We start from the raw sequence: 57,671 nt of genomic DNA on the forward strand, positions 1-57,671 counted from the left end.
GCAATTCCCGGTCTGTCCTTTTTCATGTCTATGTTCCTTTTGACAAGCCTCAAGAACTCGAAAACCTTAAATATGTGCGCAAAATTCTTAAAGAAGAATTTCCGGACTCACAGGTTGTAGGATGCAGCGCAACAGGCATGATACTTAACGGCAAGGTACAAAATGATGCCATTACTGTCTCCGCCATGATCTTTGAAGATGACACCACCACTGTCATTGTTCGCACATCCTATGGAAAAAATGAAAGCCTTGACCCTCAAAAGCTTTTAGCATTTGTAAAGAGTTTTCCTGATCTTAAGGGAATAGAAGCCTTTACTGCTGCCCCTTACCAGCCCTTATTGGATATGGGCTCGGTCATCGATACTATCCCCGAAAACATAGAAATATTTGGCGCAGTAGCAGTCGGAGACAATAATAATCCCTCCTTTGTGTTTGCAGACGATCAGGAACTTGGATACGGAAGAACAGCTCTTGTTTTCTATGCAGGCAAAAACCTTCATCTTCTGACAAGCAGGATGTTTGGCTGGAATCCAATAGGTTATCCCCTTTTAGTCACAAAGGCTGATGGATGTGTTGTATACGAACTTGATAACAAACCGGCTTACGATGTATATCATCACTATCTTCACATAAAAAAAGACAAAAACTTCTTTTATGACGCACTGGACTTTCCATGGGAAGTCAAAATAGACGACAATACTTATTGCTTAAGACATGCCAAATCCGTAAATCCCGACGGTTCAATTGTCATGTCTTCCAATATTTCTCAGGGAAGTACGATAAGATTGACTTACGGCGATCCAAGAAGGATCATGAAACATACAAAGCAGACCATTTCAGAGATATTTGAATTTGAGCCTCAGGTAGTCAACATATTCAACTGCTTTGGCCGCATGCTCTTTTGGAATGGCAGGGAGAATATCGAAATCCAGGAGATATCAGATCATCTGCAGACAACCGGCTTCAGTGCCCTGGGCGAGATCCTGCGCTATAAGGGAAATACTCTTTTGAACAATCTCTCTATTGTAACTATAGCTATGCGCGAAGGAGAGCATGGCAGCCATGTTGCCGTAGATCCCACAGATATTGAAGATAAGACAAATATTCCCATCACAGCAAGGCTTGCCATATTTATAAACACAATCACCGAAGAACTGATGCAAAAGAATGAGCAGCTCAATGAAATGCTATATAAGGCATCCCATGATGCGCTTACCGGAATCTTAAATCGCGGAGCCATTGAGCGGGCTATCTACGAAAAATGCGATCAATGCGAAGAATTTAAGCTGTCAAAGCATCTTATCATGTTTGATGTAGATGACTTTAAGCAGATAAACGATACATATGGTCACGCCGTCGGAGATAAGATCTTAATAAGCATTGCAACAATCGTAGACGATTATATCAGCACGATTCCCGGTGCTGTATTCGGACGTTGGGGCGGCGAGGAATTCATGATATTCATATATGGTCAGTCTGATGCTCTGGCAAAAGAAATAGCTGACAATATTTTAAGCAGAATAAAAAATGAAGTTCTCCATGAAAGAGAAGTCACAGTAAGTATCGGCGTTACCAAACACTACCCTCTTGAAAGTGTAATGCAGACACTAACAAGGGCCGATGAACTTTTGTACAGTTCAAAAGCTAACGGCAAAGCCCGGGTCACATGCGATTTCTGACATAAAAAAGCTCTGAAACCAAGCGTTTCAGAGCTTTTAATATTATTTTGAGATCTCTTCCATCTCCGCAATAGCCTCGCCAAATACTGCAAGTGCAGAATCGATAGGCTCTCTTGTTGTAAGGTCAACACCCGCAATCTTAAGAAGACTTACAGGATCCTGTGTGCATCCGCTTGAGAGGAACTCCTTGTACTTCTTAACAGCGCTCTCGCCCTCTTTGAGAATCTTGTCAGCAATAGCAACAGCTGCTGCAAAGCTTGTAGCATACTGATATACATAGAAGTTGTAGTAGAAGTGAGGAATTCTACTCCACTCCCAGCCAATGAGAGGATCGGAGATCATGTCTTTTCCGAAGTACTCTTTGTTGAGGTTATAGTAAACATCATAAAGAGTCTCAGCTGTAAGCGGAGTTCCCTCTTCGGCCATCTCACAGGTCTTTCTCTCGAACTCCTCGAACATGGTCTGACGGAACATGGTGCTCTTGAAGCTCTCAAGGAAATGGTTGATGATAAATGCCTTCTCTTCCTTGCTCTTTGCGTTATCCTTCAAGTAGTGGTACAGAAGAACTTCGTTGGTGGTTGATGCAACCTCAGCAACAAAGATCTTGTAATCAGAATCAACGATGGTCTGATTCCTGTTGGTGTACCAGGTATGCATTGAATGTCCCATCTCATGAACAAGAGTGAACACATCATTAAGAGTGTCATTGTAATTAAGGAGCATGTAAGGGTGTACATCATAAACGCCGCCTGAGTACGCACCACCGCGCTTTCCTTCATTCTCTACAACGTCAATCCATCTGTTCTCGTAAGCTTCCTTAACAACAGCAAGATAGTCTTCACCAAGAGGTGCAAGAGCTTTAAGAGAAATCTCCTTAGCCTCTTCGTAGGATACCTTCATCTCAAACTCAGGGATCATGTCCACATATACGTCATACATGTGAAGCTCATCAACTCCAAGGAGCTTTTTACGAAGGGATACGTATCTGTGCATCTTGTCCATGTTGTCGTGAATTGAGGAAAAGAGATTGTCGCAAACTGCAGGGGAAACGTTGTTTCCGTCAACTGCTGCCTCAAATGCAGAGTTGTATTTTCTTGCTTTAGCATTGAAAATGCGGCCCTTAACCTCTCCGTCATACATGGAAGCCCAGGTGTTCTTAAACTCCTCATATCTGCCGTAGAAAGCCTCAAAGCTTGCCTTTCTGAGCTCTCTGTCCTTGGACATCTGTGTGGGAACAAATCTTCCGTTTGAAAGCTGAACCTCTTCTCCCTTGGAATCCTTAACCGAAGGGAATTTAAGATCAGCATTGTTCAGCATTCCAAAGCTCTTCTGGGATGCTCCCAAAACTTCAGAAACACTTGCAAGGAGCTGCTCTTTCTCAGCATCAAGCATGTGATCCTTAAGTCTTCTGATCTCTCCAATCATCCTCTTGTAACGGTCAAGCTCAGGAACAGCACTGTAGAACTCATTCAGCTTCTCATCTGAGAGTGTAAGTATCTCAGGGTCGATAAAAGCTGTCTTTTCTGATGTACCCACAATTGCAGACATTCCGCGCTGCTTAAGAGCCTGATACTTGGAATTGCCTGTATCCTGGTCCTCTCTCATGTGAGCATAGCCATAGACTCTGTCCAGTAAAAGACTGAGCTCTTCATAGAGCTTAAGCACTTCAAGAAGCTTCTCTCCGCTCTCTGAAAGCTTACCCTCATAAGCAGCCATCTTATCAGCAACTTCAACTGCGCGCTTTAAGTCCTCTTCCCATTTAGCTTCATCGTCATAGATATCCTCAAGGCGCCATGTAAGGTCCAGGGATACCTCATCTCTTTTTGGTAATTTGTTTTGCATATAAAAACTTCTCCTTTATATCCTGCTTACTCCATCATCTGTATAGAGCTCGTATGAAGCAGCATCTGAATCATAACATATATACTTCAATTCTGCATTATTCAGATTGCACTCCATGCCCTTGGATGGCTCAGCAAGTGGAAGAACGTGGCCCTTTCTTATGAACACCAATATCTCGTTAAGATCTGCCTTAACATAGTGATCTCCGGCTCCCAGAGCCTCCTCGTCATAGTCATCAAAGGCTCTGAATCTGATAAGTTTCATGTTCTCCGGAAGATATACGTATCTTCCTGTCGCATTCTGTGTATATACAGGTGCGATCATGATGCTCTCACCAACAAGAAGCTGATCCTCAACCTGAGCACTTCTTTCATCATCGTACTCAAAGCAAAGAGGCTTAAAGAGCATCTTATTGCCAAGAGCAGCCTTCATAAACTCAGAGTACAGATAAGGAATAAGTGCATATCTGAGATTAATGATATCTCTGAAGGTATCTACATTTTCAAATCTATACAGCTCCTGATGCCTCATTCCCAGCGCACAGTGGTTTCTAAACAGCGGTGTAAATATACCAAAGGCAGTCCATCTCAGCACCAGATCTTCCGTAGTGTCACTTCCGAATCCGCCTATATCCGCGCCGGTATATAGAAATCCGCACATGTTGACTGCAGGCATCTGCTGGATGTTAAGAAGCAGATGTGACCACCAGGAGTGATTGTCACCGTGCCAGATTCCGCCATAGCGATGGGCTCCGATATATGATGACCTTGAGAACATAAGAATCCTCTTATCGGGAGATATTCTCTCGAAGGCCTCTCCTGCAGCTCTTGTCATGTTGTAGCCAAAGATATTGTGAACCTTGTCGTGCCTTATCTTCTGTCCCTTATATTCATGATAAAAGCGCTTATAATCCTCGGGATAATTGGAAATTGTGCCAACCAGGTCCCTGAATTCAAAGAAAGCCTTAACATCAAGGTTCTTGCCCTTGTACTCATCTATCTGCTCAAAAATCTCATCCAAATGATCCTGAGTATAGAATATAGCAGGCTCATTCATATCGTTCCAAAAGCCGTCGATTCCCTGATCAATAAGGACCTTGTACTTGTTTCCAAACCAGGCTCTTGCTTCATCATTTAAGAAATCAGGGAAATGCACCAGCCCCGGCCATACAGCAGCCAAAAGGTTTTCGCCGTTTTCTTTTTTAACAAAGTATCCCTTCTCTACGCCTTCGTCATATACGTCATACCCCTCTTCGACCTTGACGCCGGCATCAATGATAGGCACAAGATGAATACCCCTTGCCTTCATCTCCTCTACGAACTTAGGAAACTCGGGAAAAGAGCTCTCGTCAACTGTAAAGTCCTTGTACCTCTCCATGTAATCGATATCCATATAGATCATATCGAGAGGAATTCCGGCTTCCTGATATTTATCCGCAACTTCTCTGACTTCGTCCGCAGTCATGTAACTCCATCTGCTCTGACCAAAGCCAAAGGCCCACTTCGGAGGTATATAGCTGCGTCCTATAATACCTCTGAACTGCGATACAATGTCAAGGACACTCTCGCCCTCAACGATATAGATATCCGCATCGAAGTCCTCAAATATTACGCGCAGCTTATCAAGCTTGGTATAACCTATATCAAAGCTGACCTTCCCGGGTGTATCAACGTAAACACCAAACTGATCTTCCTTGGAAAAGACAACGAAGAAGTTTTGAGAAGCATAGAGAGAGTTCTTGTTCTCTGTGTGATTGGGGTCGTCGGAGTTATTGCTGGTATAAAGCCAGCCCCTCTTATTCATACCCCTTACAGTCTCTCCAAGACCGTACACTCTGTCATTTTTCTTTAGTAAAAGAGTCAGTTCCTTCTTCTCATCATTTCTGTCAAAATAGGGAATAGTCCCCTCTGATAGCACAATTTCTTTTACCACAGAATCTGTGGGAATCGGATTTCCAATCCTATACTTTCTAATCATGTATAAACCCTCCTGCCTAAAAATCTTATCACAAAAAGGGAACTGATAGACAGTTCCCTTTCAAATTACATATTTCCTTGTTCAGCCTTCACAGATGTCATATAATTCCTCAAATTTGTCCAGATTGTAATCGGCCCTTCCGCTGGTTGTTGCCGTTCCTATCGCAGCAACGTCCATTCCGGCTGCATGAGCTGCTGTAACTCCTGCGTCAGCATCCTCTACCACAAGGCAATCAGATGGATTTTCAGATAGAAGTTCTGCTGCCTTTAAGAATACCTCAGGGTCGGGTTTGGACCTTGTTATCATTGTTCCGTCAGATACCGCATCAAAGGCATCTGTAAGCTCAGTCCTCTCTAGGATATATGCGGTATTTTTGCTGGATGAGCCGATAGCAAGCTTGTAGCCTGCATCACGTAGCTTCTTAAGTGTTTCTCTCACTTCTTTGGCTACATCATCCCTTGTCATTTCGCCAAGGCTCTTTCTGTAAATATCGTTCTTTTCCTCCAGATACTCTTTTTTCTGTTCCGGAGAAATAGGCTCTCCCCGGTACTTCTCGAGGATGATGTTAAGACTCTCCTCACGGCTTACGCCGCGCAGCCTGTCATTGTCCTTTTCGGTAAACTCTATTCCCAGCTTATCCGCAAGCTTTTTCCAGGCCAGATAGTGATATTTATCTGTAAAGACCAGCACTCCGTCAAGATCAAATATTACTGCTTTATATTGCATTTTTCGCCTCCGGTAAGCTTATATGTTTCTGCTGCATGGACAAATTCCACTTCCTTACCACTAAGAAGCTCAACTACAACCTCTTTATCATCAACTGTGACCTTAATAAGGCTTCCTCTGTACTTAAACTTAAAGGAATAACCCTTAAGTCCCTTTGGAAGGAACGGGTTGATGGAAAGTCCGTCTTCACCTATCCTTACTCCTCCAAAGCCATAGATAAATGCCATGTAGGAGCCGCCCATATTTGCTGTATGTACGCCGTCAGAGCTGTTTCCGTGAAGATTTAAAAGGTCAAGCTTGGCAGAATCTCCAAGATATGAAACAGCCTCATCGTGCAGTCCAAGGCGCGAAGCCTGCATTGAGAATACGCAGGTTGAGAGAGATGAATCGTGAGTCGTTATCTTCTCGTAGTACCTAAAGCTCTTTTCCTGAGTGATGGCATCTGCGCTGTCAGGGAAAAGAAAATGTGCCAGAACCGTATCTGCCTGCTTGCAGACCTGGTATCTGTAAAGGTGCAGCGGATGGTAATGAAGAAGGAGAGGGAACTCTTCCTTAGGGGTATTTGCAAGATCCCATATGGGCTTCTGCAGGAATGAATCATCCTGAGGGTTTATTCCAAGCTCCTCATCGTAAGGAAGATAGATGTTCTCTGCAGCCCTTGTGATCTCCCTGATCTCCATATCAGTGAGGCCGAGCCTTTGCTTAAGAGATATGATCTCGGGAGTGTTTGCAAACATCTCAAGGAACCTTACCATCCATTTCATGCCGTGGGCAGCTGCACAGTTGGTGTAGAAGTTGTTGTCCACCATGCAGGTATACTCGTCAGGTCCGGTCACTTCGTTTATCACAAAGCGTCCTTTTCTGTCGTAGTTTCCTGTATCAAGCCAAAGACGGGCTATCTCTATCATGATCTCAGCACCTTCCTTCAGGATGAATTTCTCATCTCCTGTTGCAAGGAAGTACTGAACAATGGCGTAGGATACGGCGCCATTGATATGATAAGCTGCTGTTCCGCTGGGGAAGTATCCCGAGCACTCTTCACCTGTAATGGTGCGCCATGGATATAAAGCGCCCTTTTTATGTCCGAGAAGAGCAGCATTTTCTCTGGCTTTCTTAAGTGTCCTGTATCTAAAATCAAGTATATTCTTTGCCAGTGTCTGATCAGTCAGTGTAAAGAAAGGAAGTGCATACATCTCTGTATCCCAGAAATAATGGCCTTCATACCCTTCTCCTGTAAGGCCCTTGGCAGCCATGCTGTAGCCGGGCATTCTAGGAGCTGAGCAGAACAGTTGATACATGTTAAAGCTCATTGCAAGATCAAGGTCGTTATCACCTATGATCTCCATTCCTGACTGATCCCAGAAGTCCTCTAGGATTTCTGTCTGTCTATTGTATAAGTGCGAAAGACCGCTGCCATCAATCTTAACTTCCTCCAGAGCATCCTGAAGGACCGCTAATGCGTCTTTTCCCGGATCTTCACTCTTCAGTGAATCGGAAAAAGTCGAGAACTTTATGAGGCGTATTTCCTGTCCCTCTGAAATATGCGCCTTAACATAGGTGCATACCCGCCTATCATCGGTATTGTCATACACATCGATAAAATCGTCCTCTCCTATCAGGATGTTGGAAGTGGCAGATGCAATACTGATGTCACTGACACCGGTACTGCTCACACAAAGTGTGGAGTTGTCAATGGCCTGCGCACAATTGACCGTAAGATATGAGGGACTTTCTGCAGCAAGTCTCGGATCTGTTGGATCCGAGTAGTTCTTAACATCCCCAATGTGCCAGGAATCAAAAACTATCTCGCCGTCAAAGTCCATGGATTTAACGCTGTACTCAATGGTAAAGAGCTGAGGAATCGCAAGATGTGTCATCCTCTTAGTAACGATCTTTACCGTGTTTCCAAGCGGGCTCTTCCAAAGAACCTCCCTGGAAGTATATCCTTCGTCCATGTTGAGGATTCTCTTGTTAGAGATGAGTTCTCCCGTTCCCATATCGAAGCGCTCTCCGCAGATATACAGATCGATTGACTGTGTGTCTGCAACGTTGAGCATGGTCTGCTTCTTCTCAATAAGATTGCAGAGGCTCTCAGCCTGCTTCATGGGAATGATTTCATAAACTCCTGCAAGATACATTCCTCGCATGGTCGAAAAGTCAGCGGGCACACCTTCTTCAAGTGTGCCCCTAACTCCAATGTACCCATTGGCATTTGAAAACAATGTTTCGTTTAATCTAAGTGTTTTGTTGTCGTAGTTCTCGTCTCGTATAATGACACGATTACTGTTGTGCATAATATGCCTCTACTGCTTTCTGAAGTGTATCTACAAACTGATCTGTATCCTTGATTGAACCCTTAGCAAAATCCTGGAAGATTACGGAAGAAACGTTCTGTGCAAGACCTGCCTTCCATCCCTGCCAGTGCCATGCAGATGTCTTGCCTGCTGCTGTGTAATCAGCGATTGTCTTAGCATAAGGATCTGCAGGTGCATACTGTGATGATACGAAAGGTGATACGCATCCGCACTTCTCAGCAAGGATCTGCTGTCCGCCGTCGTTCTGTGAGCACCACTGAATGAATGCCTTAGCTGCGTCTACGTTGCCATCCTTGTAAAGTCCCCACCAGTTAGGTGAATTGGTCTGAATTGTATCCTGGCCCTCGATGAATGCATAAGGAATCATGCCTACTTCGAAGTTGCCTGCTGCTGCGTACTGATCAGCATAAGTTGTTGTCATTGATGCGCCGATCCATGATCCCTGTGATACGAAAGCGTACTTGCCGCTTGCAAATCCAAGAACCTGATCATCGTATGATCCTGAAATTCCCTGAGGATCTGTGTACTCGTTAAAGAGCTCTACCATCTCTGCGAAAGCCTTGATACGCTCAGGATCAAGCTTACCGCCGTCGTTGATAAGATCAAGGTAAGTTGTATCATTTCTTGCAAGACCGGAATCAAGGTATGTTCCGAAGAGGTGCTGTCCTGCTGTCCACCAGAGGTTAGCTGACTCTGTGTAGTAACCGATAACTGCTGTAAGTCCGAGCTCATCCTTCATTGAATCAATCTTCTCGAAAGCTGCTCTCATGCTCTCAGGACCTGTGATTGAAGCTGGATCGATGCCTGCCTTGTCAAGAATTGACTTGTTGTATGAAAGGCCGATAGCCTCTGTTGTTGTAGGGAAGCCGTAAACGTGTCCGTCTGGTCCAACGTACTCAGCCTCTGTATCGCTTGTCCAAGCCTCGTCTGAAAGATCTGCAAGAAGATCCTTCCATGTCTCATAGTGTGTGTCACCCTCGAATACGAAGATGTCAGGCATATCGCCGGCCTGGTAGTAGTTCTTAAGAATAGCCTGTGTATCCTGTCCGCCACCGATTGTATCGATGGAAACTGTAACACCTGTCTGCTCCTTGTAAGTATCTGCAAGGATTGCAAGACCTTCCTGGATCTCTGCCTTGTTGTTAACCAGCTTGATTGTTGTTCCTTCTGCGCTGTCTGTTGCAGCAGGAGCCTCAGTCTCTGCTGTAGCTGCAGGAGCTTCAGCTGCTGTCTGATCGGTTGTAGCTGCAGGTGCTTCTGTTGTACCTGTTGTTCCACATCCTGTCAGTGCAAATGTGAGTGTGGTTGTTGCTGCCAGTAGCAGTGTCAGTGCTTTCTTTTTCATGTTATCCTCCTTTTTATATGAACCATATTGAGTTCGCTCTTGATACCTATATGCTAAGCTATTTACCGAAAAATGCGCAATATCGCTTGTTTTTTTTGGTTGTTTGACACAAAAAAAGACCTTCCACATGTCATTTTCACACATGGAAGGCCTCCTAATTTACTAAACAATAATTAATTTTACTAAAATAACTGCGGATTTTACTAAAATTTAGTAAAATATCAGTTTTACTTATGACTTTTGGCTGCTGTTCTTCTCCATTTTACTCTGGCACCGATCCTATAAGTATCGAAATCTCCGGTTCCGTCCAGAATATTTAAAAGCGCCTGTCCTGCCAAAAATCCTCTCTCGTAGTCCGGAACACTCACCGTAGTTAGTCCTAAATATCTCGAGATAATGATGTCATCAAATCCGCACACCGATATATCCTCAGGCACTCTTATTCCGTTCTCCTGAAAGTGCCTTATTGCACCGATGGCCATCATATCGTTGGCACACACTAAAACTTCCGGCATTCTGTCCCTTAACATGATAAGCCTTGCTGCCTGAGTTCCGCTCTTTTCTCTCCAGTCCCCCTCATAGAAGTCGTTTCTGTGAAAAGAAATATCGTTTTCCCTGAGCACGTCCCTAAGAGCCGTGTACCTCTCCTTATTGTCGGCAGTATCCTGCCCCGAGAGATAGGCAAAAGACTTAAAGCCTGCGTCCACAAGCTTTTGCATAAGCTGCCTCTCACCCTCGTAGTTACTTACGATCATAGGCTTTATCATCGGGTGTTTGAGCTCACGGTCCAGAGTAATTACGGGAAGTCCCTTATCAGCCACAGCAAGGACCTGCGAATCCAGTATCTGTGAGCTTAGGATAATACATCCGCAAACCTCATCAGGATCAGAATAGTGAGCCAGATCATCGCCGTTACAGATAAGGATGTGATATCCCTGTCTGCTGACGTAATCACTTATCCCATGAAGTATATCCAGGTAAAAGAGTGTGTCGAAGTCGCTAAAGCTGACGATGATGGTGCGTCTTTTACCGTCGATACCACTCTGCTCCTTATGGCTGTAGCCCAGCTCCTGAGCGATAGAGAGTACCTTTTCACGGGTCTTTGCCCCGACGTTCTTCTTTTTATTTAGAACGTTTGATACCGTGGTTATGGAAACACCGGCTCTTTCTGCTATTTCCTTAATACCTGCCATAGTTTTATCCCCTGAATGCCTTCTCTCACACTACCTTGTGTATCCACTTGCCTCTAAGAAATCTTACTGTAAATATTATACCCCTAATACCCCAGTCACTGAACATACCAATCCAAACTCCCATAGGTCCCATGTGCACCACTCTTATGAGGTAGGTTGCAAGAGTAACCCTGCAAAGCCACATGGTCAGGGTTGATATGAGCATTGAAAACTTCACATCACCTGCTGCCCTAAGGCTATACGCCGTGATAAATGACGGTGACCACAGGATCGGCTTAACGATAGTTATCCATCCCAGCATGTATAGACAAAGAGCCGCGCTCTCTTTTTCCATTCCTGCAAGAGTTGTGACAGGTCTTACTATCGCATAGGTGAAAAGACAGCTGACCGTAATAGCAATATATCCCCAGCCTATCATCTTCTTGGTGTAGTAGATGGCCTCGTCTTTCCTTCCTGCGCCAAGGCACTGACCTATCACGGTCATAAGACCGATTCCAACACCACAACCTGCGACACCGTTTACATTCTCAAAGATATTGGCCATGGCCTGAGCTGCTATGGCTGTTGTACCAAGGAGTGAAACTGATGACTGAATGGCCAGTTTACCAAACTGAAACATGGAGTTCTCGATTCCGTTGGGAATACCCATGGAAAGGATCCTTTTAATCTTGTCAAAGTCGGGCTTTATCTTGTGATAGCTGATCACTCTGATCTCCTGGTTCTTTCTTCCAAGAAGAATAAGAAGTACTGCTGCGGAAAAGAGCCTTGAGATGAGCGTAGCAAGTGCTGCACCAAAAACTCCCATGTGAAATACAAAGATAAAGAGTGCATTTCCTGCCACATTGAGAATATTTGAAATAATGGCCACATTCATTGGAAGTCTGGTATTTGACTGTGCTCTGAAAACAGCAGCTCCGGCAGCCGACATGGCTATTCCCGGATATGAAAGGATACTCAGAAGAAAATACGTATTTGCTGCCTTCATAACATCAGCGTCTATTGTGCCGAATATCAAAGAAAGAAGGCTTCCTCTGAAGATAAGGCAGATAAGCATGATAAAGGCGGACAGAAAAGCCGACACAAGAAGAACCTGTGCAGCTGCGTCGTTAGCTCTTTTAATATCCCTCTGACCTATATAAGTGGAACAGATGATAACTCCGCCGGTGGCCATGGCAGCAAATGCCTGGACTACCAGGTTGTTAATAGAATCAACCAACGACACTCCCGAAAGCGCTGCTGCTCCGACGTTACTTACCATCATGGAGTCAGCCATACCCATCAGGGAGTTCAGGAATTGTTCAGCTATAATAGGAATCAGCAACAGGAGAAGTTTCCTGTTGCTGAAAATGTGTTTATCGTTCATATTACATTCTTTCGGGTGCATCAAAACCTAACAGATCAATTCCTGTCTCAAGCACTTTCAGTGTTATGGAAAGAAGTGCAATATAGCTCTCCTTCTTGTTCTGATCAGGCTCTGAGAGGATCTTGGTTCCGTGATAAAAACTGTTGAAGCTGTTACTAAGTTCATAGATGTATGCGCAGATCCTGTTAGGAGCAAGGTCTCTTGCTGCGCTCTCTACAGCATCTGCAAATCTTGTAAGTCCAAGCATGAGATCCTTCATTGCAGGATTCTCAGGGTTATCAAGCTTTGCATCCTTGACGCTTCCGCCCTCTGCCTCATATTTCTTGAGGATGGACTTGATGCGGACGATGGTGTAAAGGATGTATGGGCCTGTATCTCCCTCGAAGGAAGTGAACTTATCAATATCAAAGATGTAGTCCTTGGATGGCTGGTTTGAAAGATCGCCATACTTAAGAGCTGAAAGAGCTACCTTCTTAGCAGTGCTTCTTGCTTCTGCTTCATCAATGTCAGGGTTGCTCTCCTTGATCCTGTTATACATCTTCTCGTTGATCTCCTGAACCAGACTCTCGAGGTGCATAACGCCGCCCTCTCTTGTCTTAAATGGCTTACCGTCAGGACCGTTCATGGTTCCGTTACCAACGAATCTAAGGTCAGTCTCAGGCAGCGCCAGCTTTGTCTTTTTAGCTGCACGGAATACCTGCTCAAAGTGAAGTGACTGTCTCTTGTCTGTAAAGTAGTAAATAGCATCAGGACGATACTCTTTCATACGCTCCTGGATTGTTGCAAGGTCTGTTGTTGCATAAAGAGCTGCTCCGTCTGACTTAAGGATCATGCAAGGAGGCATCTCTTTTGTATCGGACTCCTCAGCGACATCAACTACCAGCGCACCCTGGCTCTCGTGAGCATAGTCGTGCTGCTTCATGTAGTCAACCATACCCGGGATAAGGTCATGTACGTCTGACTCTCCCTTCCAGAGATCAAAGTGAACATTTAAGCTGTCATAGTTCTTCTTAAGATCAGGTATGGATACGTTCATGATATGGTGCCAGATAGCTCTGTAAGCCTTATCTCCATCCTGCATGCGCTTTGTTGCCTCAAGGGCCTCAGCCTTATACTCGGCTGCTGCCTTCTTCTCTTCCTCTGATGCATCATCGGAAACCTTGGTCTTGCCACTTGCAACAGGGTAGATATCAGCCAGTTCCTGAATGGTAAAAGGAGGCTCTTTTGGGAAAGGACCTGTATGCTCGGGATCAAAGTATGGAAGCTCAGGGTGACGAGCCTTAAGCTCTGTGATGATAAGACCCATCTGAAGGCCCCAGTCTCCCATATGGATATCGCCGATAACGTTGTTTCCGGCGTACTTAAGTATTCTCTTTACTGCCTCACCGATGATGGCGGGACGAAGGTGTCCTACGTGAAGAGGCTTAGCTACGTTTGCTCCGCCGTAGTCAAGAATGATTGTAGGCGCATGTCCGGGCATTGTTACACCCATGTGCTTCTCATGAAGCATTTTAACAACATACTCTCTTACAAAATCACCGCTGACAGTGATATTTAAAAATCCGGGTTTAACAGAGTCAACCTTTTCAAACATTGCATTGCCCTGAAGTCTTGCAGCAACATCATCAGCAATGATAAAAGGTGCCTTTCCGTATTTCTTGGCACCAGCCATGGCGCCGTTGCACTGATACTCGCACAGGTCGGGTCTGTTGGATATGGTTACCTTTCCAAGTTCCCTCTCATAGCCTGCTGCCTCAAATGCATCTCCTACTTCCTTTGAAATCAGTTCAAGTACTTTCTCCAAAATTCTTCCTTCTTTCTTTATAAGTTATTCAAGTCCAAAATAGTCTGAAAGTGCATACATCCAGATTGCCAGGCTCTGCTCGGTAAACATACCGTATTCTCCGGCTGATGTATACTCTGTATTGCCATTATTGAGTGTAACCTTATGAGTATCATAATCGATCATCCATGTCTGTGTCTGACCGTCTACTTTCATCTCATAAAAATATCTGTTGGGATTTTCCGAAGTGAAGCCACCTCTTTCCATAACAGCTCCCGAGTCTCTAAACTCAGCTGCAACAATGAGGCAGTACTTCATAACGGTCTGAAATGTATCATCATCGGGAACAAGCAGAGGATCGATCATATGGATTGAGATCAGCTTGTAGAGCATATCTCTGTCCATCGGGCGATTTCCACCAAAAACATCGCTGTCAATATAGTCGCAAAAGCCGCCTAAAGTCTTGCCATTCCAGATCACTGTGTCATCGGTTACAGTTCCGTTGGGATCGATCATGATCGCAGCATCGTTGACATAAACATCAGCATATCCATAGGATACAGTGCTCTCCTCAAGATCACCGAAAATATCATCTACAGTCTCTTCCGTAGTGCCATCAAATCCAAATCCGTCAACTCCGGCGTTATCATCCAAAAAGTCCTCAACCTCATCCTCGATATCGTCCAGATCGCCGTCTACCAGATCTTCATAATAATCGTAGGTATCGTCATCCAAAGGGCTGTCGATATAAGGAACATCAGCAAGTCCGTTATCGATCATATAATCCTTGACAGCATGATAAGCTCTGACCGCTATAATTCCACCGATCACAGAAAGAGCCAGTATGATAGCCAGAATTATAAGAACGATCATCAGTGTCTTTTTCTTCTTGGGCTGAACCTGTGACTGCGCCTGCATCTGAGGCTGCGGAACAAATCCCTTAACGTTTACATCTGCTGCATTAACCGGAGTTCCACACTTGTTGCAGAACTTCTGTCCCGGTTCTACCGGTGCTCCACAATTTGTACAAAACATCTTTTCATTTCCTCTCTAATGGTTTTTCATTATATACTAGATGCGGCGCTCTTTTCAAGTTCCCTCTGGGCCTTTGAAAAGCTGCATCCGCAAAAATCCTGTCTGTAAAGTCCATACTCTTTGGACAGTTCGATTGACCTCTTGTAGCCTTCCTTTTTCTTAAAGTCAGAGGGCAGAAACCTTGCTCCCGTTTCTTTTGCTGCAATCTCCCCGACTTCATTTAATACATCTGCATTCTTAAGAGGACTGATGGTCAGCGTTGTTGTAAAGAAATCAAAGTCCCTTTCCTTAGCCTCCCGTGCCGTCTCAAAGAGTCTTAGCTCAAAGCACTTTCTGCATCGCTCTCCTCCCTCTTTGCAGTCTTCAAATCCTCTTACTGCATCAAAGAAGTCTGACGGCTTATATTCGCCCTCAATGATCTCTATCTTCCTGCCTTCTTTTTGGTTGTACTCACCGATGAGTCTTTTTTCTTCCTGCACCCTTTTGTGGTACTCGGCATCCTCTGTGATATTGGGATTGTAAAAAAAGACTGTGACATCGAAGTAGTTTCTCAAAAACTCAAGGCAGTAGGAAGAACACGGCGCGCAGCATGCATGAAGCAGCAGCTTTGGGTACTCGCCCTTCTTCTGAAAATCCTCTATATAAGCATCAAGCTCTTTTGAATAATTTCTCTTGTTCATAAACCCAGTTCATTTATAATCTCGCTGACTATTTCCTCAGGAGTCTTACCATCCGTTTCTATTATCAGATCCGCAGCTTCATCATATACAGCGCTGCGCTTGTCTAAAAGCTCTTTTATTCTGGCAAGAGGATCTTCGCTCTGAAGAAGCGGTCTTGTGGTATCACCCTTAACTCTCTCATAGATAGTCTCGGGACTTGCCTTTAAATAAACAACCTTTCCCGACTCCTTAAGAAGCTTTCTGTTCTCCTCACGAACCGGCATACCTCCTCCAAGGGAGATTACCATATCTCGCAAGTGGTCCTCTGCGATCATAGTAAGAAGTTCGGTCTCCATATCCCTGAAGGCCTCTTCTCCGTCTTCCTCAAAGATGCTGCTGATACTGCGCCCTTCAGTCTGCTCTATGCAGGCATCGGTATCCATAAGCTCAAGAGAAAGCCTGTCTGATAAAAGCTCTGAAACAGTGCTCTTTCCGCTTCCCATAAAGCCCTCTAGGATGATGTTCCTTGCGCCTACAACCTCAAGAGACAATGACTTATAAACTTCATCAGCCATCTCCTTGGAAATCTTAACCCCAAGGTCTGCGTTCCACAGCTCATAGGCATCAATACCCTGATAGAGGAGCATCTTAAGTCCTGAGAAGGTCTTAGCTCCCGCCTGCCTTGCGAGCTTTAAGAACTTGGTATCGAGTGGTTTGTAAACTACATCCAGAGCAGCGTGAACATGCTTATAGAATTCAGCATCCTCAATAACCGCACTGTTTACATCAGGGAAAAGACCTACCGACGTGCACTGGATAGCAAAGAAGCTCTCTTCTCTAAGAAGCACTTCCTTATAGTCGGCTATGTCCATAGCAACAACTCTGTCGTCCGAAAGCTCCTCGGCAATAGCCTCTGCCTTCTCCAAAGTGCGATTCAAAATATAGACCTTTTTTGCACCCTTATTTACGCACAAATGAGCAGTTGGCCTTGCTACGCCACCTGCTCCTAAAATAACAACTGTTTCTCCGCTAAGCTCTATGCCCTCTTCCTGCATGGCACGATAAAGCCCGGTCATATCGGTGTTGTATCCGCGAAAGCCCTTAAGTGCCTCATCCCTTACAAGAGTATTTACGGCACCGATGCTCTCAGCAAGAGGATCCACGTACTTAAGATACTGGAGCACATCGCTCTTATAGGGAACCGTCACGTTAAGTCCCCTAAGCCCAAGTTCATATGCTCCTCTTACTGCATATTTAAGCCCTGACTCTTCTACCTCGAAAGGTACATAGACAAGATTTACATCGAGCATATCAGAAAGGGTATTGTGGATAAGCGGAGACAATGTGTGCCTTACAGGGTTTCCGATTATTCCACATACATAGGTGTTGCCATCAGTATAGTTAAGCATTTTTCTTTAACCTTATCCTTGTAATTACATCCATAACTACGGCAAATACTACCAGGCAAATAGCCAGCATCTGTGATACAGGAAGTCCTGTTGTATGCATGATGAGCTGATCGGTTCTAAGACTCTCGATCCATGCTCTTCCGAGGCCATAGCCTCCAAGGTACAAAAGAACTATCTCTCCGTCGAACTTCTTGTGCTTGCAATACAGGAAAAGAATAATCAGAAGGCAGACATTCCACATGCTCTCGTAAAGGAATGTGGGGCTCACCTGAACGTAATTGGTGGCATCAGACATGTGCGCCTTCATAAGTTCCGTGATCTCTCCGCTTCTTACCATCTCCACAGGAAGTCTCATGGCAAAGAGTCCGTCGGTATATTCTCCAAAGGCCTCTCTGTTGGTAAAGTTCCCCCATCTTCCCATGATCTGTCCGAAAACAAGGCCAAACATCACTGTGTCTGACATGAGCAGAAAGCTCTTTTTCTTAATTCTGGTGTAAATGAAGATTGTGGCAAAGCCCGCCAGGACTCCTCCGTAAATTGCAAGTCCACCGTTTCTTATATTAAATACACTGATTGGATTGTCCTTGTAATAATCCCAGGCAAAGAATACGTAGTATATCCTTGCGCCGATTATTGAAAATATAATTACATATATAGCCATATCCCAGTAATCATCAGGGTTCTGGTCTGTCCACTTAGCAACTCTTGCTATTATCAAAAGAGCTAACAGAAAGCCAAGGCCTATGATGACACCGTAAAGTGCTATGGTAAATCCAAATATTGTAAAGTTCTTGGGAACATCTTTTAAATATAATCCGAGGTTCGGAAAAGCGATGTCCATTCTCCCCATTATGTCAGGCATAATATCCTCCCAAATCTATCAGACGTTGAATCTAAAGAGAATTACATCTCCGTCCTGAACAACGTACTCTTTTCCTTCCATACGTACAAGGCCCTTCTCCTTGGCTGCTGCAATTGAGCCCTCTCTTAAAAGGTCTTCATAGTTGATAACCTCAGCCTTGATAAAGCCTCTCTCAAAGTCGGTGTGGATCTTACCTGCTGCCTGAGGAGCCTTTGTTCCGATCTTGATGGTCCATGCTCTTGTCTCATCCTCACCTGAAGTAAGGAAGCTCATAAGTCCAAGGGTTTTGTAGCTTGCTGCGATAAGCTTATCAAGACCTGACTCAGATAGCCCCAGGCTCTCAAGGAATTCTGCCTTCTCATCCTCGTCAAGCTCAGAGATCTCAGCTTCGATCTGAGCGCTGATAACAAATACTTCGCTGCCTGACTTCGCTGCCAGTTCTCTTACTGCTGCAACATACTGGTTGGATGCTCCGTCATCAGCAAGGTCGTCATCCTTAACGTTTGCTGCGTAAATTACAGGCTTCCATGTAAGAAGGTCAAGACTGTTAACAAAAGCCTTATCTTCTTCATCATCAAGCTCAAGCTCGCTTGCCATCTTGTTATCTTCAAGGGTAGCCTTGATCTTCTCTAATATCTCAAGCTCTTTTGCTGCTGCCTTATCCATACGTGCAAGCTTGGCAACCTTTGCAATTCTTCTCTCAAGAACCTCAAGGTCGGCAAAGATAAGCTCGAGGTTGATAGTCTCGATATCTCTTGCAGGATCAACAGATCCGTCTACGTGTACAACGTTAGGATCCTCAAAGCATCTTACTACGTGAACAATTGCATCTGTCTCACGGATGTTGGCAAGGAACTGGTTTCCAAGGCCCTCACCCTTTGATGCGCCCTTAACAAGTCCTGCGATATCAACGAACTCGATGGTTGCAGGTGTAACCTTCTTGGAGTGGTAAAGATCTCCGAGGAGCTTCAGTCTCTTATCAGGTACTGCTACAACGCCCACATTGGGATCTATTGTCGCAAAGGGATAGTTTGCTGCAAGTGCCCCTGCGTTAGTAAGTGAATTAAAAAGTGTGCTCTTTCCTACGTTAGGAAGTCCAACTATGCCCAGCTTCATGGTATATATCTCCTTTAAAACAATTATTTACATAAAAATAGCCCTAACACGGCGAATATATATTACCATGTTAGAGCGAATTTGTAAAAAGAGCTGAATCCTTTACCCGATCATGCTTGAAACAGCTGCAATGTTCTCACTGCTTATAAGCTGGCTGTAGGTGTCATAGTCAAATACTACATTTCCGTTGCTCTTACTCTCAAATGTAGGATATACGTACATACCGATTTTCTTCTGGCCTGTAAGAGCGCCTTTCTCAACAATAGCGATGCGGTCTACAGTGTGATACTTAAGAGCATTTGTGACATTGTTCCCGTTTGAATCCTGCATGTAGAAATCATAGTACTTCTCAAATATCTCGCCGGTTGCTACATTTTTATATACTACGCATATATAGTTATTATCTCCATGGAACATGTCATAAGATGTTCCGATAACCAGCATTCCATCCATATAATTAAGTTTGTAAACAAGAAGGTTCTTGGCAAGGTTTCTGCATCTGTCTACCTGATTGGTTGTAGCAAGACCTTTCTTTAGTGAGTTATATCCAAGTGACTCCTGGTAAGAAGCTGCGTCAGTCAAAAGTTTAAGTGCCTTCTTATCCAAAGAAGGGGCATTAACATCGGCATTTTCTTCTTCAACAGCAACTTCTTCAGCAACTTCTTCAGCAACTTCTTCTGTTGTTTCTTCAGTCTCTTCTGTAACGTCTTCAGTTATCTCTGTAACCTCAGCCACAACCTCTTCATCAGTCTCTGCAGTTGCTGATGTTTCTTCAGTCTCTGCCATCTCCTGCTCAACCACAACATCGCCCTCAGGCTCATTTGCGAATGCTGTCACAGGCATAAGCGCAATTGAAGCACTCATAACCAACGCCATTACTCTGATCATCTTCTTATAATTCATTTTCCATTCTCCTTAATAATACAATTCTCTACTGCATTGCTCAGCACAGCCCGTTTATATTATCAAAGGGCTAATCATACAAACCATCATAAAGGAAACCTGTTTTGTATTTTGGGTTTCCTTGTCTGTGATTTTTTTGTGAACACATTAGTGCCCCAAGAATTTGCTGTAAGCTATTTTCCCGCGATATAATAGAATTAACAGTTTATCGAACATATCGTATTTTATGAAACGAGGGAAATACATGAATTCTAAAAATCAGGTACTTGAAAAACTCTTCTTCAAACTTCTTCCCGTTCAGATCTTAATATTTGGAATGAATTCCATAAATTCCATCGTCGACGGAACCATTGCCGGTCGCTATATTGATGGAAAGACTGTCGGCGTAATCGGTCTGTTTTTTGCCGTAGTCGGAATTGTTTCAGCTATCAGTTCCGTAATACTGGGCGGAGGAACTGTATTAAGCGGTCGCTATATCGGAGCAGGAAACCTTGAAAAGACCAGAGGCGTCTTTTCCCTGTGCCTGACACTTGCCTTTGTCATAGGCTCTTTAATATCGGTTATATGCTTCGTTTTCCCCGGAGAAGTTGCTGTTTTCTGTGGCGCCGATGAATCCCTAAAGGCCAATGTAATGCAATACTCAAGGGGCTATTCCTTCGGTATCATTCCCATGTTCCTCTCTCAGCAACTGGCTTCCTATCTTCAGCTCGAAACTCAGAGCAGGAGAAACTATATCGGTGTCGGTGCCATGATCTTTTTCAACATCACCCTCGATATACTCTTTGTAACGGTTCTTAAGCTCGACGTACTCGGCCTTGCCTATGCGACCAGCGCCTGCAACTGGATCTATTTCCTTGTACTTGTTCCCTACTTCATCTCAGGCAAGGCTCAGATGAACTTCAGCATCAGTAATATCCTTTGGGAAAAGACCTTTGACCTGATAAAGATAGGCAGTCCCGGAGCCCTTCTTCAGTTCTGTCTTGCCATGAGAGACTTGACCCTCAACAGAGTCATTCTTCGTTACGGCGGAGAGGTTGGGCTTTCCTCAAGAGCTTCCATGGGTATGGTCGGAGGGTTCTTCGTAGCCCTTGGCGTAGGCGGAGGAACAGTCATAAGGATGCTTGCAAGTGTCTATGTAGGTGAAGAGGACAAGGATTCAATAAAAAGTCTTATAAAGCTTGCACTTACCAAGATGATGGCTATGATGTGTGCACTGATGGTCTTCATGGTGCTAATCGCAGGTCCAATGGCCACCATATTCTTCCCGGACAAAACCTCTGAAGTTTACTTGCTTACAAAGCAACAGTTTATGATCTACGCTCTGGCTCTTCCACTGATCCTTGTGGTGCAGATCCAGACCAATTACCTGCAGGCAACAGGAAACAATATAGCGGTGCATATTTCTTCCGTTGTCGATGGATATTTTAGCGTAGTTATCCCGTCACTTATTCTTGCACCTGTCATGGGCGCTCTCGGTGTATGGTGGGCAACTCCCATCGGTATCGTAATAACCGCACTGGTTTACCCCATCTACGCCTGCTTTTATTGGAAACATATTCCTAAGAATGTTGATGAATGGCTACTGTTCAAAGACAGCTTTGGCGTAAAAGATGAAGACAGACTGTGTATTAACGTAAACAGTATGGATGATGTAATCGGATCCTCAGAGCAGATCCAGGAATTTGTTACAGCTAAGGGATATGCAAAAAGAACTGCCTTTTTCTCTTCACTTGCTATGGAAGAGATGTCGGGCAATATCGTAAATCACGGATTTAATGCAGACAATAAAGACCACAATATGGATGTAAGGGTTGTCTCAAAGAAAGACGGAATCATGCTCAGAATAAAGGATGACTGCAAGCCTTTTGATCCCGTTGGAATGAACAAGCTTCTCAATCCGGAAGATCCATCCAAAAACATAGGTATCCGAATGGTATCAAAGATTGCAGATGAATTCTCATATCAGAATATGCTTGGACTTAATGTTCTAACAATAAAAATCAAATAACAAAAGCAAAAAAATAAGCCCTAACATGGACTTCTCTACCATGTTAGGGCTGTATTAATGTTCTTTTGATTTTTCATCAGTCTCGATGTTGTTGTCATTAGTCTTGCTCTCTACATCTCCTAAAAGAAGTGGTGCGCAAACTTCTCCTCCAACAGTTATAACCCATGTCTTAGTATTCATTTTTTACCTCCTCACACATAAAAAACGTACATTAAAAATAGTACACCATTTGGTGTACTATTTTTATTAAAAAACTATTAAATAATCTTATACGTTTATAAACTTTCTTGTGCTGTCACTCAGCTTACTTGTTACCTGGTTGTTGTTGTCCATAGCCTCGCCGATCTCCTGGATCTCTCCAACGATCTCTGTGGAGTTGGAAGCTGAGAGGCTGATGGCCTGTGTGGACTCCTCAACGGAATCGGTAATTGTAAGGACGGAGTCTGCCATGCTGTGCATTGTGTTATCAAGAGAGTCTGCTTTCTCGGTGAAGCCTTCAAGGATCTCATTCATGATCTCTGCTGTACTCTCGTACTTCTCTCCTGTTTCAACGAATGCTTCATAATCTGCAATAACCGTGTTATTGATGAAGTCTACAACCTCGATGGCATTGTTTGAAAGCTCTTTAACCGCCTGTGTAACGTTCTCACTGATAGTCTGGATGTTTCCGGCTGTCTGTCTGCTGTTATCAGCCAGTGCACTGATCTCCTGAGCAACTACCGCAAAGCCCTTACCTGCTTCACCTGCTCTTGCAGCCTCAATACTGGCATTAAGTGCAAGAAGGTTTGTCTGGGAAGCTATATCAAGGATAACCTTGGTAAGTTCACCGATCTGATTAACCTGTTCACTTTCTTTAACTGACTCATCAAGGGTCTTACTAAGTGCCTCAACTCTGGCACCTGTATTCTCTTTCTTCTGCATTGCCTCGTTCTTGATGGTATCTGCTTCCTTCTGGATCTCGCCTGCGCGCTCTTTTCCTGAAGCAACCTCTTCATTGATGCTCTCAACCGCATCTCTTACATCATTAAGCTGTTCCTTGATATGAGAAGCTGTAGTTGATACATTGTCCATACTTGCTGAGAGCTCCTCAAGAGCAGCGGATGTATTTGTGATATTGTCGTTAGCCAATGCGATCTGTGAGGTCATCTTATCTGCGGAATCTGTAAGAATAAGTGTTCCGTTCTTAACATCCTTCATTACACCCTGAAGAGTTTCAATGAACTCATTTACACCGTCTCTGATAAATACAAGTTCGTTTCCTGTCTTAACATTTATTCTTGCTGTCAGGTCGCCTTTTCCATCGTTTATATCGTTAATGATTCCCTGAACAGAATCGGAAATCTTAATGATAACTTTTGTGATAAGAACGAAAGATACATATAAGTTCAAGAGGAGACATACGATAAATACAGCCATTCCGATCACATTCATGACTGTGATCTTACTTCTTGCCTGTGCCATATATCCGACAACGCTTTCCCGAAGGGAATCAACGGATGCATCCAGAGTAGCCATGCCTGACTTAACGCCTTCCATGTTGGTGACATATTCACCTGTGAGAATTCCTGATGCAGTAAGTCCATCACCTGTGGTCATCAGGATGTTATATACTTCATCAACATTTGCCATAAGCGCTGCAGCAGAAGTTTCAAGCTGCTTTGTTGCATTGGCATCACCATACATGGCAAATTCATCACCAATTTCCTTTACCAGAGTATTTACTTCTGTCTCATAAGCTTTAAGATTGGTTCCGACATTCTGTTTTTCAGCATCTCCGTAATACTGCCAAAGTCCTATTGCGCTCTGAATAGTTCCGTCAATCTTGGCAAGATCTTCCTTAACTGTTCCTTCTTTATGAACCAACTCGGTTACACCTGCAATGATGCTCTGAGCGCTGTCAGACATTGATGATATACCATCATTTACAACGTAGCTGACCACATTAAATATTACCAGCATCAGAATGTTAAAGAACAAAATCTGAACTGGAATTGATTTAAAGAACTTTACCTTGTTTTTCTTGTTAGCAGACCCTGACATAATAATTCTCCTTTCTGGATAAGCGTATATCTAGCCGTATATACATTATACAACTAATTTATTGTCTTTTTTGCGTTTAATATTTTTTTAATAAAAAGCAAAAAATATACAGGTAGCAGATTTGCTACCTGTATTGAAAATCCTTTTATCATGCAATGGCGTCTTTCATACTCTTCACGTACTCGCCGACATACTTTGGAGAATCCTTACCGTACTTCTCGATAATCTTGATTATTGCACTTCCGACTATGGCCCCGTCCGAAATACCGGCCATCTTCTTAGCCTGCTCGGGCTTTGAGATTCCAAATCCGATGGCACATGGAACATTGGTGTTCTCCCTGATGGCTTTTACGATGCCCTCGAGGTCCGTTTTGATCTCGGTCCTGGTTCCTGTAACTCCGAGGCTTGATACAACGTATATAAAGCCCTCAGCGTCTTTTGCTATCTGAGCTATTCTGTTCTCCGATGTGGGTGCGATCAGCGATATAAGATCTACACCGTACTTCACGCACACAGGATGGAACTCCTCCTTCTCCTCGTAGGGAAGATCCGGAAGGATAATACCGTCTATTCCGATCTCGCTGCAGGTCTTGATGAAACGCTCCGCTCCGTAGGAAAAGACAACGTTGGCATAGGTCATAAATACCATAGGAATCGCAACGTCTTTCCTCAGCTCTTTTACCATGTCAAAGATCTTGTCTGTGGTAACGCCTCCTGTCAGCGCACGGAGATTGGCTCCCTGAATTGTGGGGCCTTCTGCTGTGGGATCGGAGAAAGGAATACCAAGTTCTATAAGGTCTGCGCCGTTTTTTACTGCCTCTTTTACAACTTCCACTGTAGTCTCAAGGTCAGGATCTCCACAGGTTATAAATGCGATAAATGCTTTCCTATTTTCAAATGCTTTTCCTATATTACTCATTGATGTTCTCCCCTCTGTACCTTGCAATGGCTGCGCAGTCCTTATCGCCTCTTCCGGATATTGTTATTACGATTATCTTGTCCTTGTCCATAGTTGGCGCTATCTTCATGGCGTGTGCCAAAGCGTGGGATGACTCTATTGCAGGGATGATTCCCTCTGTTCTTGAAAGATACTCAAAAGCATTAACTGCCTCGTCGTCAGTTACAGGTACATACTGAGCTCTTCCGATATCATTAAGATATGCATGCTCAGGTCCTATTCCCGGATAATCAAGTCCGGCTGATATTGAGTAAACAGGGGCAATCTGGCCGTACTCATCCTGGCAGAAATAAGACTTCATTCCGTGGAAGATTCCGAGCTTACCTGTTGCTATGGTAGCTGCTGTCTCAAAGGTATCTACTCCTCTTCCTGCAGCTTCGCAGCCGATGAGCTGAACGCCTTCATCTTCAATAAAGTTATAGAAGGTACCGATGGCGTTGGATCCGCCTCCGACACATGCCATAACAACATCCGGAAGTCGCCCTTCCTTCTCAAGGATCTGCTCCTTGATCTCTTTTGAAATAACAGCCTGGAAGTCTCTTACGATAGTGGGAAATGGATGTGGTCCCATAACAGATCCCAGACAGTAATGAGTATCGCTTATTCTTGAAGTCCACTCTCTCATGGCCTCAGAAACTGCATCCTTAAGTGTTGCAGTTCCTGTTGTTACAGGTACAACCTCTGCTCCGAGAAGCTTCATCTTGTACACGTTAAGTGCCTGTCTCTTGGTGTCCTCTTCTCCCATGAAGACAACGCACTCCATGCCCATAAGAGCCGCTGCAGTGGCTGTAGCAACGCCGTGCTGTCCTGCTCCGGTCTCAGCAATAAGTCTTGTCTTACCCATCTTCTTGGCAAGAAGAGCCTGTCCGAGAACGTTGTTGATCTTGTGAGCACCAGTGTGATTGAGGTCCTCTCTCTTAAGGTATATCTTGGCTCCGCCGAGGTCCTTTGTCATCTTCTCTGCATAGTAGAGTCTTGATGGTCTTCCTGCGTACTCATTAAAAAGAGTCTCAAGTTCTTTATTAAATTCCGGATCATTCTTGTAATGGTTGTAGGCCTCTTCCAGCTCTATAACCGCATTCATCAGTGTCTCCGGTATGTACTGTCCCCCATGAATTCCAAATCTTCCGTTCTGATTACTCATAATATTTCTCCCATAAAATGTCTCATCTTTTCAGGGTCTTTTGCCCCGTTTGTCTCAATTCCCGAACTGACATCCACTGCGAATGGATGAAGCACCTTCAGTGCCTTAGCCACGTTTTCCACCCCAAGGCCACCTGCCAGAAAGAAAGGCTTATCAAACCCGGCTTCCTTTATAAGTTCCCAGTTAAATGTCTGCCCCGTGCCTTTTCCTGAATCCAGAAGAAGGTAATCGGCGCTGCTCTTTTTAGCTCTTTCCAGGTCTTCCCTACTCTTAACCACAAACGCTTTGATGATAGGTGCTCCGCCGGAAAGTTCCCGAAGCCTTGCTATATATCCCTCATCCTCACTTCCGTGGAGCTGGGCTATATCTATGACCTCGTTCTTTAAAAGAGCTGCAACCTTCTCCGGCTCTTCATCCACAAACACACCGACCTTTTTTATCTCAGGCAAAAGAGCTTGTCCCAGCTTTTTCGCATCGTCTCTTGATACATTCCTGCTGCTCTTTTCCCAGAATACAAAGCCCGCAAAATCAGGTTTTAGCTCATTGGCCGCCTCGATGTCCTCTATTCTTTTCAGTCCGCAAAATTTGATTCTTGTTTTTCTCACAAAAGACTCTTAAGCTCCTTTAACTTCTGACTCTTATCCGCAGCTCTCATAAGTGTTTCTCCAACCAAAGCCGCATCAGCGCCCATGTCCTTTATTTCCTTTATATCTTCCGGTCCCTTAACTCCCGACTCAGATACAAACAAAACATCATTTGGTATCAGAGCGCGAAGCTTCTTGCTGTTATTAGTATCAACGGAGAAGTCTTTTAAGTTTCTGTTGTTTACACCGATGATCCTGGCTCCGGCTTCTATGGCCATTTTTACTTCTGCTTCGTCGTGGGCTTCAACCAGTGCCGAGAGCCCAAGTTCGTCGCAGATGCCGATATATCTTTTGATCTCGCTTACAGATAGTATTGAGCAGATAAGAAGTACTGCTGATGCTCCAAGAACTGCTGCCTCATATATCATGTACTCATCCACAACGAAGTCTTTTCTGAGGCATGGAATACTTACCTTAGAGGCTATCTCTGACAGATACTCATCCCTTCCAAGAAACCATTTAGGTTCTGTCAGAACGGATATAGCATCAGCTCCTGCCTTCTCATATGAAAGAGCAATATCCAGATAGGGAAAGTCCTCTGCAATTATGCCCTTTGAAGGAGATGCTTTCTTGCACTCACAGATAAAAGATATCCCGGCTTTCTTTAAGGCTTTCTCAAAGGCAAAGTCTTTTTTGGGAAGTGAAAGCGCCTTAGCTTTTACTTCATCAAGACTCTTAATCTCTTTTTGCTTTTTTACTCTTTCTCTTGCGTATTCTGCAATCTCATCCAGAATCGTCATCTGTTGCTAACCTCGATTATCTTCTCAAGTGTGCTTGTTGCTGCTCCTGATTTAATAAGCTCTTTTGCAAGCTCGACTCCTGCCTTAAAGGACTCTGCCTTACCTGCGATGTAGAGAGAAGCTCCTGCGTTTAACAAAACAGCATTGGTCTTTGGTCCCTCTGCTCCTGCAAGAATGTCTCTTGTTATCTTGGCGTTTTCCTCGGGTGTTCCGCCAACCAGGTCGTCCTTGGTGCAGCGCTCAAAGCCGAAGTCCTCAGGCTTTACCACGTAGGTCTTGTACCATCCGTCCTTGATCTCGCAGATCTTGGTGTCGCAGCTCATTGAAATCTCATCGAGCTTGTCCATTCCATATACAACCATTCCTCTTTCAACACCGAGGCTTACAAGAACCTGAGCCAGAGGCTCAACCAGGTACTCATCATATACTCCAAGGAGCTGCATCTTGGGTGATCCGGGGTTTGTGAGTGGTCCGAGGATATTGAACACAGTTCTGAAGCCCAGCTCTTTTCTGATGGCTCCTACATACTTCATTGAGGTGTGATATTTCTGAGCAAAGAAGAAGCACATTCCGGCTTCATTAAGAAGCTCAATACATTTGTCGGGATCCTGCTGGATGTTAACTCCAAGTGCCTCAAGACAGTCAGCTGTTCCGCACTTACTTGATGCTGCTCTGTTACCGTGCTTGGCAACCTTAACTCCGCCTGCTGCTGCAACGATGGCAGAAGTTGTTGAGATGTTGAAGCTGTGTGCGTTATCTCCTCCGGTTCCTACGATCTCAAAGATATCCATTCCGGTATCAACCTTGGTGGCGTGATCTCTCATGGCAGCTGCGCAGCCTGCGATCTCGTCTGTAGTCTCTGCCCTTGCACTCTTTGTTGAAAGAGCTGCCAGGAAAGCTGCGTTCTGAGTGGGACTTGTCTCTCCGCTCATGATCTCATTCATTACCTGATAAGCTTCATCATAGGTGAGGTCTTCTTTGTTTACGATTTTTACGATTGCTTCTTTGATCATTTGGTCATCCTCCTTTTTTGGTCTGCCAAAGATCTTTTTGTAAACAAAAAGTCCCTGACAGAAACTCTACTGTTCTGTCAAGGACGAATATACTTTATCCGCGGTGCCACCTTGATTTCTCGGGTTGTCCCAAGCGCTTTGAAGGATACTAACATATCCCCGGCAACTGACGTATGCCTTCACGTCGCAGAATACTAAGATGCTTATCTTTTCACTGCGCCCTCTGTGGTCCATTTGATAACTTGTTTCCTACCCGTTCTCAGCAATCCGGGCTCTCTGTGTGGTCATGATTACCTTTATCTCCACTTCATCGGTTTGAAGTATTAAATTATAGAAATAATAGCATTGCATAATTATGCTGTCAATACATTTTTACATTCTCATTGCAACTTCATATGCACGCCATATTACGGTCCTTAAATTACCTACCTGCTTGCAGTCTCCGATAAAATCCATGTTACTGGTTCTGACATCGTCGCTGATGACAGGATTGGGAACATATCCGGCTGAACTGATGACTGAGTCGCACTCTATGCGAATCTCTTTTCCATCCTTATCTGTGCAGATGATAGCTCCATCCAGAACCTCTTTGAGCTTTGTCTCAAGGTAAACAGGAATATTGTGAAGCGCAAAGTACTCCCTGAGGTATGAGCTGTTGGCAAGGCATACGCCCTTCTGGGATACCAGGTCATCTTTCATCTCAACGATAATGGGTTCCTTCCCCCAGAGTGCGAGTTCATAAGCAATCTCACTTCCCGTAAGACCGCCGCCGATAACTGCCACCTTCTGACCAACCTCTTTTCCAAGAAGGAAGTCGCAGGCTTCTATCATCTTCTCATGTCCAGGAACGCCACTAAGAATCCTTGGCTTTGATCCGGTTGCAATTATGATGTCGCTCTTTCTTCCGAACTTCATGGGATCGGTTATCTCAGTGTTAAGATGAACTTCAATTCCCAGAACATCCATCTGTCTTCTGTACCATCTAAGAAGGTCCCTGAGCTTGCCTTTATAGGACTCTGAGCTTGCTGCAATGAAGGTTCCGCCGAGGACATTGCTCTTTTCATAAATGACGGGGTTGTGTCCCCTTAGCTTAAGTACTCTTGCTGCCTCCATTCCGCCGATTCCGCCGCCCACGATATGGATAGTCTTGGGGTGCTTGGCAGGTTTGATGAAGTGCTTGTCAGTCTGCATGGTCTCTGCATTTACGGCACATCTTGCCAGATGCAGGGAATCAGCAAGGTCCTGATCGTTGGGAACACCTTTGTAGTGGCACATGTTAAAGCATCCGTTGTGACACAAAATACACGGCCTTATATCATCTTCCTTGTCGTTCATGAGCTTTGTAACCCACTCGGTATCTGCAAGGAAAGGTCTTGCAAAGCCTGCTCCGTCCAGCTCTCCGCTTGCAACTGCATCGGCAGCAACTCTCGGGTCAAGCCTTCCTGCGCAAACGACAGGTATATCAACGAACTTCTTAAGGTTCATAACATCTTCAAGGTTACAGTTCTCCGGCATGTAGATCGGAGGATGAGCCCAGTACCACGCATCGTAGGTTCCGTTGTCGCAGTTGAGCATATCGTAACCGGCATCCTGAAGGTACTTCGCTGCCTTTTTTGACTCCTCGAAGTCTCTTCCGACTTCTGTATAGTCTTCTCCGGGAAGGGCTCCCTGGCGCATTCCCTTAGTCTTGGATACTACGCTGTAGCGAAGGGAAACAGGGAAGTCCGCTCCGCACTGTTTCTTGATCTCCTGAACTATCTCAACTGCAAAGCGATATCTGTTTTCAAAAGAACCACCGTACTCATCTGTCCTCTTGTTGACGTAGGGAAGTGTGAACTGATCAAGAAGATATCCCTCGTGAACAGCATGAACCTCAACTCCGTCAACTCCTGCTTCCTTTAGAAGCTTGGCACTTTTTCCAAAGGCAACTACAAACTCTTTTATCTCCTCTTTAGTCATCTCCCTTGAAGGAAGCTTGTCAGACCATCTGTTGGGAGATGGACTCGCGGAAGCTGTGATCTTATCAAGATCCATAAAGGGCTTACTCAGTACTCTCAGCGCCGGATTGTTGTAGAGCTTCTCCATCATGGCACTTACGGTAAAAGACCTGCCGAAGCCCGCCGTAAGCTGTACAAAGAGCTTGGCTCCCGTCTTGTGAAACTCAGGCATCCAGGCTGCAAGGTCCTGATACATCTGCTTGTTGGTATAGAGCCACTGACCGAACATTGGATTGTAAACGGGCTGACATCCGGGAAGCACAAGACCTGCGTTGTTCTTAGCAACATTTAAGATAAAGCTCGCACCTTCCTTGTCGAAGTGGTTCTTCTCCATCCAGCCAAAAAGGTCTGTTCCTCCCATAGAGGTCAGAACTATCCTGTTCTTGATCTCACAATTTCCTATTTTCCATGGTGTAAACAGAGGTTTTAATCTCTCATCCATTTTGTTAATCTCCCGGTTTATTCAAAAAACTCTTTTATAGCCTGAACTTTTTCCGTTCCGGCTTTTCGCCCAAGCTGATAGACTCTCTCCAGTTCGCCGGGGTCCTTTTCAACAGGGCTTATGTTTAAAGGTTCTTTTGGTCTTACAACAAGAATCTCTCCGCTTTTTTCTTTTTCCCTGATGTATCTCTTTTCTTCATTGTACATCAGATGGCGCTTTTCCATACACTCAATCATATTGGGATATTTTCTTAGCATCACTTTTACAAGAGGCATGAACTTCTGCTGACCCTTAACATAGTCCCCGGGCTGAGTCTCAATGACAAGGATCCTGTCATAGCCCTTATCTTCCATGAACTTAAGGGGGATTGAATCCGATGGTCCGCCGTCAAGATAAACGCTCTCTCCAATGTGTACAGGTCTTGAAACAAGAGGCATTGAGGCAGATGCCTGAATCCATTTAAGATCCTCTTTGCCCCCGTCTGTACATTTGTGATATGCAGGCTTACCTGTTGTTATGTCAGTAGCCACACAGTAGAATTCCATCGGGTTTTCTTTAAAAGTCTTTACATCCCATATATCAAGCTTATAGGGAAGTTCATCGTAGCAAAAGGGAACGTTGTAAATATCTCCTGTAAGAAGGAGTGATCTTATGCTGTGGTATCTCTTGTCGCTGCAGTATTTTTTGTTGTACCTGACAGCTCTTCCTATCTGCTTTGACTTATAGTTTATTCCAAAGGTTGCGCCGGCTGAAACTCCGACTGCCCCGTCAAATTCAATTCCGTTCTCCATAAGGACATCGATGACTCCGCAGGTAAACATCCCGCGCATCGCACCGCCCTCCATGACCAGTCCTTTCTTCATACAGTGCCTGTTCCTCTCAAAATCGTTATCTTATATTATATTACAAATTGCAGCAAAAAAGCGAGCCATTAAGCTCGCTGTGATATATATCGTTAAATTTCATCATGCTGCATTCTTGGAAATCGTACGTGCGATATATCTTTTACAGAAATAAGAGATTGGCTCAACAAATCTGTTAAGCACTATAGCAGCTCTCATGATGCTGAGTTCGTTGTTGTCATAAGACATATGACCGTTTTCAAGTTTGTAGATCAGCTTCTTGACTCTCTTGTCGTCTGCACGGCTGATACCGTTCGCCTCAAGATCATACAAATATTTTACAACCTTGTTCCTCTGCCTCTTGTTCATCATAACCGCAAAGGTCCTCGGATAATTCTCCTGTAATCTGAATAAACCAGTTGTGAGCATAAAACTTTCCTCCCCATAATTCCGGAAAAATATTATCATATATTTTTGTGAAAAAACTGTGAAAAAACAGACCTAAAATACAAAAAAATAAGCCGGGGCAATTTGCCCCGGCTTAAAGCTCGAATATTAGAGATCTTCAGCCATTGAATGGTTGCTTACGGTTGTGTAAGTGATGATCATATCATCATAGTCACCGGCTCTTGCTCCGATGATCTGTGAGTTTGTGCTTCCGCCGTGGAAAGTGATTCCTGCGTCCGCGATGTTTACGGTATCAAATGCAACTGCTCTGCCGTTCTTCATGAATACACTTCTTACTCCTACGCTCTGGATATCAAACTTAGAGTAGTTTGTAGCGATCACTTCAACGCCGTCACCGATGTTCTTTGTATCCAGCGAAACGGATGTGTAAGCGCATCTGTCAGTAGGATTTATTGAATACTCATACTCATAAGCTCTTGCATTTGCGATCTCTTTGTTTAAGAACTGCCCGTAAAGAATGAACTGCTGACCTTTCTTAACCGCATCCGAATAGTCGTTTACCTTCTTAATAACGTTTCCTGATCCGTCCTTGGCAACAAAGTCTGCACTGATGGAAACATCAGAAGCTGTATTGTTAGTTGCAACCACAACATAATATGTACACCAGCCGATACTGTCGGGGATCAGATATTCATCATCAATAGTGATCGCACCCTCGTTTTCTGTAGCTGCATATGAAATTTCTGCGGGAATAAGATTGGAAGTGTGGCCTGATAAAAGAATTATTGTCATCCCCAATGTTAATATACAAGCAAAAATCCTTTTCATCATAACCTTCCCTCCGAGAACTATTTTAGATAACAGGTCTTACCTGTCATGCTATTATTATCGCCGAAAACATGCGCGTTTGCCATAAACGCAGGCGTTATTTAATTCTCTTTTTAGAAAGGTCTTATTCTCTTTAGAAACTATTTGTATACCACAAAGTACCCACCAAAATCATCCACATTATAGGCGCTTAAATCGCCAAAAAGTTGCAGTTCGCTACTTGCTACAACGAAGATGTCTTCGGCATATTTTTCATCAGTAACATCCTCCGGAAGCTCGAATACAAAATTACCAAAGGACTTAGCTATCCTGAACTCTGCATAAGGGTCTTTATATTCTACAGTCTGATAGAAAGTATATGGGTCATAATCAGTGTAATAAAGCGCCAGCATAAAGGGTGCAGACAAGCCCTCATAGGTCGAGCGGATCTGTCTTTTATCTTCTGACAACTCATAGGCTCTTTCGATTGCATTGCCATATCCCGGCATATAGATACTAAGTGCATAGTGGCTGTAATCCGTGAAGTAATCCTTTGTAAAAGACAGCGCTCCGATCAGCAGAAGTCCTGCCACGGCTACAAACATACTCTTTGCGTGCTCTAAAATAAAGCCTGCACCAATGACAAAGAAAAATATAAACGGAACAAACAGCATAACCAGCCTGTTTATATCAGGTTTTATTATGATATCAAGTACGAGAGAACCTATCACAGCAGACATAAAGAGCATACTTCCGATTCTGTACTGAACTGTAAGCTCACCCGATTCATCTTTCCCCGTAATAAGATGCTTAATGCTGATGAAAAGACCTATGAAAGTAACCGGGAATGTAAACTCAAACAGTGATGCATATCCGGGATAAAAATGAGCAAGTGTAAATTTGTCATATCCAACGGAAACTCCAAGGATCATGAGTTTTAAGTTGTTTAAAACTTTGCTGAAAAACGCACCGTCAAAAGCTATAAACGCCTCTCCGGTTCTTGCGGCGGTAAACTTGTTAAAGCAGATAAAATCTGTGACAATCTCGGGAAGTCCCAGATAGTTCACAGCATAGAACAGCATCAGAGGCGCAAACACCACCATGAAAGTCACAAAGGATGCTATCACGTCTCTCCAGGTGAATATCTTTGTCTTTAAGCCATATAAGCAAAGGCAAAGAAGGAGAATTGGAACTACGATTGTAGCAGCCCCATAGCTGTACATGCAGACTGCAAAAGATGCTGCGCTGAGGCAATAGAACAGACCTTTTTTCTTCTTGACTCCAAGCATAAAAAGCCAGAAGGAAAGCATCATGTTAAAGGGCATGATGTTACAGTCAAGACTCCATCTTGAGAGGATCACATGCCATGGGCAGATTGCAAGAAAGCCTGCTCCAAGAAGTGATAACTCGTTTCTGAATCTCCTACCCTCCAAGGTGAGCCTTAATACTGCGTAGAAAAGAGCTACCGTAAGGATTCCGCATACTGCCGGTATCATTCTGAGATTCCTGATTGACGGGCCAAACAGAGAAATTGAAATGACATTCAAATAAATAAGAAGAGGACTTCCTCCGCCGCACCCCCAGGTTATAGGGTACATTGGCCAGTGATATCCGTTTCTGTCTATGCCGAAGGTTGCAAGTGTATAGGCATCGTAACCGATAGATGCCTCATCCTGCTGAAGACCAAGAGGAATTTCTCCGAGCTTATATAGCCTTACAGCTGCTGCCACTATCATGATCAGTAAAAAGATGATACCGGATGCCCTGTCAGAGATACCCGGCTTCTCATTTTTCCTTCCCTTGAAATACAAAAATACAGCTGCCACACCCATAAGGATGTAAGCAGCTGTAGCTATATAGTTGTAATAATCGATTACTCGCATTATGATTCTTCCTTTTTATCTGGCATGCATTGCAGCGTTCCAGTCAGTAATGCCCATATAGGATGCCGCTCTGCCAATGTATGCACCGGCATTCCCGCCATTCATCTGCTGGTAGAATTCCCAGGAGAGCTTATGTGAACCGTCTGTTCTTGTAAGGCCCAGTGACAATCCCTGCGCAATCTCCACCGGATAGTCAGTCTGCCTGTTGAAGGTTATAAGCTTGATATACTGATTGGTAACGCATCTCTGATAAGCGTATACAATGGCTGCTGCCTGCGCTTCCTCTCCCTGGGTTGAGGAATATCCGACCTCAGTCAAAAGAATCGGTCTCACAGCGCCCTTACTGTTTCTAAAAGCCGGCTGACACATGTAATCTGTCAGCTGCTCTATATTTTCCATCGAAATGAAAGGAGTGTCAATACTGTGGGTAACCATAGCCGGATTCTTAGGTGTCCAGAAGCTCGTCCAGTTCATGGGATAATTGTACGGATGCTCAGCAAGACACCAGTCGATATTGCCCTGTGCTGTAATGCATGCGTTGATGGCATCAAGCATGCTTCTTGCCGAAAAGTAAGATCCGTTGTGGATCCTGGTCCAGTTCTGATCAAGGCTGATGCATACGTAAGCGTTGGCATTTCTGCTCTTGATTGCATTGTAGCAGACTCTTACAGAATCTGCATAGAGCTGTGCATAGGTCATCTGATCCGTAACGCTTGAATAGTTCCAGGCATTCTTTGCATTTATCTCATTGGCAATAACCCAGTTATCAACCTGTCCGCATCCGTTCTTGCCGTTATATCTGCTGGCAAGGAAGGAAACCACAGCCTCAAGATATTCAAGTCCGTTATCCTCTGAGGTATTCATGAGATAGTAAGGTGCTCTGCCGATACCTCCCCTTGCTGTGGGTGATATCATGAACTCTTCACCGCGTGAATAGGGATTGAGAAGAACCATGGTCATGCCCATTCCCTGGTTTGTACTGGTCCTTACGCAGTGGTCATACTGACTCAAATATGCAGAATCAAAGTAATAGGTCTTTCCGTTATATCCGTACTGAACACCGCCGTTTCCGCCGATGATGTCAGTAAGATTTATGTTGTAAGCTCCCTGCTGAACACCGAGCTGAACAACTTCATTATTACCGTTTCCGATCTTGGCACCATCAAGAATAAGGCCCTTCTTGCCGTTATTCTTTCTGGCTTGTGAACTGCCTCCCGCAAGGGCTTCAGGATTGGTTATATACTTGGCTCCGGCAACAGCTACGAAAGATCCACCCTGTTTTACAGCAACCTGGAATTTATCGTAGAGTCTGCAGCTTGTGGTCTGGTATCCCAGTGGCACAGAAAAAACAGCACTTCCCGAAATAGGAAGCGATGCAATAGGAGCACCTGCCGGCGCACCCTGATACGGCTTTTCCGCAAAGAGATAAAAAGTTCCATCGTCACTTGACGGAAGGTCCGAAGCAGAAACATTAACTATTACACTTTCTCCGGAAATTGAAACTGAATTGATGGTAACTGCACCTTTTCCTTCAGCCTCTGCCTTAATCGGCACAGAAGAAAAGACACTTAGAGCAAGAACAGCCGTAGCGACTGCCATGGAAAGTGATGAAAAGATTCTCTTATTCATATAACCCCTCATTTCGAATTTTTTAAATTCTGCAGTATTTTTATGATACCGAAAAATAGTCGAAATATCAACAACCCCGGCTCCAAAGAGCCGGGGTCATAGTGTTTATCAATAATCAACTTTCATCATACATAGGCCCTGAGGAGGTGCTGTGGGACCGGACTTCTGACGGTCGCAGGCGTTTAATATCTCTTCCATTTCCTCGGGTTTTATGTTTCCAAAGCCTACTTCTAAGAGAGTTCCGGTCAGGATCCTTACCATGTTCTGTAAAAATCCATTGCCGTGGAAGTAGAATCTGATATAGTTTCCGCTCTCCTCAATGTTGATGGTATCCACGCATCTTACAGTGGACTTCTTCATCTTGGTATTTCCGCAAAAACTCTTAAAGTCATGAGTTCCCACAAGAACTTCTGCTGCCTTTCTCATGGCTTCTATATCAGGCTTTTTATCAAGTATGGTCACATACTTTCTGTCAAAGACCGGTTTACTCTTTCCATACCAGCAGGTGTATCTGTAGGTCTTTCCAAGAGCATTGTATCTTGCATGGAACCTCTCCGAACAGGCCTTGACCTCATTTACACTGATATCGTCCGGAAGATACTCATTCACGTACTCCTGAATCTCTTCCTCTGTCATATCAGTATCAAGAACAGCATTGGCTGTCATGGCCCTGGCATGAACACCTGCGTCGGTTCTTCCGGCGCCGATGACATTTACAGGGTCTTCCTTGGGAGCATCAGTCATCCTGGAAAGCACCGACTCAAGCTTACCCTGGATCGTCATATCTTTCCCGGGTTGTCTCTCCCAGCCATAAAATCTGGTCCCGTCATAACTTATGATAAATTTGTAATTGCGTTTCATAAAAAGGAAACCTCAATCTAAAGATTTATTATCTGATTTCAATCTTAACACAAACGCTTACTGCCTTGCCATCTCTTATAGCCACCGCATCATCACCTGATACTGTGCTGCCCTGAACGGTCTTGGTATCTCCGTTTGCAAACTCCACAGAGATTTCCTTGATCTCGTAATGTCCCGGGATCACATCACTCTTTGCATCAATCTCATAAGTGATATTTGTGTCTGCTAAAAGAGTGCTCTCAACAGTGTACTTACCTGCCTCGTCCTTAATAAGATACTCAGGAATCGCAGGAGTTGGAGCAAATACCAGCTTATCATCCTCGCACTTAAAGATGTTCTTACCAAAGAACATGAGCTTCCACATGCTGATAAACTCAATGGTTGAACCTGAAAGTCTTGCAACAAAGCCTTTTCCGTGGATAGCCTTGTTGGGGTTCATGCTGCTGGCAATAAAGGATGAATTCTCAAGTGTGCTTCTTCCGTAAACTTCCTTATCAAGGAATGGAATTGCCTGCATCTTAAAGTCCTCAAAGAACTCGCTGTAGAGTCCGCTCCTTAAGAGCTCAAGCAGATACTTGTACTCCATGTGAAGCCAGATTGACTCATTCTCAAGCCATCCGGGTGTGAAGGACTTACATCTTCCATACTCAAAGCTTGCGTTCTCAAGAGAAGCGTTAACCTTATACATAGAGAGCTTCTTATCAAAGAGGTCACTGCCTTTAATTCTGTCGTAGATCTTTTTCTTCTCATCGTAAGTATTCTCAAGCTTAAAGAATCTTACAGGTCCCTCAAGGAAGTAAGGAACGTTCTGAACCTTGAAGCTCTTTGGATAGATTCCGTCTTCCTTCTTGTCATACTCAGGGACTTCGAAAGTGAAATATCCGGGAGCAATTCCCTTGCCAAGGTCAAATGCCTTGGATACGCCCTTTTCAAGTCTCTTTTCCATCAGGCTAAGAATCTCTGTAGCTTCCTTTGAAGAAATAGTCTTCTCTTCATCAAAGAGCTTGCCATAGATCTCTCCTCTATAGCTTTCAAGTACAGCATTTCTGTTATCCCACAGATCAAAATCAGAGGTAAATCTTGTTTCAATATCCTTAAGACTCTCGATGAATTCAATACTGTCAGTAGGAAGTGTGATCTCAGCATCAAACTTTGAAATTGCATTCTTAGTAAATCTGATCATTCTAAGGAGTTCATAACTCTCATTCATGGATGAGCCAAACATTCCCGGCATACCGTTAAGAGCATCGTACCAGCCGGGCTTTCCGCCCTCCATCATAACGCCCATACCTTCAGGATCAAGGGCTGCAAACTTGCATGCTGATAAAAGGACGAGCTTGGACAAAAGACTCATCTCAATGTCCCTGCCCTCTGCATAGGTCTCAAAGCTGCCTTCCTTCTTGGCGTTATCCCTCTTAGCAAGATAGTAGTACTGACGAAGACCGTTCTCAGTCTCCTCGTATTTCTTATGTCTTGGAAGGATCTCTACCTTTGCCTCAAAGGCTTTAACCCTTGTGTCTACCAAAAGCTCTTTTTCCTTGTCAGGATATACCTCAAGGAAGTCCTCAATAAGGTCGAGGTTGTAAGTCCAGTGATCTGACCAGTAACCCTCACCGAAGTCGCCGTTGATGGTCTCTGTAGCCTTCTCCATCACCTTGGAAAAGATCTCTTCGCACTCCCTGTCGGAGATTCCCTTCATGGAATCCTTGATTGCAGAAACCAGCTCACCCGGTGTGAATGGCTGCTTAAGCTCAACTTCACCAAGGACATTCGGGTTTACAGTGAACCTGAGCTGCTCGATCTTAAGCGGATTGTATCCGTCCATCTGAATAAGTGAATAGAATCTCTTTATGTTCTCATCACCGACTATGCGGCTGAAGAATGTATCGCATCTTCTGTTCTGATTGACGTCTCTGAAGTTACCGTTGCCCTGTGAATAGAACTCGGGTGACATTGAGAAGTAGTTGTAATCTCTCTCAAGATCGCCGTGCTTTCTGGAATATACATAGAAAGTATGTCCTCCGGGAAGTGAGATTGGCTTACCTCCTCTGAGAACGTTATCCATGTAGTTATATCTTGTGTAGTCGTCGAAGGCCTTGTTTGCAGTTGATGTTGCAACATCTGCTGTAAGCTCGTCTGTGAGCCTCTCAGCCTCTTCAAACTTCTCTTCAAAATACTTGGGGTCAATATCTCTTTTAAGGAAATCATCAAAGATATCCTTGTTTCTTACCTGTCCGATGAGCTCGTAAAGAGTCATGCTCTCTCCGCTGCTAAGAGTCTTTTTCCCCGCAAAGAAGCATGTCGGGAACTCGTTTGATACGTTCTGCTCTTTGGTCACAAGCTCGTCAAAGCCTGTTTCTGCAAAACCTACAGCCTCTGAAAGAGAGAGGTCATAAGCAAATACAAGTCCGGGATCTACGATTGTGTGAAGGTCATTTCCATCTTCATCAACAGCAAAACCGAAGTTTCCACCGGGAACCTTTTTAACAACGGCAGAGTCTTCCATGGAGAATCTTACCCTGAAGAAAGGTCTCTTCTTGTCGGCATCCTCAACCTGCATGTATGCCTTGGTGGTCTGAACCATGTTCTTCATTACATCCATCATGCAGCCGTAAGGAATAAGTGCAGGCATTCCGTCGAGGACTTCAAGCTCACGAGCCTCTGCTCCTGTGTTGGTGATGGTCACCATTCTCATAAGAGCGCCGATCTCCTCACCCGGAAGAGTTGCATACTTAACCTTTACATCAAAGCCATGCTCCCTGTCATCATCCTCGATGGTAAGGGTGTTCATATGGATCTCCATATCGGCATTTGCTGTATTCTTTACAAAGGGCTCATAAACCATTCCATTTGTCTTAATGAATGTTCTAAAACCTGTTCTTGATACATTCTGATAAGCTGTATGCGCAGGGTAGAACTCCATGATGCTGTGATCCTTATCCTGCACGCCAAAGCTTACTACAGCCTGTCCCCTGTTTACGTAGTAGCACCAGATAGGCGTTCCCTTGATTCCGGCAATTCCCGGAAGAAAGCTGGCGAAGGGACTCTTCTTGCCATAACCCTTCATTACGTCCTTAACTTCATTCATGTTTTTCATCAACACACTCCTCATAAGTATTATAAGTAAACTTCAATTGTATGCTTTCCATCAGAAAGGCTGTCTATTTCTGCTGCAGTAAGTACAGCTCTCTTTCCGTCTTCCACCGTCATGTCTTTGCCATCGACAACAGCCTTGCTCACCTGATAATCACCAACTTCCTTCTTGCCGGAGTTGATATATCTTACCTCGAACTCTTTTCCCCTGAATGGAAGTGTTATTGCAGCAATTCCGTTATCGTCAAACTGCTCTGCCAAAAGAGCCGGCTGCATGCATAAATCTCCTGCTTCGCCCCTTACGCCAAAGCTCTGGGTAACAACAGTCATCATCATCCAGCTTGCAGCACCTGTGAGGTAGTTATAAAGACCTCTTCCCTCTGCGTTAAAGTACTCCGGAACGCCGGGATAGATCCTGCTGACTTCAAAGTTTGAAGAAGCTTTATACAGTGAGTTAAGTGCCTTGTAACCTTCCTTCGCAAAGCCCCTCTTGTACAGCGCGTTTCCGAACATAACTGCCATATGGGAAAAGACAGCTCCGTTCTCCTTATCGCCGTAGGAGAAGCCGAACATTCTTCCGAGGTCTGTTCTAAGGGCTTTAAAATCTGTATTTAAGCGATATCCGCCGATGCCTTCTTTGTAGAGGTACTTATCGGCACTCTTAATGATCTCTTTTACGTTTTCTTCCTTGGCAGTGCCTGACATTACAGAGAAAACCTGACCTGTGAGCATCATTCTCACGTTTTTGCCATCCGGAGTATCAAACTCTCCTTCTACTCTCTTGCCGTTGTCATCGTAATATCCGTTGAACCAGCCGTTTCCTTCAGAGTCTGTTACCCACTCTTTTTCTCTTATCTGGTTCATCATGAACTCAGCCTTTTTCTCAAGAGCAGCTGCGATATCTTCTAATGAGATTTCCTCTTTATCTCCTGAAACTGCATGGGATACCTTGTCCATGTAGCTCATAAGAAGTGATCTCTTCTTCTCAGGTGATGAAAGAAGATCTGCGCCATCAGCAAAGATCAGCTCCTTAAGCTCAGCTGCAACGGGGGCTGTAGTCTTGCCTGATCTCTCGCCGTAAAGTCTTATATACTTAGCAATATCAAGAAGGTTGCCTGCATATCCGCATGTGAAGGCAACGCTCTCTCCCTTGTGTGTTGCCATATCAAGAGCGTCGTTCCAGTCTGCGCCGCGAAGCCTTATCTCGCCGTTATCTCCGACATCATAAATTGCCGAAACATTCTCAATAAGAATATGCTCAAGTACGCTTCCCTGATACTCTGCGCCGCTCTTATCCTTCTGAACAACGCCGTAGCCTTCGCCATACTCAGCGTCTCTCTTCTCAGCTCTGCAAACAAGAGCATCCTTAAAGTAAGTAGCATTCTCTCCAAGGATCTCAATATCTCCTGTCTGGTCCATGTAGAGCTTAAGTGTAAGGAATGGCCAGAATCCGTGATCCATCCACACACGTGGAATTCCGTTTCTGTCTGCCTTGAACTCGCCGGGCTTATCGCCGATGATGGTGGCATTGGTGCCATCAAATCTTACGCCCTTAAAGTTGTCGATGATCATCTTCCTTACGCCGTCGGGATCGGTAAGAAGGAGTGCAAGGCAGTCCTGCCATAAGTCTCTCCATCCTCTTCCGCCTCTTCCATAGTCGTGGTGAGGAAGGAATGAGCAGCCGTAGATCCTTCGCAGCTGTGGCTGGAAGGTGATCCATTCCATATAGTTATCAAAGCCTGCATCCCCGGTCTTTACGTGGATGTTTGTCAGGTTGTTCCAGTAGTCTTTTGTTTCTTCAAAGATTTTGTCTGTATCTTCGGCTTTTGTGATAGCTAAAAGAGCGTTTGCAATGTCTTTTTCCGGATCTGTTGTTGCGCCGATTGACAGTCTGAATGATACGGACTCGCCCTTCTTAAGAGTTACTCTGTCAAACTTAAGGGCTCCTATCATCTCTTTTCCGTCAACGTTAAACGGTGCCTTCTTCCATGAAGAAGAGGTGATATCAAGAACGGTTCTCGGGCGCAAAAATGTTCCGCCCTCACCGATAAATAGATCCGCATCAGCAATGAATTCTACAGGCCTTGCTCCGTTTGCTCCCGAGCCGAGAACAAAGTATGTGGTGTCGTTTATCTGATGGCCTCTCTCATCAAAGGACAAAGTGGGCTTAACCACTACGCCGTCCTCACATACCTTGGCCCTGTTTAAAAGAGCTGTTACATGCCTGTGGTCTCTTAAGTTATCTGCGCTTCTTCCGTAGATCGGGATTGCAGCCACAGGGGTAAAAGTGGTCTCGGTGTCAGAATCATTGGTGATCTTGACGGTCATGATCTCTGAAGGAGTATCAAGGAGTGAGAAGATTGTAACCTCTGCGGTAATGTTTCTCTTCTTGTCTGTCCTTGTGACCTTCTGCCACATGCGTCCGCCTTCAAGAACCACCTTGTCCTCAGCATCGGTAAATCTCTCTGCTTCCTGCATAGCAGATGCTCCGCAGGCTGACCAGATTCCATCCTCATAGGCGCAGAAAAAGTTTCTTGTATCTCTGTCGCTGTGAAGGTTGGAAATGCTCTTTGGTGCTATAAGGAAGTGGTTCTGATCAAGCTTGGCATCTCCGCCAAAATCAGGTGAAACCGCACTTCTAAGGCCGGTGTTGCCGGCAACGGGAATGTAAAGTCCACTGCTGTGCTGTGGATTCTCCATCCTGAAGTCTCCGCCTTTACCGGTAAATGTGTATCCGCTCATGTTAGTTGTCCTTTCAAGCAAGTGTTAGTCAAATTTTAAAATAGTGCTCAGGATGCGCTTTGCACAAGGCTCGATATCTGCTCTTGTAATAGCGCCCATCTCCATAGCTTTCTTAACTCTGTCAGGGAATCCACAGGCCATCTTAAGGTCGTTCCCTGCCTTGATCTCCTTGTAGTGTTCTCCTCTTGTCCACCAGTCGGAAGTTACCATTCCCTTATATCCCCACTCATCGCGAAGGATTCCTGTAAGGAGGTCTCTGTTCTCAGAGGCTCTCTGTCCATTGATGGCATTGTAGGAAGACATGATGGTGTAAGGCTCAGCCTCTTTTACTATAATCTCAAAGGCCTTCAGATATATTTCTCTGAGTGCTCTCTCTGAAACTCTTGAGTCGCTGTGCTTTCTGTTGGTCTCTTTATTGTTGCAGGCAAAGTGCTTAACACTTGCGCCTACGTTGTTACTCTGGATTCCTCTTACCATGGCTGCTGCCATTCTTCCTGTGAGGTAAGGATCTTCTGAGTAGTACTCAAAGTTACGTCCGCACATAGGATTTCTGTGGATGTTGATGGCAGGTGTAAGCCATACGCAGAGGTTGTTCTCTTTAAGTTCCTCTCCGCCTGCGCAGCCTATCTGCTCAGCAATCTCACGGTTCCATGTGCATGCAATAAGTGTTGAGCATGGGAAAGCTGTTGTAAGCACTCCGGTCTCGGGAGCAATACGAACACCGGCAGGACCGTCTGCCGTCTGAGCATTTGGAACACCGTATTCAGGAAGGTTACCCATACCAAATACGTTTCCTACACCGGTGTTTGGCTGTCCGCCAACCAGATGAATAAGGTCTTCATCTGAAAGCTGTGCCATGAACTCATCTATAGTTACCTTGCCCTCAGCCACATCAAAGAAGGTCTTAGCACCCTCCTTAAAAGGCCTTGTGAGGTAGTGCATCTCTCTGCTTCTTACAAATGGAGTAAGGGCCTCTTCTGTGCCGGGCTCCATCTTTTCATATACACATTCATTTATATCTCTGGCTGCGCCCAGAGGAAGTTCCTCGTAGCTGCCATCTGATAGCATTCTCTTCTTAAGAGATACGGGACCTGCCTTGTGGCTGAGTTTCTCTACAGTGATGTCCTCAGCATTCTCCCAGGTAAAGTCAGTCTTCTTCGCATCTCTTACGCTGTTTCCGATAAAGAACTCGTAGCTTCCCTTCTCGAGAACGTAGCATGCATCTGCTACCTTGCCGAGGTCATCATAGGAAGCCATTGCTTTCTTTGTAACTGTAAGAGTTATGTCCTGACTCTCGCCGGCTGACAGCTCTTTTGTCTTGACGAAGTCGCCAAGTGATCTCTCGGGCTTACCGAGCTTGCCCTGTGGAGCCTTGAAGTAGAGCTGAACAACTTCCTTACCTGAGGCTTTTCCTGTGTTTGTAACCTTTACATCAAAACTGAAGCTATCCTCAAGCTCTTTTGCCCCGGTAACTGTGATGTCAAAGGTTGTATAAGAAAGACCGTATCCGAAGGGATAGATAACCTTATCCCTCGCTCCGGGAATGGTCTCGAAATATCTGTATCCAACATAGACGTCCTCTGTGTATTCAACATAATCAAAGGACTCATGGAAGTTCTCTGTTGAAGGATAGTCCTCAAGCCTTGCAGCAAAGGTATCTGCAAGCTTACCTGAAGGGTTAACCTCTCCGAGAAGAATGTCAGCTGCTGCATCTCCGCCTTCCATTCCTCCCTGGTTCATGTAAAGAGCAGCATTTATGGCATCATCTCCTGCGATGAAACTGCAATCGATGATTCCGCCAACGTTAAGGACAGCGATGACATTCCTAAAGTTCTCCTTGGCTGCCTTTATCATCTCTTTCTCCCCGGCATTAAGATAAAAATCTCCGTCAGGGAAGATCTCCGATGAGAAGGAAGGCATGCTTCTGCTCTGAGGCCAAGGATTAAACTCCTGATTGCACTCAATGCTGCTGCGATCCCAGCCCTCGCCGGAAAATCTGCATATCATAACAATAGCAGTATCTGAAAATGCTGCTGCATCCTTAAGCATATCCGCAGGAACAGGAACTTCTTCAGTCATTCCGGGAACTCTTCCGGAATCATACTGCTTTTTCATTTCTTCTTTATATAGATCGATCAGGGGTTCATAGACTGAGACGCCCTTAGACTTAAGGCCGTCGTACAAAGAATGTATATAGGCACAGTAAACATCGCCTGAACCGCCGCCTCCTTTTACGTAGTCAACGGCTGCCTTGCCCATAAGGACAAGCTTTTTATCTGAGCTAAGAGGAAGTGTACCGTCGTTCTTTAAAAGAACCATTCCCTCCTGGGCTGCCTTTCTGGATACTGCAATGTGCTCACTACTTCCTGTTATTCTCCTGTCTCCTCTTAGCGGAAGAGCAGGCTGATAATTAAGTCTTGCCCATTTTTGCATAAAAAATACACCTCCATAGAATATAGCCACATTTTACCATGTTTAAATGGTATGAAAAGAGCTTTTTTTCTATGAAGGTGTGAAATTTCTATAAATGAGCAGAACTATAAGCCGGGTTATGTCGTGAATGATCATCTATCTAGGACTGCTGTCACCAACAGCCTCAAGCGACCCACCTGAGAGCGAACCGGGCCGGCTCATGGCTCTCTTTTCGGTCTTGCTTCGGATGGGGTTTACATGGCTACTGATGTTACCACCAGCACGGTAGTCTCTTACACTGCCTTTCCACCCTTACGCTAGCGGGGCCCGGCGGTCACTCGGAATGCACACATTCCTCGTTACGCGGCATTCGCCGCATGCCCATGCCAATCTGTGACATATATCACGCAAGCGTGAATATGTCCCATCTTGTCATGGTCGCCCGCCTCATTGCTAACGCGGTATATCTCTGTTGCACTATCCTGGGAGTTGCCTCCACCAGACGTTATCTGGCATCCTGCCCTGCGAAGCCCGGACTTTCCTCTCCCGCACCCTTTCGTCTGTGCGGCAGCGATCATCCATCCTGCTCATTAGGAGTCACATTATATCATCTTTTTCTTTTTATAACAAACATTATTATTGCAGTCAGGACAAATGCAGCTATAAGTACTGTTACAACCACTGCTCCTATCGGACGACCGGAGCCTAGTATAGGTAGCTCATCTTCTGCGCTAACTACAGGTGCTGCTGCCGGCTCAAGAGCTTCTGTCTGCTCCGGAGCATTTACCTGCGCTGAATCCTCTGCCTTCACGGGAGCTTCATCTTTATTAGAATATGTAGGTTCTGCTGCCTCTTCCATGGCAGGCGCTTCGGATGCTGCATCCATAGCAGGCTCATAGAGTGACGTTGAGCTGCTTGTGTTTGTGATGCCGCCGGTAACCTGCGAAACTGCATAGCTTCCAAGCAGTAAAACTGCAAAGGTTGCTGCTATTGCTGCGTATCTCCTAAATGGCACGACCTTAGCCTTAGGGGTGTCGACTTCCTTTGGAGCTTCCTCCTGTTGCTTCTCAACATTCTGAAGGATGCGCTTTTTCATCTCGTCGTCGACTTTAATATGATCCATTACTTCTTGATACTTACTCAAAATCGTACGCCTCCTTCAAAATATTTTTAAGCTGTGTCCTTGCTCTTAAAAGGTCTGATCTGACAGTCGCCTCCTTACGGTCAAGAATCTTTGCTATCTCTCCGGTTGAATAACCTTCCTGGTAAAAGAGATGGACCACCTCTCTGTACTTAACAGGAAGCTGCTTAACAGCCTCCCATACAAAGGCAAGATCCTGCTCTTCTCTGCCAACAAGTTCCTCCGAAAGCTCATCTGCCTCCCTGACCTTGTTATATTTGATCTTATTCTTGCTGAGGTTCGATGCCACGGTGATAAGCCAGGCCTTCTCGTGTTCGGGCCCGTTAAAATCAGGACTGCTCTGCATATACTTGATCAGTGTATCCTGAAGGATATCCTCCGCATCTTCCATATTATGAAGGTATGAATAAGCAACACGAAGAATCCTGTCCCCATGCTTGTCCATAACTTCTACCACACTCTCCGGCGGTGGTCCTCCGCAAAATAAACTTAAAAACCTGAATACAAATCGAAACATATCTATCTCCCCGAGGACATTGCACCCTCGGGAGATAGTATAACATATCAGCTTCTCTTTGCCATCATTCTTACAAGATCGTAGAACTCTTCTCTGTAATCATCTGTATAATCAAGTTCTTTGTAAGCCTTCATGATATCTGCAAACTCGATGGTTCCTGAGTAATCACTCTCTGAAAGAAGCATTGCAAACTCTGATACAAGACCTGCAAAAGCAAGGTTGTCACTGGGCTTTTCTGTGAACTTCTCTTTATCTGCAACAAAGGTAAGAAGCTGTGACTTGTCCTCATCAGGCTCTTTGTAACGGATCTTGATGGTTGCAAAGTCATCGGAACCTGTATCTACTGCACTTGATTCAACCTGCTGATACTTAAGGTCGATTGCTGACTGTGCGCCTACAGGGATGATCTCATAGAGCGCTACTACTGTGTGACCTGAGCCAACTTCTCCGCCGTCCTTCTTATCGTTATTGAAATCTACAGCGTCCATTACTCTGTTCTCATAGCCGATAAGTCTGTATGCATTGACAACTGCGGGATTGAACTCAACCTGGAACTTAACGTCTTTTGCAACAGTTACAAGAGTTGAACTCATCTCATCAACAAGAACCTTGTGTGCCTCTGCTTCGCAGTCGATGTATGAATAATTTCCGTTACCGTAATCAGCAAGTGACTGAAGTGCATCGTCCTTGTAATTGCCATCGCCAAAGCCAAGAACTGAGAGGTAAATGCCGTCATCCTTTTTTGCCTTGATAAATCTCTCAAGATCGTCAGGATCAGAGATACCTACATTGAGATCACCGTCGGTTGCCATGATAACGCGGTTGTTTCCGCCCTCGATGAAATTGTCTTTTGCGATTCTGTATGCCATTTCCATGCCTGCTTCGCCTGCTGTTGATCCGCCTGCATCAAGATTACTTATGGCGTTCTTAATTGTCTTTTTATCGGCCATGCTGACACCATCGAGGATTACAGCCTCTCTGCTGGCATAGGTTACGATTGAAACTGTTCCTTCATCAGGAAGATTGTCCACAAGATCCCTGAATGCCTTCTGAAGAAGAGGGAGCTTGTTCTTGGAATCCATAGAACCTGATACGTCGATAAGGAAAACCAGGTTGCTCTTTGGAATCTCGCCGTCAAGCTTATCCTCTGCCTTTACACCAACGAACATAAGCTGGTGCTCTTCATTCCATGGGCAGGTTGCAACTTCTGTAGTTACCCCAAACTTCTCTCCCCTCTTGGGTCCGTTTAAGTCGTAGGAGAAATAGTTGATGAACTCCTCGGGTCTTACTGCTGCGGGACTGATGTCAGATGAGCGATATCCCGACTCGATCATTCTTCTGATGTTTGCATAGGATGCTGTATCTACATCTGCTGCAAAGGTTGAAAGAGGCTGTCCCTGTGTAATGAAGAATCCGTTCTCATCAGGCTTGTCATAGGATTCTGTGTTGTACTTAGGGACAACAGTAATATCAGGATAATCCGGCGCTGTGTAAGAATATGTAGATTCACTCGCATTGTCAGATGAGCTGAATGCATCAAATATTCCTTTTCTCTCTGCGCCTAACAAAGGCTCTTCACAGACCGGAGCTGCTTCGCTTTCATAAGCTGAAGCCGGGCTTTCATAAACCTCCGCAGATGTATCGGTGTAAACCTGCGGAGAAGTCTGTGTAGCCGATGTCTGCCCACACCCTGCAAGTGCTCCTGCCATCATGCCTGCTGTTAATAGTAACGATAATGACCTGTTGTAATTCTTTTTCATAATTTTTCCCTCCGATTTATGGCAAGTTTTTTGCCCTTCTAACCTATACACAAATGTAGGTGGAGGAATGTTGCAAAGATTTGAAAATTTTTTTGAAATTTTTGGGCCTTAAATTTGTTTTGTCAGCCTGACTCAAAATTTATCTTCATCTAGGCCGACACCCCTATATCGTAGATTTGATAATCATCGTATTAGTGTGCTAATGACGGAAGCAAACAAATAATACTATGTTTGCTGTATAATGATTTATTATGAAGAAAATACTTGGGATAGTTATGGGGCTTTTGCTTGTTGCTGCGGCTTTTGCAGGCGTTTGGTCCCAGAAAGTAAATAATGGAAATTTAGAGAATCAGACTGAAATGGTTGATGCGATTGATATAAAGAAGCTTTGCGTCTCTGTGAGCTGCGGAGATCACTATGGCTGCGGAACCGTTTATGGCAGCGATGAGAGCTCTGTTATCATAGTTACTGCAATGCATGTGCTTGAGGATTACTATGGTGGAGTTTCAGATGAGATTGTGGTGACATTTGATGATCGGGAGTCATGCGAAGCAACTATTCTAAAAGACTCTGATACTCTTGATATTGTCTTTTTGAGCATAGATAAGGGTACTGTATCTGATGATCACTATTCTATTTTCGACTTTACATCAGACAAAAACATTTCTTCTGAATCAAGTAACAATGTCAAATCCGATAATACTTTACTTCCGGGCCAGACCATCTACTTTGTAGATGCTAATACCGGTGATATCTATGCAGGAAGCATTGCTTCCCCTTCTGTTTATGCCGAAGATTTCGGCATGGAAATGATCTACTGCTACTGCGCTGTTACTCCGGGCATGTCAGGTACAGGTATGTTTGATGAGGGCGGCCACTATCTTGGTATACTGCTTGGAGGTTCTGATGAAGCAGAGGCTGTGTGTCTGGATGCCGATTCTATAAAGGATGCATATCTTTACTAAGATGATTTTATTCCACCAAGCAGATATGTTTTTGCCACTAAGAAACTGAAATTTCTACATTTGAAGATTTGGCTTGTCTGACTGCATAACAACAGCAGCTATATGAGCTCCATGGTATGATTCTGTTTTTGAAATGCATCACAAAAATGCTCCATATGAAAAATAGTTGGAAATTACAAAAGCTATTCATGGGCCAGAATCAAAAAACTTCATGCCTAACGCTTTCCCTGCATCACAACTACCGGCCTACGGATATCATGTGATGTGGTTTTGGGTGAATACCATTGCCTGACCACAAAACCCTTTTTGAAATTTCCAACTATTTTTTATATGGAAGTGAGTTGTGGGGTGGTCGAAATTCCGTTTCCAACCACCGTACATATATAGGCGCGGTGTGATGTAATTTAGACCGCAATGAAACAGAAGTCGCCGCACAAAAGGCTGAACCCTCACGGATTCAGCCTTTCATAATGCATGCAGCATATCTGCACATCTACACTTACACTATATCAAATCAAAACCATCTAAATATCCTGCTAATAGCCTTAGCAACTGAAGCAAGCACCTTAGTAACAGTCTTCACAACTGCAACAATAGTCTTCACAACAGGAACCACTATAATGTGATTATTATTGCCATCGTCAGGCTTCTCGTCATTGCCCGGCTCATCAGGATTTCCTGGATCATCCGGATTTGTAGGATCTTCCGGCTCATCAATATTTCCGGGATCATCAGGGTTACCCGGCTCATCCGGATTAGTAGGGTCTTCCGGTTCTACCGCCTCTACATCACCTGTCCTGTAGAGATAGAAATCATCCCATGCTCCCCAAGCACCTGCCTGTGCCTTTACACTGACTCCAATAACGACCTCAGTGCCATCCTCGGAAACCTTAATATCTGTAACTTCAGGATTAGCCCAGTTCTGCCAGCCTGTTACACCGGTCTGAACTGAATACTCTTCGCCGCCATTAACCTTGGCGTAAACCAGGAACTCTGCAGAATCTCCTGCATCTCCGCCCTCGATATAAGTTCCGAGCTTGTAGATACCTGCGTCAAGAGTAACTGTCTGCTCTGCTGTGTAATCAATATCAGCATCATCCCAGAACTTGAGGCAGTATGAACCTGTGCGAACGTTGCTGGAATCAGCCTGTCTGCCCACACAAGAATTAGCATCTGTGATAGTCCACATGGTCATGTCAGAATCTTCAAATCCCGGATTCTTAACATTATTAACAGGATTTATTGTAAGAGCACACTTAACTTCACTACTATCCTCATCATCAAGTGCTACGCTTCCACTGATCTCATAAGAACCAACACCTGCAGTAACTGCCGCATCCAGCTCATCTGTATTCCAGGTTACCGGAAGCTCCTTAGTAGTTCCATCTGAATAAGAAACGGTAGCAACTTCAGGAAGTACAATATCCTGCCCAATCTCAACAGTAACAGCATCTACCTTGACTGAAGTCACAACTATAGGAGCTGTAGCACCTGTTCTGATGTAGTTAAATATCCTTGCAGAATCAAGCGGATGTCCGGTGAAATCAAACCATGCCTCGTTATCAACTGCTGATCCGCCGTACCAGTCAGCTGCGTCCTTGTCATATGCTCCTGAATAAGAGCTTGCCCAGCCGCTTCCGTATGTCTCCCAGATCTGCTTGTTCTGAGCAAGAATCTCTGCTGCATTATCAGCATCCTCGTCATAAACCTGAACCGGAATCCATGCAGGCTCCCAGTAAAATACACCGATACCGTTCTTTACATTTGCAACTGTGTTAACAACTGCTCTTACAGAGTTTGCCTGGCCCTGAACTGAAACATCATAGTTTAAAGCATCTCCGGACTTGCCTTCATACTCTGTATTTCCATGACCGTCGCCATCCTCAAGAGTGTATACATAGGAGGTCTCAGCAACCATCACCATCTTGTCATAAGTATTTGCAATATCTGAAAGAACTGAATTCAGATTGTCCAAAGTTCCATGCCAGTATGGATAATATGAAGAAGCAAATACATCATAATCAACTTCATACTTCTCAAGATTTGCAGCATAACCTGCGTATCTTCCGCTGGTCTCAGGATTTGTGAAATGAACTGCAACAAGGATCTGCTTGTCTTTCTTAGAAGCAACAGTCCTTACACCTTTACTTCCTGCAGAGAATATCTTGGCCATGTTCGCCCAGGTCTTCTCTCCTGCAACGCCGTTGTTGGTCTCGTTACCGATCTGAACCATGCCAACATTTACGCCGCTATCGATAAGGCTCTCAAGACTCGTAGTTGTAAACTCCTCAATTGCCTCTGCCTTCTCATCAACGCTCATAGATGCCATTGACTTAGGAGCAGTCTGCTTGCCGGGATCTGCCCAGAAATCTGAATAGTGGAAATCAATCAGAACCTTCATGCCGGCATTTGAAGCCCATACGCCAATCTTTCTTGCAACTTCCAGATCACAGTTTCCGCCGCCGTAATAGTTTCCGTTTCCATCGGTCGGATCATTCCAAACACGGATTCTTACATAGTTAACGCCACACTCAGCAAGGAAATCAAAGAATCCCTGATCTGATAATTCATTGCCATCGTAGTCATAGAACTTAACGCCGCTGTTCTTCTCTGAAACATATGAACTTACATCAATCCCTGTAATAAAGTCCACGTCAGCTGCTGACACCTTCTCAACATATATAGGAGCTTCCACAGATGTGTCTTCTTCCTTAGCCGAAAGAGTAAGGAGGCTCACATTATCAAAATCTCCCCAGTATGATCCGGGAACATCACCTGCAATCGTAAGCTTAACATCGCCATCTTCTGCTATCTCAAACTCATCACTCTCCAGACTGTACCAGTTGTTCCATCCCTTTGTTGCACCAAGCGCTACAGTTGCAAGCTCCTGTCCCTGACTATCCTCTGCCTTAAGAGTAAGCCCTGTCTCTGCCTCTGCTCCCTCGAGAGAGATTGACAACTTGTAAGTTCCTGCAGGAACGGAAGTAAGAGTCTGACTCAGCAAAAGAGCTTTACTCTCCGAAGCGTTATTCCAATAATTAAAGAAATTAGTGGCATTTCCTGTTGCATACTGATCAGCCTTAACCAATGTTCCAACGCTGTCGCCGTCAGCATCTGCCATCTCCACATCCCATGAAGAAGCATCGCCGCTCTCGAAATCACCGTTAGAAACAAGAGTAGTAGCTTTCCACTCTGTTTCTTCACTATTTGTATCACCGGTGTTGTCACTGCCTGTGTTATCATCACCGGTATTTTCATCATCATTATCATCCTTGTCAGAAGTGCCTTCAGCCTTCTTAACAAGCTTAACGCTGTTCAAATATCCCCAACCATCCTTTGCCACATCAAATGCAGCCTTTACGGTAACTGACTTGCTCTCTTCTACAGTAAAATCAAGACTTGATGTCAGCCAGTTGTTATAGCCGGTGAGAGATGTCTTTTCACCATCTGTGTCATCTGCTGATACATAGAAATCTGCACCCTCGCCCATAGCCTCGGCTGTAAGAGTGTAGTCACCTGCCTCAAGCTCTGCATCCTGCGAGAATGTAAGAACTCCATCACCGTTTCCAAACCAGAAATTCACACCATTGTCCGACTCATCTGATGGCTTATTCATCCACTCATCTGATGAATAGGCAAATGTCTTAATGCTGGCTCCGGTTGCATCCCAGTCATCAACATCTACTTTCCAGCCGGCATCATCGCCCCATATGTCAAAAGACATATCGGAGTTAGCCAGAGTTACTGCTTCGCTCTCAGTTTCTCCCGTCTTTGCAAAGACCGTTACACCTGACACATTACTAAGCACCATAGCCGCTGTCATCACTGCTGACAACGATCTTTTGAACGTTTTCCCTTTCATATTGTTCCTCCCGATTATTGTTTGTATAGTTCTCTGCCATACCCTTTTGCGCAACCAATTGCGCAAAAACTAAAATCTCGAGCAACCATAGATTTTAACGTAAAAAAGAGAACCCATAGACTATCCTAGTCTATAGGTCCTCTTAATTCAATTCACCGCAAAGTACAATTTCCGTCCAAAAAAATTGTAAACTTTTTATAAAGTCCGCATGTTTACTGAAGCGCAACTAAGCGCAACTTTTTGCGATTTTATTGGTAATTTTGACGATTTGTAATTAGAACCAACGTCTAAGGATTGAAGTAAGTGCCTTTGCAACTGTCTTAACTACAGAAGTTACAACCTTAGCAACTACCTTAACAACCTGTCTTACTACTACAACTACAGGAGGAACTACAGGCTTATCATCTGAAGGAGTGTTTCCGCCTTCGTTGTCGGATCCGCCCTCGTTACCTGAGCCGCCTTCGTTTCCTGTGCCACCTTCGTTGCCCTGGCCGCCTTCGTTTCCTGAACCGCCTTCATCGCCCTGGCCGCCTTCGTTTCCTGAACCACCTTCATTGCCCTGGCCACCTTCGTTGCCTGAGCCACCTTCATCGCCGGAGCCTGTCTCAGTACCGTTTCCGCTTCCTGTATCAACGTCAAAGTTGTCATCGCCAACTTCCTCGGCATCGTTTGATCCTGCTCCGCCTTCGGAAGACTTAACAAGATCAATCTTAGCGTTCTTGAAGCTGAATGCAAGATCGCCTACTGCTGCGCTGTTACCGAAACCGAAGTTGAGGTGAACAGCATCAACTGTTGTATGTGCAGTAAATACTCTCTCATAGCTGTTGAACTCACCAAGTGAAGGATCATATGTTACAGTCTTTTCACTTCCGTCAAATACTGTCCAGCTTCCGCCATTTTCCTGTACGATGTACTGGAATGTATTATTGGATGTTCCTGTGAGCTTATAGTCAAAGCTGAGCTTATAAGTCTGTCCTGCAACAAGCTTGAAGTCGCTACTTGCAAGCTGAGGTGTGTACCATGTTCCACCACTTACAATGTTAGCCATGGTAACAACGCCGTCCTGTGTCTGAAGTGCGATCTCACCGCCATTGCCGTTGTCTCCTCTGTATGTTGACTCACCGTTAAGAGGATACTCGTCTACAAATGATGCCTGATTCTCGCCTCTCATAAATACATTGTCGAGCTGAACATTTGCACCCTTGCCGAATGAAAGAACAAGAGCTGCGTTTTCTGCATCTTCTTTTGTTGCAAATACAAGTGTATATGATCTTACACCGCTGTCCTTGCTGTAAGAAGCTGCTGCTGAGCCAAGCTCTTTTCCAAGAGCAACCTCGTCGCCGTTCATCTCAAGTGAGTAAACAGATGCCTTAACAACTGTGTCCTCAGCGCTGTAAAGATCAAATTTTACAGTGTAGTTATCAGCCTTAAGGTTAAGTCCCGGCTGGTAAACAGCAGGTGACTTGCCGTTTGTTGAACTGATCTGTGCACGTCTCTCATAGAACTTAACACCATCTGCAATGTTCTCATAGTTTGACTTTGAAGCCACATCTACTACAGCCTTGTCGCCGTCCTTAAGAGCCTGTGTTGTATATCTTGGAACAACTATTGTTGTGCCGTTTGTTGCATTCCAGTATCCCAGATGGAGGTCTCCCTGATCAAAGGATCCGTTGTAAATGATGTTACCGTTTGCAAGAGGTGTTCTTGGTCCGTCGCCTGTGCTTCCGATTTCTTCGGGATCAACAATCTCAACCTTTACATTTGATACGTAAACATCACCTGTTCCTCTTGCGCCGAGGTTAAACTCGATTCTGCATCTGTCAAAGTCTTCTGTCTGCTGGAATACATAAGAATACTTTGAAGGTGTATCTGTAAGCTTAAAGGTCTGGATGCCGTATGCGCTCCATCCTTTCCATTCCTTGGCATCGCAGTTAACTTCCTTGCCAAGGATAGAACCTGTTCCGTAAGCATCAAAGGAAACCTTGTAAACATAGCCCTTCTTTGCATTGTAATGACCGATCAGCTGAACTGAGTAGTCGTTTGCACCGGCAGAGTTAACTGTAACCTTAGCCCAGTCTTTGCCGTCTGCATCCTTGTAAGGAGCAATCTTTGCATCAGTTGCATCGCTCTGGTATGAGAGATACCACTTATCCATCTCAGCAGCTGCATCATCCATTCCGCCGCCAACACAAGTTTCGATATTGTCAGCCTTGATCTCTGTGATCTGGTTGATTCCTGCAAGGTCAGCCCAGTTGTCATTACCTGCAGCTGAAGCTGCTCTTGTTACGCTATCAGCATATCCGTCTGACTTCTGATATACACGCACATAATCAACATACATATTGATGTCATCCTGGAAAGCTGCGCTGTTAACTCCGCCGCCAAACTGTCCGCTATCTACAGCGAGGTTAAGGAGCATGTGGAAAGGCATATCAAATGGTGCATCGAATCCAAGAGATGAAGATGCTCCTGAAATTGCGCTCTCCCATGTGCTAAGTGTGTTGATTGCTTCGCCGTCGTAGTACCATGTTATCTCACCCGGCTTCCAGTCAATAGCATAGGTATGGAAGTATGTGTAAGGTGAGAAGAGATCAACATATCCGCTTCCCTTGTAAGTGTGGCTTGGAACGCCCCAGTGAAGTGTTCCGCAAGCGATATTGTCTTTCTCATTTTTAAATGCACCGCAGGTCTCCATGATATCAATCTCACCTGATACAGGCCAATTGCCATAGATATCATTGCTCTGTGGAAGCATCCAGAATGCAGGCCATGCTCCTGCTGTCTGAGGAAGTGAAATCCTAGCCTCTACATATCCGTAAGTTGTGCTAAAGAGTGCCTCTGTTCCCTTTGTAGTACGAAGTCTTGCTGATGTGTAGTTCTTAGCACCCTCACCTGCATAAACATATCCGGGCTCGTAAGCTGCTGTAATTCTAAGAACTCCATCGCCTACGCCATCACCTGAGAGGTCTTCGTTTACACCAACGTTCTTGCTGTTGCCTGTGTAGCACTGAAGCTCTCTGTTGCCCCATCCGGGATTGCCACAGTCAGTTGAACCATCGCCCCACTGAGGATACCAGTTATCAAGGTTAAGTCCTGTGGCGCTATCTACATTTGCTCCCTCATAATTACCGTCAAACTCATCTGCCCAGATCAGATCATAGCCATCTTTTGATGTGCCGGGATCTGCATAGTTGTAGAGTGCGTTATCAGGATTGTTGAAATCATATTCGTTGCCCTTTACGGGTGAACCGCCGGCTGCATTACCATTTGCCTTAAGGGTCATATTTGTAACTGAGATAGTCTTGCCTGCATTTCCTGACCCATTACCAAACATAAGAGCAAGCTTGCCTTTAGTTACAAAGTTAGCTGTTGCAGGTGCTGTCACAAGCTTAATATGAGTTGTCTCGCCACCTTTTATCTCAACTGTGTAAGGGCTAGGATCAAGGATTGATGCCCAACTCGTCTGCTCCTGAAGGTTTACAAATACCTTTGCATCATCTGCACTGTAGAAGTCACCTTCAAGGGTATATGTCTCACCCTCTGTAAGGAAAAGCTC

39 protein-coding genes and 1 other RNA gene (2 of these 40 cut by a window edge) are annotated in these 57,671 nt (G+C 44.7%); 3 read left to right on the top strand and 37 right to left on the bottom strand.

Going from position 1 to position 57,671, the window contains the following annotated elements; genetic code table 11:
* On the top strand, positions 1–1,679 hold the 3' portion of the coding sequence (locus G589_RS0102370; RefSeq protein WP_026520958.1) for a sensor domain-containing diguanylate cyclase. The gene continues 73 nt to the left of window position 1, outside the view; the window shows 1,679 of its 1,752 coding nt (coding positions 74–1,752); its start codon lies beyond the left edge, outside the window; the stop codon is at positions 1,677–1,679.
* Positions 1,680–1,721: 42 nt separating this feature from the next.
* Here the strand turns inward: G589_RS0102370 and pepF are convergent, their stop codons facing one another.
* From pepF to G589_RS0102440, 14 genes are all read right to left on the bottom strand, one after another.
* Entirely contained in the window at positions 1,722–3,521 is a 1,800-nt protein-coding gene (gene pepF, locus G589_RS0102375; RefSeq protein ID WP_026520959.1) for an oligoendopeptidase F, read from the bottom strand.
* Between the two features lie 15 nt (positions 3,522–3,536).
* The gene (locus G589_RS0102380; protein ID WP_026520960.1) at positions 3,537–5,498 is read right to left on the bottom strand and encodes a glycoside hydrolase family 31 protein; all 1,962 of its coding nucleotides are present in this window, start codon (positions 5,496–5,498) and stop codon (positions 3,537–3,539) included.
* Positions 5,499–5,579: 81 nt separating this feature from the next.
* Positions 5,580–6,224, bottom strand: a complete 645-nt coding sequence (gene pgmB, locus G589_RS0102385; protein ID WP_026520961.1) for a beta-phosphoglucomutase — start codon at positions 6,222–6,224, stop codon at positions 5,580–5,582.
* Positions 6,206–8,518 carry a glycoside hydrolase family 65 protein gene (locus tag G589_RS0102390; protein WP_051192128.1) on the bottom strand — a complete coding sequence of 771 codons (2,313 nt, stop codon included), beginning with the start codon at positions 8,516–8,518 and terminating at the stop codon, positions 6,206–6,208. Before G589_RS0102390 ends, pgmB begins: the two co-directional genes overlap by 19 nt.
* Positions 8,505–9,884: an ABC transporter substrate-binding protein gene (locus G589_RS0102395; RefSeq protein WP_022767416.1), complete on the bottom strand. Its 1,380-nt coding sequence runs from the start codon at positions 9,882–9,884 to the stop codon at positions 8,505–8,507. Before G589_RS0102395 ends, G589_RS0102390 begins: the two co-directional genes overlap by 14 nt.
* Positions 9,885–10,111: 227 nt before the next feature.
* Positions 10,112–11,077, bottom strand: a complete 966-nt coding sequence (locus tag G589_RS0102400) for a LacI family DNA-binding transcriptional regulator (protein ID WP_026520963.1) — start codon at positions 11,075–11,077, stop codon at positions 10,112–10,114.
* 25 nt (positions 11,078–11,102) lie between these two features.
* A complete protein-coding gene (locus G589_RS0102405) occupies positions 11,103–12,440 on the bottom strand; it encodes an MATE family efflux transporter (protein WP_026520964.1) in 1,338 nt (445 codons plus the stop codon).
* Between the two features lies 1 nt (position 12,441).
* Positions 12,442–14,244, bottom strand: coding sequence for an arginine--tRNA ligase (gene argS / locus G589_RS0102410; RefSeq protein ID WP_026520965.1), 1,803 nt, complete (start codon positions 14,242–14,244; stop codon positions 12,442–12,444).
* A 24-nt stretch (positions 14,245–14,268) separates the two neighbouring features.
* Positions 14,269–15,258 (bottom strand): zinc ribbon domain-containing protein, encoded by a 990-nt coding sequence (locus tag G589_RS0102415; protein ID WP_026520966.1) that lies wholly within the window; start codon positions 15,256–15,258, stop codon positions 14,269–14,271.
* Between the two features lie 29 nt (positions 15,259–15,287).
* Positions 15,288–15,938, bottom strand: a complete 651-nt coding sequence (locus G589_RS0102420) for an epoxyqueuosine reductase QueH (protein ID WP_026520967.1) — start codon at positions 15,936–15,938, stop codon at positions 15,288–15,290.
* Complete coding sequence (aroE, locus tag G589_RS21575) at positions 15,935–17,326, bottom strand: shikimate dehydrogenase (protein ID WP_026520968.1); 1,392 nt, start codon at positions 17,324–17,326, stop codon at positions 15,935–15,937. Before aroE ends, G589_RS0102420 begins: the two co-directional genes overlap by 4 nt.
* Positions 17,319–18,188, bottom strand: a complete 870-nt coding sequence (lgt, locus tag G589_RS0102430; protein ID WP_242826403.1) for a prolipoprotein diacylglyceryl transferase — start codon at positions 18,186–18,188, stop codon at positions 17,319–17,321. Before lgt ends, aroE begins: the two co-directional genes overlap by 8 nt.
* A gap of 18 nt (positions 18,189–18,206) precedes the next feature.
* The gene (gene ychF, locus G589_RS0102435) at positions 18,207–19,304 is read right to left on the bottom strand and encodes a redox-regulated ATPase YchF (RefSeq protein ID WP_022767424.1); all 1,098 of its coding nucleotides are present in this window, start codon (positions 19,302–19,304) and stop codon (positions 18,207–18,209) included.
* A gap of 102 nt (positions 19,305–19,406) precedes the next feature.
* Positions 19,407–20,207 carry a hypothetical protein gene (locus tag G589_RS0102440; protein ID WP_026520970.1) on the bottom strand — a complete coding sequence of 267 codons (801 nt, stop codon included), beginning with the start codon at positions 20,205–20,207 and terminating at the stop codon, positions 19,407–19,409.
* A 244-nt stretch (positions 20,208–20,451) separates the two neighbouring features.
* Between G589_RS0102440 and G589_RS0102445 the strand changes: the two genes are divergently transcribed.
* Positions 20,452–22,215, top strand: coding sequence for an MATE family efflux transporter (locus G589_RS0102445; RefSeq protein ID WP_026520971.1), 1,764 nt, complete (start codon positions 20,452–20,454; stop codon positions 22,213–22,215).
* A 54-nt stretch (positions 22,216–22,269) separates the two neighbouring features.
* Here the strand turns inward: G589_RS0102445 and G589_RS22325 are convergent, their stop codons facing one another.
* The 21 genes from G589_RS22325 to G589_RS0102550 form a co-directional block, all read right to left on the bottom strand.
* Positions 22,270–22,395, bottom strand: coding sequence for a hypothetical protein (locus G589_RS22325; protein WP_255344667.1), 126 nt, complete (start codon positions 22,393–22,395; stop codon positions 22,270–22,272).
* An 87-nt stretch (positions 22,396–22,482) separates the two neighbouring features.
* Complete coding sequence (locus tag G589_RS0102455; RefSeq protein WP_026520972.1) at positions 22,483–24,255, bottom strand: methyl-accepting chemotaxis protein; 1,773 nt, start codon at positions 24,253–24,255, stop codon at positions 22,483–22,485.
* Positions 24,256–24,403: 148 nt separating this feature from the next.
* Positions 24,404–25,174, bottom strand: a complete 771-nt coding sequence (gene trpA, locus G589_RS0102460; protein WP_026520973.1) for a tryptophan synthase subunit alpha — start codon at positions 25,172–25,174, stop codon at positions 24,404–24,406.
* A complete protein-coding gene (trpB, locus tag G589_RS0102465; RefSeq protein ID WP_026520974.1) occupies positions 25,167–26,357 on the bottom strand; it encodes a tryptophan synthase subunit beta in 1,191 nt (396 codons plus the stop codon). Before trpB ends, trpA begins: the two co-directional genes overlap by 8 nt.
* A complete protein-coding gene (locus G589_RS0102470; protein WP_026520975.1) occupies positions 26,354–26,962 on the bottom strand; it encodes a phosphoribosylanthranilate isomerase in 609 nt (202 codons plus the stop codon). Before G589_RS0102470 ends, trpB begins: the two co-directional genes overlap by 4 nt.
* A complete protein-coding gene (gene trpC / locus G589_RS0102475; RefSeq protein ID WP_026520976.1) occupies positions 26,959–27,741 on the bottom strand; it encodes an indole-3-glycerol phosphate synthase TrpC in 783 nt (260 codons plus the stop codon). Before trpC ends, G589_RS0102470 begins: the two co-directional genes overlap by 4 nt.
* Positions 27,738–28,754, bottom strand: a complete 1,017-nt coding sequence (gene trpD / locus G589_RS0102480) for an anthranilate phosphoribosyltransferase (protein ID WP_022767442.1) — start codon at positions 28,752–28,754, stop codon at positions 27,738–27,740. The genes trpC and trpD overlap by 4 nt, the downstream gene beginning before the upstream one ends.
* A 372-nt stretch (positions 28,755–29,126) precedes the next feature.
* Complete coding sequence (locus G589_RS0102485; RefSeq protein ID WP_026520977.1) at positions 29,127–31,193, bottom strand: oxidoreductase; 2,067 nt, start codon at positions 31,191–31,193, stop codon at positions 29,127–29,129.
* A 17-nt stretch (positions 31,194–31,210) separates the two neighbouring features.
* Complete coding sequence (locus G589_RS0102490) at positions 31,211–32,056, bottom strand: patatin-like phospholipase family protein (RefSeq protein ID WP_026520978.1); 846 nt, start codon at positions 32,054–32,056, stop codon at positions 31,211–31,213.
* A gap of 102 nt (positions 32,057–32,158) precedes the next feature.
* Positions 32,159–32,464, bottom strand: a complete 306-nt coding sequence (locus G589_RS0102495) for a hypothetical protein (protein ID WP_026520979.1) — start codon at positions 32,462–32,464, stop codon at positions 32,159–32,161.
* Between the two features lie 126 nt (positions 32,465–32,590).
* A complete protein-coding gene (locus G589_RS0102500) occupies positions 32,591–33,274 on the bottom strand; it encodes a hypothetical protein (protein ID WP_026520980.1) in 684 nt (227 codons plus the stop codon).
* Between the two features lie 137 nt (positions 33,275–33,411).
* Positions 33,412–35,133, bottom strand: coding sequence for an ArnT family glycosyltransferase (locus G589_RS0102505; RefSeq protein ID WP_026520981.1), 1,722 nt, complete (start codon positions 35,131–35,133; stop codon positions 33,412–33,414).
* A 15-nt stretch (positions 35,134–35,148) separates the two neighbouring features.
* Complete coding sequence (locus tag G589_RS0102510) at positions 35,149–36,762, bottom strand: DUF5722 domain-containing protein (RefSeq protein WP_026520982.1); 1,614 nt, start codon at positions 36,760–36,762, stop codon at positions 35,149–35,151.
* Between the two features lie 108 nt (positions 36,763–36,870).
* Positions 36,871–37,623 (bottom strand): tRNA pseudouridine(38-40) synthase TruA, encoded by a 753-nt coding sequence (gene truA, locus G589_RS0102515; protein WP_026520983.1) that lies wholly within the window; start codon positions 37,621–37,623, stop codon positions 36,871–36,873.
* Between the two features lie 28 nt (positions 37,624–37,651).
* Positions 37,652–40,720 (bottom strand): hypothetical protein, encoded by a 3,069-nt coding sequence (locus tag G589_RS0102520; protein ID WP_035775095.1) that lies wholly within the window; start codon positions 40,718–40,720, stop codon positions 37,652–37,654.
* Positions 40,721–40,740: 20 nt separating this feature from the next.
* The gene (locus G589_RS0102525; protein ID WP_026520985.1) at positions 40,741–43,458 is read right to left on the bottom strand and encodes a GH36-type glycosyl hydrolase domain-containing protein; all 2,718 of its coding nucleotides are present in this window, start codon (positions 43,456–43,458) and stop codon (positions 40,741–40,743) included.
* 24 nt (positions 43,459–43,482) lie between these two features.
* Positions 43,483–45,891 (bottom strand): glycoside hydrolase family 3 protein, encoded by a 2,409-nt coding sequence (locus tag G589_RS0102530; RefSeq protein ID WP_026520986.1) that lies wholly within the window; start codon positions 45,889–45,891, stop codon positions 43,483–43,485.
* A 91-nt stretch (positions 45,892–45,982) separates the two neighbouring features.
* An RNA gene (gene rnpB / locus G589_RS20870) (RNase P RNA component class A) lies at positions 45,983–46,460 on the bottom strand.
* A 17-nt stretch (positions 46,461–46,477) separates the two neighbouring features.
* The gene (locus tag G589_RS0102540; RefSeq protein ID WP_026520988.1) at positions 46,478–47,014 is read right to left on the bottom strand and encodes a hypothetical protein; all 537 of its coding nucleotides are present in this window, start codon (positions 47,012–47,014) and stop codon (positions 46,478–46,480) included.
* A complete protein-coding gene (locus G589_RS0102545; protein WP_081668905.1) occupies positions 47,007–47,528 on the bottom strand; it encodes an RNA polymerase sigma factor in 522 nt (173 codons plus the stop codon). Before G589_RS0102545 ends, G589_RS0102540 begins: the two co-directional genes overlap by 8 nt.
* A gap of 47 nt (positions 47,529–47,575) precedes the next feature.
* The gene (locus G589_RS0102550) at positions 47,576–49,288 is read right to left on the bottom strand and encodes a vWA domain-containing protein (RefSeq protein WP_035775098.1); all 1,713 of its coding nucleotides are present in this window, start codon (positions 49,286–49,288) and stop codon (positions 47,576–47,578) included.
* Positions 49,289–49,539: 251 nt separating this feature from the next.
* Between G589_RS0102550 and G589_RS0102555 the strand changes: the two genes are divergently transcribed.
* Entirely contained in the window at positions 49,540–50,253 is a 714-nt protein-coding gene (locus G589_RS0102555; protein ID WP_081668906.1) for a S1 family peptidase, read from the top strand.
* Positions 50,254–50,767: 514 nt separating this feature from the next.
* On the opposite strand, the gene G589_RS18605 is transcribed toward G589_RS0102555, so the two are convergent.
* Positions 50,768–54,115: a glycosyl hydrolase 53 family protein gene (locus G589_RS18605; protein WP_051192130.1), complete on the bottom strand. Its 3,348-nt coding sequence runs from the start codon at positions 54,113–54,115 to the stop codon at positions 50,768–50,770.
* A gap of 274 nt (positions 54,116–54,389) precedes the next feature.
* Positions 54,390–57,671, bottom strand: the 3' portion of a protein-coding gene (locus G589_RS0102565; RefSeq protein WP_026520992.1) for a glycoside hydrolase family 16 protein. The gene runs 1,617 nt beyond the window's last position; 3,282 of the gene's 4,899 nt are visible here — the last part of the coding sequence; the start codon falls outside the window, past its right edge; the stop codon is at positions 54,390–54,392.

It is taken from the genome of Butyrivibrio sp. VCB2001, assembly GCF_000423965.1.
In the GTDB taxonomy this organism is placed as follows: Bacteria; Bacillota; Clostridia; order Lachnospirales; family Lachnospiraceae; genus Butyrivibrio.

Coding starts and splice junctions, on each gene's coding strand:
- G589_RS0102445 (WP_026520971.1), top strand. CDS start 20,452: ATGAATTCTAAAAATCAGGTACTTGAAAAACTCTTCTTCAAACTTCTT.
- G589_RS0102525 (WP_026520985.1), bottom strand. CDS start 43,458: ATGAGCGGATACACATTTACCGGTAAAGGCGGAGACTTCAGGATGGAG.
- G589_RS0102440 (WP_026520970.1), bottom strand. CDS start 20,207: ATGAATTATAAGAAGATGATCAGAGTAATGGCGTTGGTTATGAGTGCT.
- G589_RS0102520 (WP_035775095.1), bottom strand. CDS start 40,720: ATGAAAAACATGAATGAAGTTAAGGACGTAATGAAGGGTTATGGCAAG.
- G589_RS0102550 (WP_035775098.1), bottom strand. CDS start 49,288: ATGAAAAAGAATTACAACAGGTCATTATCGTTACTATTAACAGCAGGC.
- G589_RS0102495 (WP_026520979.1), bottom strand. CDS start 32,464: ATGCTCACAACTGGTTTATTCAGATTACAGGAGAATTATCCGAGGACC.
- G589_RS0102555 (WP_081668906.1), top strand. CDS start 49,540: ATGAAGAAAATACTTGGGATAGTTATGGGGCTTTTGCTTGTTGCTGCG.
- trpC (WP_026520976.1), bottom strand. CDS start 27,741: ATGACGATTCTGGATGAGATTGCAGAATACGCAAGAGAAAGAGTAAAA.
- G589_RS0102505 (WP_026520981.1), bottom strand. CDS start 35,133: ATGCGAGTAATCGATTATTACAACTATATAGCTACAGCTGCTTACATC.
- lgt (WP_242826403.1), bottom strand. CDS start 18,188: ATGCCTGACATAATGGGGAGAATGGACATCGCTTTTCCGAACCTCGGA.
- ychF (WP_022767424.1), bottom strand. CDS start 19,304: ATGAAGCTGGGCATAGTTGGACTTCCTAACGTAGGAAAGAGCACACTT.
- G589_RS0102500 (WP_026520980.1), bottom strand. CDS start 33,274: ATGATGAAAAGGATTTTTGCTTGTATATTAACATTGGGGATGACAATA.
- trpB (WP_026520974.1), bottom strand. CDS start 26,357: ATGAGTAATCAGAACGGAAGATTTGGAATTCATGGGGGACAGTACATA.
- G589_RS0102405 (WP_026520964.1), bottom strand. CDS start 12,440: ATGAACGATAAACACATTTTCAGCAACAGGAAACTTCTCCTGTTGCTG.
- pgmB (WP_026520961.1), bottom strand. CDS start 6,224: ATGCAATATAAAGCAGTAATATTTGATCTTGACGGAGTGCTGGTCTTT.
- G589_RS0102455 (WP_026520972.1), bottom strand. CDS start 24,255: ATGTCAGGGTCTGCTAACAAGAAAAACAAGGTAAAGTTCTTTAAATCA.
- pepF (WP_026520959.1), bottom strand. CDS start 3,521: ATGCAAAACAAATTACCAAAAAGAGATGAGGTATCCCTGGACCTTACA.
- G589_RS22325 (WP_255344667.1), bottom strand. CDS start 22,395: ATGAATACTAAGACATGGGTTATAACTGTTGGAGGAGAAGTTTGCGCA.
- truA (WP_026520983.1), bottom strand. CDS start 37,623: ATGAAACGCAATTACAAATTTATCATAAGTTATGACGGGACCAGATTT.
- G589_RS0102510 (WP_026520982.1), bottom strand. CDS start 36,762: ATGAATAAGAGAATCTTTTCATCACTTTCCATGGCAGTCGCTACGGCT.
- G589_RS0102395 (WP_022767416.1), bottom strand. CDS start 9,884: ATGAAAAAGAAAGCACTGACACTGCTACTGGCAGCAACAACCACACTC.
- trpA (WP_026520973.1), bottom strand. CDS start 25,174: ATGAGTAATATAGGAAAAGCATTTGAAAATAGGAAAGCATTTATCGCA.
- G589_RS0102545 (WP_081668905.1), bottom strand. CDS start 47,528: ATGTTTCGATTTGTATTCAGGTTTTTAAGTTTATTTTGCGGAGGACCA.
- G589_RS0102490 (WP_026520978.1), bottom strand. CDS start 32,056: ATGAAGAAAGGACTGGTCATGGAGGGCGGTGCGATGCGCGGGATGTTT.
- G589_RS0102380 (WP_026520960.1), bottom strand. CDS start 5,498: ATGATTAGAAAGTATAGGATTGGAAATCCGATTCCCACAGATTCTGTG.
- G589_RS18605 (WP_051192130.1), bottom strand. CDS start 54,115: ATGAAAGGGAAAACGTTCAAAAGATCGTTGTCAGCAGTGATGACAGCG.
- G589_RS0102420 (WP_026520967.1), bottom strand. CDS start 15,938: ATGAACAAGAGAAATTATTCAAAAGAGCTTGATGCTTATATAGAGGAT.
- G589_RS0102390 (WP_051192128.1), bottom strand. CDS start 8,518: ATGCACAACAGTAATCGTGTCATTATACGAGACGAGAACTACGACAAC.
- aroE (WP_026520968.1), bottom strand. CDS start 17,326: ATGCTTAACTATACTGATGGCAACACCTATGTATGTGGAATAATCGGA.
- G589_RS0102400 (WP_026520963.1), bottom strand. CDS start 11,077: ATGGCAGGTATTAAGGAAATAGCAGAAAGAGCCGGTGTTTCCATAACC.
- G589_RS0102415 (WP_026520966.1), bottom strand. CDS start 15,258: ATGTTTTGTACAAATTGTGGAGCACCGGTAGAACCGGGACAGAAGTTC.
- G589_RS0102530 (WP_026520986.1), bottom strand. CDS start 45,891: ATGCAAAAATGGGCAAGACTTAATTATCAGCCTGCTCTTCCGCTAAGA.
- G589_RS0102485 (WP_026520977.1), bottom strand. CDS start 31,193: ATGGATGAGAGATTAAAACCTCTGTTTACACCATGGAAAATAGGAAAT.
- trpD (WP_022767442.1), bottom strand. CDS start 28,754: ATGATCAAAGAAGCAATCGTAAAAATCGTAAACAAAGAAGACCTCACC.